This is a genomic window from Burkholderia plantarii, assembly GCF_001411805.1.
GTDB classification, from domain to species: domain Bacteria; phylum Pseudomonadota; class Gammaproteobacteria; order Burkholderiales; family Burkholderiaceae; genus Burkholderia; species Burkholderia plantarii.
Genome location: NZ_CP007213.1, coordinates 1,599,233 through 1,656,903 on the forward strand (window position 1 = coordinate 1,599,233; position 57,671 = coordinate 1,656,903).

Sequence of the window (57,671 nt, forward strand, 5' to 3'; positions counted from 1 at the left end):
GTGCGCGATTTCTTCCGCCGTCCCGAACGCACCGGCTTCCAGCTCTCGCCCGACGGCCGCCATCTGTCGTTCCTCGCGCGCCATGCCGGCCGCCTCAACCTGTTCGTGCAGGCCGTCGACGAGCGCGGCCGCGTCCACGGCGAGCCGCGCGTGCTGACCAACGAATCGGCGCGCGACGTGCCCGGCCACGTCTGGAAGGGCAACGACCGCGTGCTGTACGTGAAGGACTTCGGCGGCGACGAGAACTACCACGTGCTGTCGGTGCCGATCGACGGCGGCCCGGCCGTGGACCTGACGCCCTACGACGGCGTGCGCGCCTCGATCGTCGACGGGCTGATCGACGACGACCGCCACATCCTGCTGTCGCACAACCGCCGCGACGCGACCGTGTTCGACGTGCTGCGGGTGGACGTGACGACCGGCGAGGCCAGCGTGATCGCCGAGAATCCCGGCAACATCCTCGGCTGGATGACCGACCACGCGGGGCGGCTGCGCGTGGCCGTGTCGTCGGACGGCGTGAACCAGACGCTGCTCTATCGCGACGAGGAGAGCGAGCCGTTCCGGGCGCTCGCCACCACCAACTTCCGCGAGACGCTCGCGCCGATCTTCTTCACGTTCGACGACCGCCGGCTCTACGTGCTGTCCAACCGCGGGCGCGACCGCGTCGCGATCTTCGAGTTCGACCCGCAGACGGGGCTGGAGGGGACGCTGCTGTTCGAGCACCCCGAGGTGGACGTGAAGGGCATGAGCTTCTCGCGCGAGCGACGCGTGCTGACCACCGCCTGGTACGAGGACGACCGGATCCGCGCGCATCACTTCGACGCGCAGGTGGCCAACCTCTACGCCGATCTCGACGCGCGCCTGCCGGGCGGCGAATCGAGCATCGCCAGCCTGACGCGCGACGAATCGCGGATGCTGGTGCGCAACGCGCGCGACCTGTCGCCGGGCGCGGTCTGGTTCTACGACGTCGGCTCGCGCGAACTCACGCGGATCGAAGACCTGACGCCGTGGCTCGACCCCGCCGACATGGCGCCGATGCGGCCGATCGAATACACCTCGCGCGACGGGCTGCGCATCCACGGCTACCTGACGCTGCCGGCCGGCGTCGAGCCCGATGCGCCCGGCGCCGCGAAGCTGCCGCTGGTGGTGAACCCGCACGGCGGGCCGTGGGCGCGCGACCACTGGGGCTTCAATCCCGAGGTGCAGCTGCTCGCCAATCGCGGCTACGCGGTGCTGCAGATGAACTTCCGCGGCTCGATCGGCTACGGCCGCGCGTTCTGGGAGGCCAGCTTCGGCCAGTGGGGCCGCGCGATGCAGGACGACATCGACGACGGCGTCGACTGGCTGGTCGGGCAGGGGCTCGTCGATCCGGCGCGCATCGCGATCTACGGCGCGAGCTACGGCGGCTACGCGACGCTGGCCGGCGTCGCGTTCACGCCCGAGCGCTACGCGGCCGCCGTCGACTACGTCGGCGTCTCGAACCTGTTCACGCTGCTCGAATCGATGCCGCCGTACTGGAAGCCGCTGCTCGAGATGATGTACGAGCAGATCGGCAACCCGAACACCGAGGCCGGGCGGCAGGCGCTGCACGACGCCTCGCCGCTGTTCTTCGCCGATCGCATCGTCACGCCGCTGTTCGTCGCGCAGGGCGCCAACGATCCGCGCGTCAAGCAGGCCGAGAGCGACCAGATCGTGGCCGCGCTGCGCGAGCGCGGCGTGGACGTCCAGTACATGCTGAAGGCCGACGAAGGGCACGGCTTCGCCAACGAGGAGAACCAGTACGAGTTCTACGAGGCGATGATCGCGTTCCTCGACGCGCATCTCGGCGCCGTGCGGGAGGGCTGAGGGCGGCCGGCGGCTGTCGGGCCGCCCGCGCCGCCCGGCAGCGCCGCTCAGGTCGTACCGGCCTTGCGCGTTGCGCGCCGGGCCGCCGACGCACGGTTTGCCTCGTTCGCGCCGGTCGCCCGGGGCGCGGCCGGTGCTGCCGGCGTCTGCGCCGCCTCCCTCTCCGCCACCGGCACCGCATTCTCGCCTTTCTCCTTCCTCGCGCCCGCCGCCGCCTGCTCGGGCGCGACGTCCGCGTGCGCGGCGTCCAGGCAATCCTGGAACAGCAGCGCGGCCCGCGACGGCTGCGGCGAGCGCCGGTGCAGGCTGACGAACCGGCAGCGGTACTGGAAGCGGTGCGGCGCGATCGCCTGCATGCGGCCGGCGCGCTCGAAACTCTCGGCGTAGTGATCGGGCAGGAAGCCGAGGAAGCGGCCCGAGAGGATCAGCGTGGCGATCGATTCCTGGTCCGAGGCCGTGGCGCTGCGCGTGAGCTTCGCGCGGTGCGTGAGCTGCAGGTTCGGCGAATGGAAGCCGAGCCCGGCGAACGCATGCTCGCGAATCCGCTCCCAGCCGAGCCGCCGGTGCGAGGCGCCGAACAGCGGGTGGCCGGCGCCGCAGTAGAGCAGCATCCGCTCGTCGAACAGCCCGGTGTAGACGAGGCTGCCCGAGCTGCGGTGTTCGGGGATGATGCCGATCTGGTAGCTGCCGTCGATCACGCCGCGCTCGATCTCCTGGATCGAGCCCACGTGCAGGTTCAGCCCCACGTCGGGAGCGGCCTGCGCGAAGCGGCGGATCGCGTCGGCGACGCGCGCGGCCGGATTGGTGGCGGTCTTGTCGAACATCGCGATCTGCAGTTCGCCGCCCATCCGGTCGTGGATGCCGTCCACGCGGCTGCGGAATGCCTCCAGCGAGGCGAGCAGCCGCAGCGTTTCCTCGTAGACGGTCTGCCCCTCGGGCGTCAGCGTGAAGCCGGCGCGCCCGCGCCGGCACAGCACCAGGCCGAGCCGCGTCTCGAGATCCTTCACGTGGCGGCTGATGGTCGAGATCCCGATATTGAGTTCCAGTTCGGCGGCGGCCATCCCGCCGCATTGCACGACCACCTTGAAGACGCGCAGCAGGCGCAGGTCCATGTCGCTGAGCTGGCCGAGCAGCGCGCGATGCTTGGGGCTTCTTGCTTGCATGAATGCTCAAGTAAACATTGATATTGCGATATTCAAAAGACTATCCGGCGCCCCAACAATGCGCAACACACCGAACCACGAGGAGCGCCCCGCGCCTGCCGACATGACCGAACTGACCGCCCCCCAGCAAGCGGACGCGATCCGCACCGACGCCGCCTGGCTCGACGCCCACTGGATGCCGTTCACCGGCAACCGCCAGTTCAAGCAGGACCCGCGCATCATCGTCGAGGGCAAGGGCGCCTATTACACCGACGCGGCCGGCCGCAAGATCTTCGACGGCCTGTCGGGCCTCTGGTGCTGCGGCCTCGGCCACGGCCGCAGCGAGATCACCGAGGCGGTCAGCCGCCAGATCGCGAAGCTCGACTATGCGCCGGGCTTCCAGTTCGGCCATCCGCAGTCGTTCGAACTCGCGAACCGGATCAAGGCGCTGACGCCGGCCGGCCTCGACCACGTGTTCTTCACGAGCTCGGGCTCGGAGGCCGCCGACACCTCGCTGAAGATGGCCCGCGCCTACTGGCGCGCCAAGGGCCGTGGCACCAAGACGCGCCTGATCGGCCGCGAGAAGGGCTACCACGGCGTGAACTTCGGTGGCATTTCGGTGGGCGGGATCGGCGCGAACCGCAAGCTGTTCGGCCAGGGCGTCGACGCCGATTTCCTGCCGCACACGCAGCTCGCGCAGAACCGCTTCTCGCGCGGCCTGCCCGAACACGGCGTCGAGCTGGCCGACCGGCTGCTCGACCTGATCGCGCTGCACGACGCGTCGAACATCGCCGCGGTGATCGTCGAGCCGTTCTCGGGCTCGGCCGGCGTGGTGGTGCCGCCCAAGGGCTACCTGAAGCGGCTGCGCGAGATCTGCACCGCGCACGACATCCTGCTGATCTTCGACGAGGTGATCACGGGCTTCGGCCGCGCCGGCGCGCTGACGGGCGCCGACGCGTTCGGCGTGATGCCGGACCTGCTCAACTTCGCGAAGCAGGTCACGAACGGCACGCAGCCGCTCGGCGGCGTGGTGGCCACCCGGGAGATCCACGACACGTTCATGGCCGCGGGCGGGCCGGAGTACCTGGTGGAGTTTCCGCACGGCTACACCTATTCGGCGCATCCGGTGGCCTGCGCGGCCGGCAACGCGGCGCTGGAACTGCTGCGCCGCGAGGACGGCGTGGGCCGCGTGCGCGCGCTCGCGCCGCATTTCGAGAACGCCGTCCACGGCCTGAAGGGCGTGCGCCACGTGGCCGACATCCGCAACTTCGGCCTCGCCGCCGGCATCTCGATCGATCCGCTGCCGGGCGAGCCGGCGCGGCGCCCGTTCGAGATCGCGATGCGCTGCTGGGAAAAGGGCTTCTACGTGCGCTACGGCGCCGACACGATCCAGCTCGCGCCGCCGTTCATCGCCGAGCCGCGCGAGATCGACAACCTGGTCGGGGCGCTGGCCGACGCGCTGAACGCGACGGCCTGAGCACGCGGCCGGCGACGGCATCGGCATCCGCTCGCGGCGGATGCCCGCACGCGGCACCGGACGATCGCGCCGGTGCCGCGTTTTTCATGGTGCCGCGTCACCTTCACGTCGCCCCGCACCCTGCACCCCTCAGGCCGGCTCCCAAGCCGGCAGCCTGCGTTCGAGATGCGCGGCCACCGCCAGCAGCTGGTGCTCGTCCCAATGCCGTCCCACCAGCTGCAGCCCGATCGGCAGCCCGCTCTCGGGGCAGCGGCCCGCCGGGATCACCACCGCCGGCGAGCCGCTCAGGCTGAACGGGAACACGTAGCGGTAGGTGGCCGGCTCGCGCAGCGATTCACCATGGCCGAATGCCACGTCCGGGTACACGGGGCAGATCAGCACGTCGATCTCGCGGAACCAGGCGGCCAGCTGGTAGCGCACCGTGTCGCGCATCACGAGCGCGGCGCGCAGCTCGTCGACGCTCATTTCCAGCCCGGCGCTCCACTCGAGCAGGGCCGCGATGGGCGGCGAGAACGCCTGCTTGCCGATCCGCCCGAACAGCTGCCGCCAGCCGCGGCCGCCGTCGCCGCCGAGGATCAGCACCTTCCACAGCACCTCGCAGGCCTCGTCCACCATCGGCGGCGCGCGCTCCACCACCGAGGCGACCGCGCCGTCGAGCAGCGCCGCCGCGTGCTGGAGCCGCTCGCGCACGGCCGCCGAGGGCCGCGCCGGCCCGGCGCTTTCGTGCCAGACGCCGACCCGCAGCGGGGCCAGCGGCTGGCGGCGGTAATCGCCGAACGGGGCCGGCACCGTGTCGGGATCGTGGCCGTCCGGGCCGCTGATCAGCTCGCCGAGCAGCGCGACGTCGTCCACGCCGCGCCCCATCACGGCGAACGACGAGCACAGGTGGAACAGGCCGGAGCGGTCCTGCGGGAACTGGCCCGTCAGCGGCACGCGCCACTGCGTCGGCTTCAGGCCGTACACGCCGTTGAAGTGGGCCGGCACGCGCACGCTGCCGCAGGCGTCGGAGGCGAGGCCGCCCGGGCTCATGCCGGCGGCGATCGCGGCGGCCTCGCCGCCGCTGCTGCCGCCCGCCGAGCGGTCCGGATGATGCGGATTGAGGGTGCGGCCGTGCAGCAGGTTGTCGGTCTCGAACGCCATGCACATCTCGGGCACGTTGCTGAGCCCGAGCGCGACGGCGCCGGCGTCGAACAGCCGCTGCACCACGGTGGCGTTGGCATCGCTGGCCTTGCCGTGCAGCTCGCGCACGCCGCGGCTCGGGTGGAAGCCGCGCACGTGGCAGGCGTCCTTCAGGGTCAGCGGCACGCCGTGCAGCGGGCCGTGCAGCCGGCCGCGCCGCAGCGCGGCGTCGGCCGCGTCGGCCTCGGCCAGCACCTGCCGGGGCGCGGCCGGCTCGATGATGGCGTTCAGGCGCGGATTGCGTTCGGCGATGCGCGCCAGATAATGCTCGGCCAGCGCGCGGCTGCTCAGGCGGCCGCGCCGTTGCAGGCCGACCAGTTCCCGCAGGGGCAGGGTATCGATGGGGATCATGGGCATCGTCACAGCTTGCGCAGCAGCGCGTTGGGCAGGTGGTACATGGAACGCGTGACGCGACGCATCACGGCGATCTTCCAGGCCGGCAGCGCGGCCACCGCCTCCAGCGCCTCGCGCGAGCGCGCCAGCACCTCGTCGATGGTCGCGGCGCTCACGGTCAGCGGCGGGTAATAGCGCAGCACCGGCCGCTCGGCGCGCTCGTTCATCGAGTGGCCGGCATGCACGTTGCGCTTGCCCAGCTCCATCGAGAGCAGCGATTCGTAGACGGCGCCCTTGAGCCTGAGGCCCGTCATCAGGCCGATGCCGGGCACGTCCTCGATGATCCGCGGGAAGCGCCGCGCCAGCGCCATCAGCCCCTGGCGCAGCTGCAGGCCGCGCTCGACCGAGGCCTGCACCAGCTGCTCGTCCTCGATCACGTCGAGCGAGGCCAGCGCCGCCGCGCAGGCGAACGGATGGCCGCCGCAGCTGTCGTGGTCGTCGGGCGGCGCGGGCAGGCGCGCCAGCGTCTCCTGGCGGTACATCACGCAGGCGATCGACGCGTAGCCGCCCGTCAGCCCCTTCGACAGGATCAGGATGTCGGGCTCGATGCCGCCGTATTCCACGGCGAACATCTTGCCGCAGCGGCCGAAGGCGGTCTGGATCTCGTCGGCGACGAGCAGCGTGCCGGTGCGGTCGCACAGCGCGCGGATGTCCTCCAGGTAGCCGAGCGGCGGCATGCGCAGATGGGCGCCGCCGAGGATCGGTTCGAGGTAGACGGCGCAGGCGCCGTCGCCGACCGCCTCGCGCATCGCCGCCATGTCACCGTAGGGCACGATGCTGACGTCGTCGCCGAACCGGCCGAAGCTGGCCTCGTGCTGGCGCTGGCCGAGGATGCTCATGGCCGCCAGCGTCTTGCCGTGATACGCCCCGGCGGTGATCACGATGCGCCGGCGCGGCGCGTTGGCGGCGAGTGCGTAGCGGATCGAATGCTCCACGGCCTCGGCGCCCGACACCATGTAGCGCACCTCGCCCCAGTCGCCGGGCGCGAGCGCCTTCAGGCGCGCCGTCAGCTCCTGCTGGAGCGGATCGACGGTGCCGCGCGGCAGCCAGGCCAGCCGCGCCAGCTGCGCGTCGATGCGCTGCTGCACGCGCGGATGGCGGTGGCCGACGATGAACACGCCGTAGCTGCAGGCGAAATCCAGATAGCTGCGCCCGGTATGGTCATGCACCTCGCAGCCGGACGCCTGCGCCTCGATCTGGCTGCCGGCGATGCGGTAGAGCTTGGCCGCCGACGCGCCCCAGTGTTTCTCGCAGGTGTCCAGCAGCTGCCGGCGGTCAAGCGTTGCGGTGTTCATCGAAGCTTCTCCTGATGGTGTCGAGCGCGTCGTTGAGCGTCGGGGTCCGGGTGACGGCCGACGGGTAGAGGGTCAGCGTCCGGCCGCGCGGCGCGCGCACCAGCACGCCGGCCGCGAGCAGCCGCTGCGGCAGGCTTTCGGCATCGATGCCGTCCGGCAGGCGCAGGTTGACGATGCCGCCCGTCACGCTGGATACGTGCCCGGCCAGCGCGTCGGCGATGCGCTGGCCGAGTGCCCGGAAGCGGGCCGGCGCGTCGTGCCGCGTCGCGTGTTCGAGCGCGGCCAGCGCGGCCACGCATGACAGCGGATTGCCGCCGGTGGTGCTGCCGTGCTTGGCGGGCGAGCTGCGGCCGTAGACGCGGTAGGCGCGTTCGGCCGAGGTCAGGTAGCAGCCGACCGGAATCGCGCGGCCGCCCAGCGCGCCGCCCAGCACCAGGATGTCGGGGTCCGTGCCACCCGCTTCGTGGCCGAACATCACGCCGCTGGCACCGAGGCAGATCTCGCTCGCCTGGCAGACCAGCGGCACCTTCGCGGCGCGCGCCAGCGCCGCGATCTGGCGCAGGCGGTCGGCCGCGAGCGGCACCAGCGCGCCGTCGGGCCGGCGCACCAGCGGCGAGTAGCAGAGCGCGAAGCAGCGGCCCAGCTCGGCGGCCGACGGCAGCGGCCCGTCGCATTCGATGGTCAGCGTGTCGAGGCCGAGGAAGCGGCGCAGCGCGGCGTGGCCGTCCGGATCCTCGAGGCAGCGGCCGTAGCTGAGCGAGCCGAATTCGCTGCCGCGCACGTGGGCGAGGCATCGCAGCTCGGGCCGCAGCCCCTTGCACAGCTTCAGCGCGCCTTCGAACGCCTCGTCGCCGGAACTGCACACGTAGGCGTTGGACAGCGTCGGCGGCAGCAGTGCGGCCAGCTCGCGGCAGAGCCGCAGCAGCGGTTCGGACATCATCACGCGGTTGGACAGGCCCATCAGCGCGGCCTGCTCGCGCACCTTGCCGATGATGTCGGGCAGGCCGAAGCCGAGGCCGCCGCTGGCCAGGTCGACGATGCGGCGGCCGCCGCCGTCGATCAGGATTTCGCCTTCCGCGCTCTGGATCTGCCCGGCGAGAGGGGGCAGGGCGTCGCGTGCCGTCATGGCAGTCTCCTCACAGGTAGCTGAGTGCGTTGAAGATGGTGCGTCGGGAATCGACGATGGCGCGCCGGCCGTGCATCACGCGCCGGTTGTCGATCATCACGAAGTCGTTGTCGTCCCATTCGATCGGGATGGTGACGGCGTCGGTCACGCGGATCACTTCGTCCATCATCGCGGCGGGGATCGGTTCGCCGCTGGCCGCCACCGTGATGCGCGGCTTCTCGTAGTTGTACGAAGGACCGAGAATGCTGTTGGCGAAGGCCGGCTGGCGGCCGATGGCGGAGACCAGCACGGCCGACACCGTGAAGTCGTAGCCGATCGATTCGTCGTCCGGGTGATAGGTGATGCGCGTGTTGGGATCGTCGCCGACGATGCGCGACAGATGCTCGAAGCTCACCCGGGCCGGATCGTCGAGATCGGGCGTGTAGTGCAGCACCAGCCGCTTCCACTTGTCGGCCTGCACGTTGCGCGAGTAGCGGATCTCGTGGTTCAGGAAGAACTCGCGGGTGGGCGCCGAGAGCCGCTCGAGCACGGCCACGCCGTCGCAGGCGGTGGTCTGCGAGCCGCGGCGCGGCGCCTCCTTGCAGTAGAACCAGGTCAGGTCCGGCCAGAACGGCGAGTTGCCGTTCTCGCAGTGCAGGCCCACCGCGTCGGTGCCGGCGTCCACCAGCTGGGCGGCGCCGCCTTCCATCGCGCGCGCCGGATCGAGGCTCAGCCGCGAGCTGTGGCGCTTGACGAAATCGCAGAATGCCTCAACCGACTGCGCGCCCTCGCGGAACAGCACGATGCCGGTCTCGGCCAGTTCGGCCAGCAGGTCCGCGGTGCGCAGCGCGGGCATGTCGCCGGCGGACAGATGCCTGATGGTGGTCTCAGGCGGGATGGTCTCAGACGGCAACGAGACGGCCTTGCTCATGATGGTGGTTCTCCTCGGAACGGGAAGGGGTGCCGCGGCGGGCCGCGTAGGCCTGGGCGATGTCGTGGCGCTGCGGGCGGCCGGTGACGGTGTAGAGGCGGCCGAGCAGCGAGCTGCCGCGCGGCAGCAGCCACAGCCGGGCGGGGCGCTCGATGTCGGAGAGGTGGTCGGCCATCCAGCCCAGCCACGGCGCGGCGTCGCTGGCCGGCGCGGTGTGCAGCAGGGCGACCAGCCCGTCCTCCTCGTCGAGGAACACCACCGCGTCGTGGATGCCGTCGAGCTGGCGCAGCGCCAGCTCCACCTGCTCCGGGCTGACGTTGCGGCCGTTCGGCAGGCAGATCACGTTCTTCTTGCGGCCGTTGATGAACAGGTAGCCGTCGTCGTCGAGCGCGCCGAGATCGCCGGTGTCGAGCCAGCCGTCGTCGGTATGCGCGCAGGCGCTCGGATCCTCGCCGGAGTAATGGCTGAACAGCGACGCGCTGCGGATCTGCACGCCGCCGTCGCCGCCGATGCGCACCTCGACGTGCGGCAGCGGGCGGCCGACGCTGCCGTGGCGGTTGCTCGCGCGCGTGTTGACGCTGACCACCGAGGCGTTCTCGCTGAGGCCGTAGCCCTGGAAGATCTCGACGCCGCGCCCGGCCAGCCGCGCCAGCACCTCGGCGCTCACGGCCGCGCCGCCGCAGGTGATGTGCGGTGCGTCGGCGCCGCCGAGATAGGCGGCGAGTTCGGTGTCGCCCTGTTCCAGGCGCGCCAGCAGGCGGTTGACGATCATCGGCGGCACCGTGCTGGCGCCGGGGCGCACGCGGCTCAGCCAGTCGATCATCGGGTCCGCGCCGCCGCCCGGTTCGCCCAGCAGCGGCACGCTGTCGGGCAGGAAGTGGACCGTGCCGCCGGACAGCAGCGGCAGATAGACGGCGGTGACCTGTTCCAGCAGCAGGCTCAGCGGCACCAGCGACAGATAGCGGTGATGGCAGCCGGGCGGCAGCGCATCGCGCAGCCCCAGCAGCGTCGTGGCGATCGCGCTCTCGTGGAGGCAGACGCCCTTGGGGCGGCTGGTGGTGCCGGAGGTGTGGATGATCTTGCAGATCCAGTCCGCGTCGAGCGCCGCGCGCGGCGCCGCGGGGGCCGCGCCGCGCGACGGCGCCAGCTGGTCCACCCGCAGCTTGCGCGAGGCCGCCGTGAGCAGCCCCCAGCGCTGTTCGAGCGTGGCTTCGCCGGGCTCGTCGAGCAGAAAGAAGTCGCACTTGGCGGCCAGGTGTTCGGCCTGCGCGCGCGTGAAGGCCTGCGGCAGCGGCAGGCTCGTGAGATTGGCGAACAGGCAGGCCAGATCGGCGATCACCCAGTCGCTGCTGTTGCGGATCACGATGCCGACCACCGGCCGCGTCGCGGCGCTCGCCGGCAGCACCTGCGCGAGCAGCCGCGCGGCCAGCGTGTAGGCCGCGTCGGCCAGCTCGCGGCGGTTCAGGCGCCGCCGCACGCCGCCGTCGGCGTCGTGATCGACGCAGGCGAGCCGGTCCGGGTCGCCCAGCAGCTGCCGGTGCAGTTGATGGCCGAGGCTCACGATACGGTCTCCAGCTGATCGGCGTGGCTGCGGCTGATGAAGTCCATCGAGGTGGTCATGTGGCGCAGCAGGGCGCGATGGTCGGCAACGTGGATCAGGCCGGTGACCGGACGGTTCGCGTAGTAGCTGCCCCAGGCGTGCCCGGCGCCGGCCACGCGGGCGGGATCGGCTTCGCAGATCGGCTCGAACTGGATGTCGTAGTTCTTCAGCAGGCCGGCGACCTTGGTGGTGACGGTGCAGAGCAGCGCCCGCGCGCCCATGCACCAGGCCAGCAGCGGCACCAGCTTGATGACGCTGGCCGAGGCACTGATGTCGTTCGAGATCAGGTTGCCGATTTCCGCGATTTCACTGCGGAAATACTCGACGCGCCAGGTATCGTGAATGACGGCTTCAATCGGCTTTTCAAGATATTGCTCGGAAAACAGCGGTGTCGGCCCGGCAAACGTGATGCCGGCGCACGCGAGAATCCGCTGCGCATCGTCGATCGCAACGACGAAATTTTCAGGATTGGGTTCGACCTGGGCTTCATAGGCGATGCGGTACTTTTTCTTCACTGCACCGGCCGCAATCGTCCATAACGCCGTGCCCTGCTTTGCCACTCGGATCTTCATCACATCTCCCGTGAGTTTGCTGAAAATCGACGAGGGCCATGATGAACCGGCGGCCAAATTCCTGTGGCGCATTAATTCGATTTTTGTATTTGAATTTTAAAACTATTTTTCCCATATTTTGCGCAATTCGTGACTAACGAAATGGGTGAAATTACCGGAACGGAAAACATCCGGAATAAATGAAATGGATGAATTGACGGATCCCGCGATTGCGCCGCGGATTGTTTCGTCAAAAGGGGCCGAGGCCGGGCCGGGTCGGCAATTCGTGGTGAGTCGCGCGCAGCGGTTCGGTCTTTTCTGCCGGTTCGAAAATCCGGAATCGTCGATGGGGCGGCCGATAAGGGATGGCGAAATCACGAATCAATGATTCAGCGCTTCGATATTCGCATCGACCGCATGGCTTGCCGGCCACCGGCCGGTTGGATTAACGGCAGGATCGATGGCTTCACATCCTGATCCGGTCGTGAAATGTCAAAGCTTGCTAAAATCGGCTCGCTGTCCGGATATTCTGTTTCGGGCGCATCGGGGCGCATCAAATGGCCGGCCCACGCCGATGCGGCAATCTTCCGCCAATACCTCGATCATCGGCACGCCGCGAAAAATGGACAAGACGGTGAAAAACGCGCAGCCGCCGATTCCGCGTTCGGGCGATTGCGAAAAAGCTGATGACAGGTTTGAAATTTTCAATTGCTTTTCAGCGTCGAGGCCGATCTAATGCGCAATCATTCCTCCATGCAGAGAGCGAAAGCATGACGCAATCCTCCCGCACGCCCCGCCGCGTGCCGCTGATCCTGGCGCTGGTGCTGGTCGGCCTGAACCTGCGGCCGTCGATGGCCGCCATCGGTCCGCTGCTGACCTCGATCCGCAACACCATCCCGCTCAGCTACACCGTGGTGTCGCTGCTGACCATGCTGCCGGTGCTGGCGATGGGCTTCGCGATGTTTCGCGGCGCCCGGCTGGCCGCGCGCTGGGGCGAGCACCGCGTCATCGCGGTCGCGCTGCTCGTGATCGGCCTCGCCAGCCTGGCCCGGCTCCATGCGTCGACGGCGCTCGACCTGATCCTGAGCGCCGTGGTGGCGGGCATGGGCATCGCCATCATCCAGTCGGTGATGCCGGGCATCATCAAGAGCCGCTTCCCGAACGCGGTCGCGCTGCTGATGGGCGTGTACGTCACCGCGATCATGGGCGGTGCGGCGCTGGCCGCCTCCACCTCGCCGTTCATCGGCGCCTGGCTGGGCGACTGGCAGCACGCGCTGGCGGCCTGGTCGGCGCTGGCCGCCGTGGCGCTGGCGGCGTGGTACGCGATCCGCGGCGACATCGTTTCATTCGACGCGGCCGACACCAGCGCGGCGCTCCAGGAGGAATCGCTCGCGGCGCGCCCGCGGGCCTGGCTGCTCGGCATCTTCTTCGGGCTCGGCACGGCGTCCTATACCTGCGTGCTGGCCTGGCTGCCGCCGTTCTACGTCGAGCAGGGCTGGTCCGACACCCATGCCGGGCTGCTGCTCGCCTACCTGACCAGCATGGAAGTGGTATCCGGGCTGGTGATGCCGGCGCTGGCCAGCCGCCATGCCGACCGCCGCCCGGTGCTGCTGCTGGTGCTGGCCTCGGTGATCGCCGGCTTCGTCGGCCTGATCCTCGCGCCCGTCGCCTATCCGGTGGTGTGGGCGGGGCTGCTCGGCATCGGCATCGGCGGGCTGTTCCCGCTCAGCCTGATCGTGGCGATGGACCACATGGACGCGCCGCGCCGCGCCGGCCAGCTCACCGCGTTCGTGCAGGGCGTGGGATACCTGATCGCGGCGCTGTCGCCGCTGATCGCCGGCTTCATCAAGGACGTCTCGTCGAGCTTCACCGAGGCGTGGCTGCTGCTTGCCGTGGTGTCGGCCGGCATGACGTTCATGGTGCAGCGCTTCCGGCCGGCCGACTATCCGCGCCACTTCGCCGTGCGATCCGCTCCGGCCGCGGCCGAGCGCTAGACGGCGGCGCAGGCGCGGATCAACTGCTGGCGCAGCCAGGTATTGGCCTGGTGGTTCGCCAGCGCCGCGCTCCAGACCATCTCCAGCGTGAAGTCGGGCATGCCCTCGGGCACCGGACGCGCGCCGATGTTCGGATACTGCCGCCTGACCCGCTCGTGAACCCGCTGCGGCAGCATCAGCAGCAGGTCGGTGCCGGACAGCAGCTCGATGGCGGAAAAGTAGCTGTTGGCGCGCGCCGAAATGGTGCGATGGCGGCCCTGCGAGCGCAGCCAGTCGTCCACCATGTTGGCGTCGGAAATCCACGGCGTGGGGAACACGTGCCGCCGCGCCAGCATCTCGTCGAGCGGCAGCGGGCGCGTCGCGTCGGGGCCTTCCTGCACCACCAGCAGCCGGTCGCGAAGCAGCTGCTGGGTGGCGAGGCCCGGGTGGGGGCGCCCCGGGCCGAATACGACCGCCAGGTCGATCCGGCCTTCGATCACGTCTGTATAGGGCAGCTCCTTTTCCGGCTTCTTGATGTTGATCGAGACGTGATAGCCGGCCTCGAGAATGTTTTTCATCAGCGTCGGCATGATCAGGATTTCGAAATAATCGGGCGCGTAGATCGTGAACGCGGCGCCGTTCTCGCTCGGATTGAAGACGGTCTCCTCCTGCACGCACTCGGCCATCTGGTTCAGGATGCTCTGGATTCGCGAGGTCAGCGCCTCGGCCTTCGGCGTCGGGCTCATGCCGAAGCGGGAGCTGACGAACAGCTCGTCGTGAAAGCAGCCGCGCAGGCGCTTCAGGCAATAGCTGATGGTCGACTGGCTGACGCTGAGCCGCTCGGCGACCTCGGTGGCGCTGCGGTGCTTGTAGATCAACTGGAAGATCATCAGATCCTGAAAGTCCAGCTTGCGGACGCGATTGTTGAGCAACATGTTGGCCGATCCCTGATGGATATCCGTGTGACGTGGCGAACGACGATCGTTTTCAAGCGGCACCGCCCACGCGTGCCGGGAAGCGATTGGAACGAGCGGCGAGCCGGCCCGGCGGGGCCGCCCTGCGGCTGGATTTGCGGCTGGTTTGCGGCTGGTTTTTAGCGGACCCGCGTCGCGAGCGCCGATCGCGCCGGCACGGAAATCGCCGGGGCCGATGCGATCGGCACGCCGGTCGTCGGCCGTGAAGCGCGGGCCGCGACCGGCTTGCGGCCTGCCTCAGCCGGGCCGTGGCGCGCGCGGGGCGCGGGCCGTCGCGCGGGCGTTGCGAGGCGTGCCGCGCGGATCGGGAGCGAGGGGGCTGTCGGGACCGGAGGGGGCCGGCGCGAGGCCGCATGCACCGGAACGGAGCGGCTCGCGGCGCGTGGCCGCCGGCGCGTTTGCGCGATTGCGAAGCGCCTTGCCGAACCGGGAGGGGGCCGAGGCGAACGCCGTCGGGCCATTGAACGCACGCATGCATGGCTGCATCACTTCGGTCGCCTCCGTATTCATTTCGAGCGCCGTGCTGGCATTCATGGCGCAATCCTTACCCGGTTGCCTCCCGCCCGATCGGTCGAGATATCCGACGGTCCGCGGGGCGGCCTTCGTGAGGCTGCCCCGGCGCATTGACGACGGATGGCACTGTGTCGGAAGCGTGACCGTAATCCAAGGATCACAAGCAGAATACAGAAGTCGGCGTGTGAGCGTGCTATCGAAATGATCGCGGCGGAGCCGGCCTGTCCGGCCCCCGACGCGGGCCGCGCGGCGCATCGCGCGTGGGCGCGCGGCGCACGACGATTCGGTTTCTGAACCGCCTTGCCGGGCCGGTCCGGGCAGTGAGAAAAAGTGTGGGTTTGCTGAGAAATGTCGAGAAAGGCAGGTCGGCAAAGACGCGCCGGCCGCCGCGCGCGCCCAAGCCGCGAACCGGTGGTTGTCGAATCCGGCACGCGGCGCCGGCGTTTCGCGACACGCACGGATCGGCACCACGACGCGGCGGATCCGTGATCCACGAAACCCCGCGGGGAACGCATCGGCAGCGCGTCGCGCGAGGGTATCCGCGCGCGCCGATAAGCATTCGTGCAACGCGTTCATTACCTTTGCCGGATTCGTTATTGGAGGCGCCGTTGCCGGTTCGATAGATTCGACGGATCGTCCGGCGGACGGCGGGCGGCGGCCGTCCGCGATCCGCCGGTTCCGCCTCGCGCGGCACTTTCCGACCGGAGACATCGAGCATGAGCCAGCCCATCCGCTTCAACGCGTTCGAGATGAATTGCGTCGGACATCAGTCGCCTGGGCTCTGGTCGCATCCGCGCGACCGCTCGTGGCAATACAAGGATCTCGAATACTGGACCGATCTCGCGAAGACGCTCGAGAAGGGGATCTTCGACGGCATCTTCATCGCCGACGTGATCGGCTATTACGACGTCTACCACGGCAGCAACCACCATGCCCTGCATCAGGGCGTGCAGATTCCCGTCAATGATCCGCTGCAACTCGCCGCGCCGATCGCGCTCGTCACCGAGCATCTCGGCATCGGCATCACCGCGTCGACCTCGTTCGAGCATCCGTATACGTTCGCGCGCCGGCTTTCCACCGCCGATCACCACACGAAGGGCCGGGTGGGCTGGAACATCGTCACGTCGTATCTGGAGAGCGGTGCGCGCAACGTCGGCCAGACCGGGCTCGCCGATCACACGAACCGCTACGAGATCGCGGCCGAGTACCTGGAGGTGCTGTACAAGCTGTTCGAGGGGAGCTGGGAGGACGGCGCCGTGCTGCGCGACCGCGAGCGCCGGATCTTCGCCGATCCGGCGAAGATCCACGAGATCCGCCATCGCGGCAGGCATTTCGACGTGCCGGGCTATCACCTGTGCGAGCCGTCTCCGCAGCGCACGCCGGTGCTGTATCAGGCCGGCGCCTCCGGGGCGGGCAAGGCGTTCGCCGCGCAGCACGCGGAGTGCGTGTTCGTCGCCGCGCCCACGCGTGCCACGCTGCGCGACTACGTGGCCGACATCCGGCGGCGAGCGGCCGAGGCCGGGCGCGATGCCGACGCATTGCTGATCTACACGCTGGTGACGATCGTGGTCGACGAAACCGACCAGAAGGCGCAGGCCAAGTTCGACGACTACCAGCGCCATGTGTCCTACGACGGCTCGCTGGTGCTGATGTCGGGCTGGACCGGCATCGACTTCGGCCAGTACGCGCCGACCGATCTGGTTCGACACGTCGAGACCAACGCGATCGTGTCGGCCGTCGAGCACCTGGCGGGTGGCGACAAGCGCTGGACCATCGACGAACTGGCGCGCTTCGGCGGCGTGGGCGGACTGGGGCCGGTGTTCGTCGGCTCGCCCGCGACGGTCGCGGACATCCTGGAGGAATGGCGCGAACACACCGGCGTGGACGGCTTCAACCTCGCCTACGCGCTCGCGCACGAGACGTTCGAGGATGTCGTCGAGTACCTGGTGCCCGAATTGCAGCGGCGCGGTGTGTATCCGACCGCCTATCGGCCCGGCACGCTGCGCGAGAAGCTGTTCGGCCAGGGGCCGCGGCTCGGCGAAGGGCATCCCGGCGCCGCGTACCGCGACCTGTCGCGCTTCGCGCAGGATGCCTCGGCGGCGGCGGAGGACGTCACGGCCGCCCGAGGCGTGTCAGGTGGGCGTGTCAGGCAAGTGTCGGCGTGAGGCGAAGCCGGAACGAAACAACCCGGCCCACGGTGACGGACCGTGGGCCGGGCGGAGGCCGGCCGTGCTCAGATACGGCGATCGCGGCGCGCGGGGACGCGCACCGGGCCGCGAGCGTAGCTCGTGGCGGCCTTCAGCTGCAGTTGCGACTGGAGCTCGAACAGGGCCCAGACGTCGCGCATCATGGCGCCGATTTTCGACAGGAACGAGGTGGAGGATTGACGCGAGGCGGCTTGGTTTTGGCGGAAGTTCGACATGATCGTGTGCAGGAAATGGACTAGGGTTGTTGCTTAGGTGTTAACCCTAATCTAGACCTCGGCTTGCCCAATGTCAAAAGATTTCGATGGAAGCCGCGAGGCGACGATCTGACCGTTGCGGAAACGCCGCGCCCGGCGCCGGCGGCGTGCCGTTTTCCGTGGCGACCCGCCTGGGAAGCGGTGCATCCGGCCCCGTTTCGCAACATTCCGCCCCGGACCGACGGCGTCCGCTGCGTCGCCTCGACCCGTTCAGCCCGCTCGGCGATAGCCGTAAGCCGCCCGCAAGCGGTCGTAATCGTAGAAATGGCTGCTCGGCGCGATCCGCGCGCCATCGCAGATGGCCGGGAAATCAGTCTCGCGTTCGTTGTAGAGCATCCGCACGATCCGGTGCGTGCCGTTGCGGAACACGTCCCATTGCAGGTTGGCGGCCATCGGCGAGACGCGGCTGCCGCGCCACGGATTCGTGTCGTAGGCGTAGGTCCGCGCGGCGGGCTCCGGCACGAACACGCCGTCCAGCTTCAGCCGCGACGCGAACGCCATGATTTCCTCGCCGTGCGTGAAGCGCAGCGCCACGGCGGGGCCGGACGCGCTCGCCTCGATTTGCGCGAAGAAATCGTCGAGCAGGATCGTCGCCACGCGATAGGTGACCGGGTTCGCCTCGCGCAGGCCGGGGCCGTTGCGATAAAAGTCGGCCGCGTCGCGCAGGTAGGCGAGATGGCGGGCTTGTGGCGCGGCGAGGTAGGTTTCCATCGCCACGCCGTTGGTTTCGGCCGTCAGCGCGGGCGCGACCAGCAGCAGGTTGTAGAGCAGATGGACGGCGTCGGCGGCCGAGCGGAGGGTCGCCCGGCCGTCGCCCTGCACGGTGTTGCTGAAGCCGGTGTCGGGCGCCGTGAACGTGTGGGTGCCGAGGTTCGCGAACCGATAGCCGTCGCCGCCGAGCTTCGCGGCGAAGCCGGGCGTGACGAGCGTGGCGAGCACCGCCCGCGCGACTTCGCTGGCCTCCGGCGAGGCGTGCAGCGCGGCCAGCTTCGCGCCGATCGCCGGATCGGCCGCGTGGGCCTGATACGCGAGGCTGTCCCGCCAGGTCGCGTAGCGCGGGTCGAGCGGGTCCGTCACGAGGTCGGCGTCGGCCTTCAGCGCGTGGAAGTAGAGCAGGAAGCGGTCGGCGGTGGCGGGCGCGATCGACGCGGCGAGCGCGGGCCGCGCCGCGACCAGCGCGTCGGCGAAATGACGCGCGCTGTCGACGGCACGCCCCTTGCCGGAATGGACCACCCGCACCGCGTGCGTGCCGTCGAACAGCGGCGACATGCGCCGCAGCAGCCGCCCGGCCAGCCCCCGATGTTCGCGGATGCCGGCCTGGGTCAGGTTGCCGTAGCCGGGCTTCGCGACACCGGCCATGTCGTGGCCGAGTAGCGCGTTGGCCCGCATCAGCGCCAGCGTATCGGCCTGCAGTTGCCGGCCGAGGTCGGTCAGCGCGCCGTCCGCCTCGGCCTTCGACAGCATCGCGTGGAGCGCGCCGTCGTACTTGAGGCTCGCGAGCCCGCGCGAGCCGTGTCGCGCGACCAGCTGCGTACTGATCGGCAGGTAGCCGGACGGGATTGCTTCGTAGCTCGAAGCATCCTGTTGCGGCCGGTAAGGCGTTTTCGTCTGATAGAAGCCGTCGTCGGCGCTGTCGGCCGGGCGTTCGTTCGCGGCGGTGAGGATATCGCGGGAGGGCGGGGTGGGGGACGTGCGGGCAATCATGTCGGCGGCTGGCTGGCGGCCGCGAACCAGTCGTGCGCGAGCCGGCGGTGGAAGGAATCGGGCCGCGCGCGAAGCGCGAGCCTTCGCCAAGTCTAGCAGTCCGACGCCGGCCGGCGACGCGATGGCCGACGTGGGGCTTGCACAATCTCAAAATGCGCGCGCGTCCCCGCAGGCGCGGCACGCCGGACTTCAGCTGCCGAAATAGATGTTGCAGAAGCTGGCCGGGCCGACGCAGGCGTCGGGGTGGCGCGCCGGTGCCTGGCGCGACGATTGCGAGGCGTGGGCCTTCGGCGCCGGCTGGTCGGCGCCGCCGGTCGCGGCCTGTGCCTGGGCGAGGCAGGCGGTGGAAACGAGCAGGGCGGCGAGAGCGAGGTGCAGCGATTTCATGTCGGGTTCTCCTGAGTGAGTGCCGTTGTTGTTGCAGCGGTGTCGTCACTATAGGAGCGCCCCTTCGATCGATTAAGCCGTCGCGATGGATAGCATCTTTCCATTCCGCGAAGGGATCGAAGCCGCGCCGGCCCGGTCAGCCGCCACGGCGGCGGCGTTGCGCGCGCACGAACGGCGCGTCGCGATCGAGCAGCGCGCTGCGCACGAAATGCAGGCCGGCCAGCACGCGGCGCATCTGCCGGCGCGGCTCGGGTGCCGCTTCCCAGGCGGGTCGCGCGCGCTGAATCGCGCGGATCGCCAGCTCGACGGAACGTTGCGTGCGCAACAGCCTGGCCGGATCGACGGGATCGGGCGCCTCGAACAGCTCGGGCAGCAGGCGCAGCACGCGGCGCAGCGGCACCAGCCAGCGCGCCTCGCCCGCCGCGCGCGAGCGCGTGAACGGCTGCAGGTCGGCGCGCAGGTCGATCACCGCGTGGCCGATCTCGAGCGTGACGAGCAGCCAGCGCAGCGCGATGCGATGGCGCGCCGAGCGCTTCAGCAGCAGCTGGCGCAGATGCGAGGTCAGTTCGTGCGCGCTGGACTGGAAGCGCGCGTGCAGCCCGTCGAGCGGCGCCTCGCAGGCCACGCGGATGCGCCCGCGCAGGTCGCGCTGGATGCGCTCGCTGAGCCACGGCATCTCGGTCGGGAAGATCACCGCAAATACCAGCGCGGCCGCGAGCATCGCCGCCACCACGGCGAGGCCGTTGTTGAGCAGCAGGTCCGGCGCGTAGACGATCCGGTTGTCGGGGCCGGCCAGCAGGCAGAAGAACACGATGAAGCCGACCCCGTAGCCCGACAGCCTCGGCCGCGTGGTCATGAACACGCCGGCCGCGAGCAGCGGCGCGAGCGCCGCGCAGAGCAGCGTGAAGCCGTCGATGGCGGGGTACACGAAGCAGAGGTACAGATAGCCGGCCAGCGTCGCGAGCGCGGCGCCGGCCCCCATCTGCGCGACGAAGCGCGGCGCGCGCGGCGAGGTGGAACTGAGCGCGCAGGCGATCGCGGCGGCGATCGTGGCGAGGCCGCCGCTCGGCCAGGCGGTGGCGAGCCAGAACGCGCCGACCGCGCCGATCACGACAAGGCTGCGCACGAACGTGAAGGCCACGAACACGCCGTTGGTGCGCACCTCGTAGCGCGGCGCCATCTTGTCGAGCGCGCCGGTGTCGTGGGCCAGCGACGCATGGGTGCGCGCATAGCCGGCGAACTCGGCGACGAAGCGCGTGAGCAGTTCGATCGCGGTGTCGAAGTCGAGCAGGTCGCCGGGCGCCTCGGCCTCGATGGGCCGGCGCGCGGCGAGCGCCGCGGCCGGCAGCGCCGCGAGCAGTGCTTGCAGACCGGCCAGCGCGTCGGCCGGGCCGCCCGCGTGGCGCCGGGTGCTCGGCGTGGCGGCGTCCTGGTCGGTCCCGTCATGCAGCCGGCCGAGCGTGGCCGCCAGCGAGCCGAACAGCGGCGCGAGCGCCGCCAGCACGGCCGCCGCGCGCCGATGCACGAGCCGCTTGTGCAGCTGGCGCAGCGCGTGCAGCCGCGTGCTGGCGCTGACGAATTCGTCGTTGAGCCGCGCCAGTCGCCGGCTGCGCGCGCGAATGCGCGGGTCCTCGAACGACGCGTAGGCGCGTATCGCGTCGAAGCCGACGATGTCGTCGATGAAGTCGGCGAAGCGCCGCTCGAACTCGCCGCGCGCGAGCCGGCCGTCGAGCGCGGCCACCGCGAACGCGCAGAACCGCAGGTGCCGCGCCTGCAACGAACGCATCAGCGTGCGGCTCGAGCTGAGCGGCAGCACCAGCGCGCTGACGGCGGCCGAGCAGACGATGCCGACGCCGACCTCGGCCGCGCGCGTGAGCGCCGAGATGAAGAGCGCGTTCGGCGTCTCGACCGCGGGGATGCCGATCAGCGCGGCCGTATAGCCGGCCAGCACGTAGCCGTACCAGCGGAAATGCCGGTTGCGCACCGCCGCGGCGATGCACGCGCCGATCCACAGCGTGATGCCGGCCATGTACAACGCCGGCTGCTGCGCGAACAGCCCGCCGAGCGCGAGCGCGGCCACCAGCCCGACCGCCGTGCCGATCACGCGGTAGAAGCTCTTGGCGAACACCATCCCGCTCATCGGCTGCATCAGCACGAACACGGTGGTCATGGCGATGCGCGGCTGCGAGAGCTCGAGGCGCATCGCGATGCCCATCGCGAGCAGCGCGGCGCCCACCGTCTTGGCCAGATGCACCCACACCAGCGCGTCGGATCCGGCCCAGTCGCGCAGCGCGCGGCCGGCCGGCGCGAGCCGGCCGGGCCAGCGGCGGATTTCGGCGGCACGGCTGACGGACGCTGACGGAAGTTTCATCACGGGACACGCGGAGACGATGGCGGCACGGGGATTCGTTCGGCACGAGCCGGCAGGCGCCGCGCCGCGATGCACGGCGACCCGATGCGGCGCAGATTGTAGGGGCGCGGCGCGCATTCATTAACGCAAATGCGGGGAAACCAGAGTTGCCGCGCAGGTAACAATCGTGTCCGCGACGCGGAGGACAATGGCGCCTTCCTTTCGTACCGAAGTCGTTCCCCACTCATGGACACGTTGCAGAACATGCGGGTATTTGCCCGCGTGGTGGAAGCCGGCAGCTTCACGGCCGCCGCGCTGTCGCTGAACTCGACCACCGGCGCCACCTCGCGCGCCGTCACCGAACTCGAGGCGCGGCTTCGCACCCGGCTGATGAACCGCTCGACGCGCCGGCTGTCGCTGACGCCCGCGGGCGAGAGCTACCTGCTGCGCTGCCGGCAGATCCTGGCCGACGTCGACGCGGCCGAGGAAGAGGCGAGCCGCGCGCACGAGCGGCCGTCCGGCGTGTTGCGGTTGCACAGCTTCGCGAGCATCGGCCAGCATTACGTGCTGCCGGCGCTGACCAGCTACCGCGAGCAGCACCGGGACGTGTCGGTCGAGCTGACGCTATGGCAGCGCATGCCCGACCTGTTCGACGGCAGCAGCGACATGGCCGTGGTCACCGCCTCGTCGCTGCCCGACTCGGAACTCGTCTCGCATCGCCTCGGCGAAACCTTCAACATCCTCTGCGCGTCGCCGTCCTACCTGCGCGAGCGCGGCGCGCCGTCCAGCCCGTCCGAACTCGTCGATCACGACTGCCTGATGCTGCAGACGCCGGCGTTCCCGACCCACGACTGGCTGCTGGAGAACCGCGCCGGCCAGGTCGAGCAGATCCGCGTGAGCGGCCCGGTCCAGACCAACACGGCCGAGTCGCTGGCCATCGCGATCCGTGACGGGATCGGCATCGGCATGCTGCCGCTGTACGCCGCGATCGGGCTGCTGCGCGACGGCTCGCTGATGCGCGTGCTGCCCGCGCATACGCTGCAGCGCATGAGCATCTACGCGCTGTATCCGTCGCGTCGCTTCGTCGATGCGAAGGTGCGCACCTGGGTGGAGTTCCTGCGCGCCGACCTGCCCGACCGGATCGCGCGCGACGAGGCGATGCTCGCCTCGCTCGACGCGCGGATGCGGGCCGCGCTGGCCTCGACGCGGCGCCCCGGCGCGCCCGACGTGACGGGCGAGGCCGGGACCGCGGCCGGGCGCTGAGCGCCGGCGCTCACTGCGCGCGCTTGCCCGCGTCGGCGCCAGCCGCGGCGTTCGGGCCGTAGGCATTGCGCGCCGCTTCGCTCGCGGCCAGCTTCTTCGCGGCCAGCCGCTGTTCGGCCGCGAGGATGTCGTTCGGATACGACGAATCGTTGCCGTGCGAGGGCTGGTAGCCGACCGATTCGAGATCGACGAGATCCTGCACGACCTGCGCGCGGGTCAGGCCGTGGCTGGCGGCCTGGGCATGGGAGAGGGCCGGCGCGGCGATCAGCAGCGCGGCGGTGGTCGAAACGACGAGTGATCTGGCATTCATGACGTGGCTCCTTGTAGTGATCGGGATCGGTGTGTCTGCAACGATCGAACCGATGAATGAAGTGTAGGGAGCCGGTGCGCCGGAAAACATCGGGCGGCCCGGCAGGCAGCTTTCCGGATCACGCAACAGTCGGCGCGGCACGCGCCATGCCTCGCGCGCGCATTTTGGCGGGTACGGCGTTTGATTAGAATGAAGGCCGGCCGGCGTGCCGGCACTCATCGCCGTCACGGCGCCTCACCCATCGCCACGCCCGGCCCGGCCGCCCCCACGCGGCCGGCGCCGCCACGACAGGAACGACCATGAAGATCGTCAACGCGACGCTGCGCCGGCGCAGCGGGCTGCACACCCTCGAACTCGACGGCGCGATCATCGCGCGCATCGATGCGCAGGCCGCGCGCGTCGCGCCGGCCTCGCCCGACCACATCGACGCCGACGGCCGCCTCGTGATCGCGCCGCTGGTCGAGCCGCACATCCATCTCGACGCGGTGCTGACGGCCGGCGATCCGGAATGGAACCGCAGCGGCACGCTGTTCGAGGGCATCGAGCGCTGGGGCCAGCGCAAGGCCACCATCACGCATGCCGATACCAAGACGCGCGCCCACGCGGCCATCGCGATGCTGCGCGACCACGGCATCCAGCACGTGCGCACGCACGTGGACGTGACCGACCCGACGCTGGCCGCGCTGGCCGCGATGCTGGAGGTGAGGGACGAGGCGCGCGAGCTGATCGACCTGCAGATCGTGGCGTTTCCGCAGGAGGGGATCGAATCGTTCGACGGCGGCCGCGCGCTGATGGCGCGCGCGATCGAGATGGGCGCCGACGTGGTGGGCGGGATTCCGCACTTCGAGAACACGCGCGAGCAGGGCGTGAGTTCGGTGAGGTTCCTGATGGATCTGGCCGAGCGGCACGACTGCCTCGTCGACGTCCATTGCGACGAGACCGACGATCCGCATTCGCGCTTCCTGGAAGTGCTGGCCGAGGAGGCGCGCGCGCGCGGCATCGGCTCGCGCGTGACGGCCAGCCATACCACCGCGATGGGCTCCTACGACAACGCCTATTGCTCGAAGCTGTTCCGGCTGCTCAAGCGCTCGGGCATCCACTTCGTGTCGTGCCCGACCGAGAGCATCCACCTGCAGGGCCGCTTCGACACGTTTCCGAAGCGGCGCGGCGTGACGCGCGTGGGCGAGCTCGATCGCGCCGGCATCAACGTCTGCTTCGGGCAGGATTCGATCCAGGATCCGTGGTATCCGCTCGGCAACGGCAACATCCTGCGCGTGCTCGATGCGGGAATGCACATCTGCCACATGATGGGCTACGACGACCTGCAGCGCTGCCTCGATTTCGTCACCGACCACAGCGCGGCCGCGCTCTCGCTCGGCGAGCGCTACGGGCTCGAGGCGGGGCGGCCCGCGAACCTCGTGGTGCTCGACGCGAGCGGCGACTACGACGCGCTGCGCCGGCAGGTGAAGCCGCTGGTGTCGGTGCGGGCGGGGCGCGTGATCTTGCGCCGCGAGCCGGAGCGGATCAGTTATCCGGCGGCGGGCTGAGGCGGCGCTCGCCACGGCGACGCCGTCCGGTCCGGTCGGGCATGCCCGCTCAAGCGGATCAGGCGCGCCATTGATCGAACCCCCGCTTCACGCCGTCAGGCGCGCAGCACCTGCTCGACGCCGGCCGCCACGCGCAGCACGCGCGCGTCGTCGAGCGCGAGGCCGCCGACGCTGAGCCCGACCGGTGCCGCGCCGGCCGGCGTGCAGGGCAGCGACACGGCGCAGCCGTCGAGAAAATTCACCACCGACGGGTTGCGCAGCACCAGCGCATTGGTGGCCGAGAAGCGCGCCGCGTCGGTTTCGAGCGGCGCGACGGGCGGCGGCACGATCGGCACGGTCGGCATCAGGAACGCGTCGAAGCCGTCGAGCGCGGCGCGCGCCGTCTCGATCGCGGCGGCGCGCGCCGCGAGCAGGTCGAGATAGTCGGCGGCGCCGGCCGGTTCGCCCACGCGCAGCCGTGCCAGCACGCGCGGATCGTAGTCGCCGGCGCGCGTGGCGAGCGTCGCGCGGTGGGTGGCGTAGGCCTCGATCGGCGAGAAGCCGAAACGGTTGATCGCCGGCAGCGCATCGAGCAGCGGCAGCGCGAGCGGCGTGAGCCGCGCGCCGGCCCGCGACAGGCGGCCGAGCGTGTCGTCCCAGGCGCGCGCGACGGTTTCGTCCATGCCGTCCGTCACGTAGCTGGCCAGCACCGCGAAGCGCAGGCCGGCGAGCGGCGCGGCGGCCGGCGCGAAGCCGCCGGCCTCGACCGGTTCGCCCGCCAGCAGCCGGTCGAGCAGCGCGCAGCAGGCCACCGTCGGCGCGATCGCGCCGGTCGAATCGAGCGTGGTGGAAAGCGGAAACATGCCGCGCGTCGTGATCCGGCGCGCGGTGGGCTTGAAGCCGGTGAGCCCGCAGAACGCGGCCGGGATCCGCAGCGAGCCGCCGGTGTCGCTGCCGAGCCCCGCGGCGGCCATCCCTTGCGCGACCGAGGCCGCGGCGCCCGACGACGAGCCGCCGGCCACGCGCGGCTCGTCCGGCCCCCACGGCGAACGCGGCGTGCCGTGCCACGGGTTGACGCCGAGCCCCGAGAACGCGAACTCGCTCATGTTGGTGCGCCCGACCAGCACCGCGCCGGCGCGGCGCATCAGGGCGACCGCGGGCGCGTCGGCCGCGGCGGGCGGCGCGTCGTCGAGGACGCGCGAGCCGGCGCGCGTGGGCTGCCCGGCCACGTCGAACAGGTCCTTGACCGAGACCGGCAGCCCGGCGAGCGGCGAGAGCCGCACGCCGGCGCGGCGCAGCGCGTCCTGCGCGTCGGCCTGGCGGCGCGCGGCGTCGGCATCGACGTGGCAGAACGCGTGCATGCCGTCGCCGCCGGCCGCGGCGATGCGCTCTAGCGCGGTGTCGACGAGCGCGCGGCTCGTGGTGGTGCCGGCATCGAGCTGCGCGGCGAGCGAGAGCAGCGGGGCGGCGGGCGGGAAGGTCATCGGGGCGTCTCCTGCGGATCGGATTCAGAGAATGGGCGGCACGCGCCGCCGCGGGCCCGGGCGCCGGAGCGCCGGCACCCGGGGCGGTGTTGCGGCGGCCGGCCTCGCGGTTCAGGCCACCACCGGCAGCGCCGTCACCTGATAGCGATGGCGCAGACGCCGGTCGAGCACCGGGTCGTGCAGTTCGAGTTCGAACGCGTCGCCGCTCGCCATCGCCGCCAGTTCGCCGTGGACCGCGAGCGTGCCGCTGAACATCGCGCTGCCCGCCGGCAGCGCGCCGGCGTCGCGATCGGCGTAGCGCCGCCACAGTTCGGCGGGCGGCAGCAGGCCGTCCACCGGGCCTTCCTGGTAGCGGCGCCGCGTGCCGTCCGCCGCCACGAAGGTCGAGCGCAGCACCAGGCGGTCCCAGTGCGCGGCCACCTCGGCGTAGCGCCATGCCTCGCGCGCGAGCGGCTTCGCGCAGACCTGCTTCGACACGGCCACGCTGTAGGCCTCGGTCTTGCGGTCGGTGTGGTCGGAGCCGATCGTCACGAGCGTGCCGAGCGCGCTGTCGAGCAGCACGCACTCGATCTCGCCGCTGGTGTCGGTGCCGAGCACCTCCACGGCCTCGGCCTGCGTGAGCTGCCGGGCGGCCACGCGATAGAAGCACGGCGTGCTGGTGGGCGGGGCCACGCCGAGCGCGGCGAGTTCGTCGATGTGGGCCTGGATCGCGGCGGCGTCGCGGCCGGCCCAGCCGGCGATCACGAGCGTGTCGAGCGTGACGTCGAGCGTGCGCGAGGGGCCGCCGAGCGGGGAAACGGTAAAGGAAAGCTGGGTCATGATCGATGGCGGGAAGTGCGGGGCCGGCTCGCGCCGCGCGTGCCGCCGCGCCGTGTCCTGCCGTGCCGGAGCCGCGCCGTGGGACGTGGCGCACAAGCCGGCGAGGGCGGACGGCGAACGGCGCGCGGTGGCGCGGGCCGGCCCGGGGCGCGGCGCGAGCCGCGGGAAAGGCCGGCTCAGTCCTCGAGCGTGCGATGCGCGGTCTCGCGCGCGGCCAGCAGCGCGATCGCGGTGACGGCGAGCGCGAGCGTGACGTAGCACGAGACGGCCAGCGTGGTGTGCCAGTGGCGGAACAGCGCGACGATGATCAGCGGCGCGAAGCCGCCGCCGAGAATGCCGGCCAGCGTGTAGGCCAGCGACGAGCCGGCATAGCGCACGCGGGTCGGGAACTGCTCGGTGACGAAGGCCGCCTGCGGCCCGTACATCACGGCGTGGATCACCAGGCCGATCACCACCGCCAGCACGATCCAGCCCGGCTTCGAGGTGTTCACCAGCGAGAAGAACGCGAAGGCCCAGACGATCGCCGCGAGCACGCCGCCGAGGTAGACCGGGCGCCGCCCGAGCCGGTCCGACAGCGCGCCGAACAGCGGCACGGTGAGCGCGTTGCAGGCGGTGCCGCACAGCACGGCGGTGAGCGCCAGCGAGCGCGACAGGTTCAGCACCGTGGTCACGTAGGTCAGCGTGAACACCACGATCAGCGCGTACAGCACGTCCGAGCCGATCCGCGAGCCGCCCGCCACCAGCAGGCGCCGCCAGTGCCGCGAGAACACCTCGGCCACCGGCACCTTGACGGTGGCGTGCGCCTCGCTGAGCTTCTCGAAGGCCGGCGTCTCGCCGACGCCGCGGCGCACCCACAGCCCGAACCCCACCAGCAGCACGCTGGCCAGGAACGGCAGGCGCCAGCCCCACGAGAGGAACGCATCGGACGACACCGACAGCGTGATCAGCGCGATGAAGCCGGTGCCCAGCAGCGTGCCGAACGACGGCCCGACCTGCGCCCACGAGGCGTTCAGCCCACGCTTTTTCTGGTCGCCGTGCTCGACGGCCAGCAGCACCGCGCCGGCCCATTCGCCGCCGAGCGCGATGCCCTGCACGAAGCGCAGGCTCACCAGCAGGATCGGGCTGACGATGCCGGCCGCCTCGTAGGTCGGCAGCACGCCCATCAGCGCGGTGGTCAGGCCCATCAGCAGCAGCGTCAGCATCAGCACCGCGCGCCGGCCCAGCTTGTCGCCGAGGTTGCCGAACACGAAGCCGCCGAGCGGCCGCGAGACGTAGCCGACCGCGTAGGTCGAGAACGCCAGCAGCGTGCCGGCGAGCGGATCGACGGACGGGAAGAACAGGTGGTTGAACACCAGCGCGGCGAGCGTGTTGTAGACCGTGAAGTCATACCACTCGAGCGAGGTGCCGATCATGCTGGCGGTGGCGAGCCGGCCGCGTCCGGCGCGCGGGGGCCTGGCGTTTTCCGACGGGCGGGTCTCCGGCAGGTGGGATTCCGTCGGGCGGGCGAGTGAATTCATGGGGTTCTCCATCAGATGAGGCGGCGGGGCCGTACCGGTTGCGGCGGCCTCAGGCCGCGAGGCGCCACAGCAGGTCGAAGCCGCGCACGCCGGCCGGATCGAGGTCGGCCAGCGCCGCGAGCCGCGCGGCAGCCGCGTGGACGCTCCCGTTCGTGCTGCCCTCGACGAGTACCAGCGCGTCGCCGGGCGTCGTGCGCGCGGCGGCCTCGCCGTGTGTCGTTGCATCGCCGCCGGTCGCGAGCGGCGCGGACAGCGAGGCATCGGTGGCGAACACGCGGACGGCGTGCAGCCCCGGCGTGCCGCGCGCCGCGGCGCCGGCCGCTTCGCGCCAGGCCGCCGCGGCGATCGCCGCGGGCGGCGCGACGAACAGCGCGAGCCGGCCGCCTTCGCCGGCACCGGTCTCGAACACGAGTTCGCCGACGCGGCGCTGCGTGTCGCGCATGCGCGCGAAGCTGCGCAGCGACCAGTCGGTCTGCACCGTGAACGCCCGGCGGTACGCGTCGCTGCGGAACACCGCGAGCGCCTCGGTCTCGTAGAGCGCGAGATAGCGGCGCGCGCCGCCGTCGTTGGCGAGGAAGCGCCGCGCATGGCGGAAGCCGGCGATCGCGACGCGCTCCTGCATGTGCTCGCGGTCGTACCACGCGTTGAAATCGTCTTCGGTTCGGGCGTCGGTGTCGGTCCAGATGCAAAGCTGGCCCGGGCGCCTGGTCGGCTGGTCGCTCATCGCGGCATTCCTGCGTAAGGTTTCGGACAGGCGCAGTGTGGCGATCGCGGGCGGATCCGGTCCAACAAGAAAAAAAATACGCAGTGAACGGGTTTTCTTATCGGACCGGGCGGGCCGGGTGGGTGGGGCGCGGCGGCTGGCCGTCGAGATCGGTGCCGAGCGAGGCCGTGAACGCGCGCGCCGTCTCGGCCGCGAGTTCGGCGATCTTCGCCGGCAGCGGATTCGGCAGCCGGTGGCAGGCCACCAGCGGCATCGGCGCGAACGTGCTGTCGGCGTCGAGCACCACCAGCGAGCCGTCGCGCAGCTCGCGCTGGATGATCGCGGGCGGCAGCGCGGCCACGCCGAAGCCGTCGGAGACGAGCCGCACGATCGCGGCCACCGAGCTGATGCAGTTGATCCGCACCGGCCGCTCCACGGCGCGCGCGAACTCGCGTTCGATCGCGGTATGCGGCCCCGAATGGCGCGAGAAGCTCAGCACCGGGTGCTCGGCGAGCGTGCCGAGCGTGACCGGCGCGCCGCCCAGGCCGAGCGAGGGGCTCGCCACCCAGCGCATCGGGAATTCGCAGAGCGGGGTGTTGGCGAAATCGCGGTCGGCGAGCGTATCGGTCTGAAGAATCAGGTCGACGGCGTCGGCGCGCAGCCATTGCACGAGATGGATCGTGGTGTCGCTCGTGACTTCCACCTCGAGGCGCGGGAACCGCTCGCGGATCTGCGCCATCAGCGCCGGGAACCAGCTGTGGACGATCGACTCGATCACGCCGATGCGGATCAGGCCGGCGTCGCCGCCGGTGTCCTCCACCTCGCGGCGCATCTCGTCGCCGAGCCGCACGATCCGTTCCGCGTAGATCAGCATCTTGCGTCCGGCCGGCGTGAGCGTGGCCGAGCGCGAATTGCGGTCGAACAGGCGCACGTCGAAGCTTTCCTCGAGCGCGGCGATGCGGCTCGACACGGCGGCCTGGGTGGTGTGCAGCTTCTCGGCGGTGAGGCGGAAGTTCTGCAGGCGCGCGAGCCAGATGAAGGTTTCGAGGAAGCGGATGTTCATTGGGGCGGGGGCAGCGGGCAGGGATCGAGCCCGATGATAACGCGGCCATTTTTCGCCGAAATACCGTGAATGCCGCGCCCGGCGCCGGCGATAGCAAAAACTTTTTGGCGCGAATTTATTTTCTTGTTGGAGCGGAGCGGGCCGGCCGGGCAACACTTCGGCATCCGTTCGCGCCGGCCGGCACGGTGGTGGCCGCGCCTCGCGGCGCCGCTGCCGGGAACCGCATGCCGGTGCGCCAAGAATGGCAGTCCTGACGATTTGAAGCGATTCACGAGGAGCCCGCATGATCCCCCAGCGTCACCCGCGTCTTTCACGTTTCCCAAGTTTTGCGGCCACGCCGCGCACCGCCTTCGCCACCCGCCGGCTGGCGCGCGGCGTGGCGGCGGGGCTGGCCGGCGGCCTCGTCGCCTGCGCCGCGCAGGCGCAGTCGAGCGTCACGCTGTACGGCACCATCGACACCGCGCTGGTCTACGCGAACAACGCGGGCGGCAAGCGCCAGTTCGAGATGAACAGCAGCAACGTGCTCGGCAACCGCTGGGGGCTGCGCGGCTACGAGGATCTGGGCAACGGCCTGCGCGCCGTGTTCGACCTCGAGAACGGCTACTCGTCGACCACCGGCGGCTTCCAGCAGGGCGGCGACGAGTTCGGGCGCCAGGCCTGGGTCGGGCTCGCCTCGCCGCGCGCCGGCACGCTGACGATGGGGCGCCAGTACGACGCGGTGGTGGACTTCATCGGGCCGATGATCGCGGGCACGCAATGGGCCACCTACCTCGGCGGCCATCCGGGCGATCTCGACAACACCAACAACGATTACCGCTCGAACAGCTCGGTCAAGTACACCACGCCGACCTTCTCGGGGCTGCGCCTGAGCGGCCTCTACAGCTTCGGCGGCGTGCCGGGGCAGATGGGCCGCAACGCGATCTGGTCGCTCGGCGCCGGCTACACGGCCGGCCCGCTCGTGCTCGGCGCGGCCTACGTCAACGTCAAGGATCCGAATTTCTCGTACTTCGGCAACAACGCGACTTCGAGCGCGACCGGCAGCAACATGGCGGCGAGCCGCGTCTACTCGGGTTACGCCTCGGCCGGCAGCGAGCAGATCGTGGCGCTGGGCGGCACCTACACGGTCGGCCCGGCGATCGTCGGCGCGGTCTACACCAACACGCGCTTCGGCGATCTGGGCGCGCACGCGAGCCTCGATCCGGCCGGCTATCGCGGCTTCGCGAGCTTCCACAACGCCGAACTGAACCTGCGCTACTACCTGAGCCCGGCCTGGCTGCTCGGCGCGGCCTACGACGTCACGCGCGGCTACGGCGTGAATCACGTGACCTACCAACAGGGCGACCTCGGCGTCACCTACCTCTTCTCGAAGCGCACCCAGGTGTACCTGGTCGGCCTCTACCAGCACGCGTCGGGCACCGATTCGAGCGGGCAGGCGGCGGTGGCCAACATCAACGGGTTCGGCGCCGCGTCGACGCCGAACCAGGTGGCGGTGCTGGCCGGCATCACGCACCGCTTCTGAGTCCGGGCGGCGCGCGCCGACGTGGCCGGCGCCGCATGCGGCCGGCTCCCGACTTACTCGCCGCCGTGCTTCAGGCGCAGCGCGGCCACGGCCGCGATGGCCAGCGCCACCGCGAGCAGCGTGAGGCCGTTCTTCGCGTTGCCGGTGGCCTGCTCGATCGCGCCCACCACGGTCGGCCCGACGAAGCCGCCGAGCAGGCCGCAGGTGTTCACGAGGCCGAGGCCGCCCGCCAGCGCGGTGCCCGACAGCCGCGACGCCGGGAACGTGAAGATGATCGCCTGCACCACGAAGAACATCGCGGCGGCCACGCAGACGCTGAGCATGGCCAGCGCGGGCGGCGCACAGGCGGCGCAGACGAGGCCCGCGGCCATCACGGCGAGCCCGGCGCAGAGCAGCGCGCGCGAGCGCTTCGAGTCGCGCGCGAAGCGCGGCAGCGTGGCGGCGCCGAGCGCGGCCGCGACCCACGGCATCGCGCTGAGCAGCCCGACCGCGAACGGCGAGAACTGCCCCGACGCCGAGATGATGCCGGGCAGGAAGAAGATCATCGTGTAGATCGTCAACTGGTGGCAGAAGTAGACGAAGATCGCCAGCCAGATCTGCGGGTCGCGCACCGCGAGGCCGAACGAATGGCCGCCCTCGGCGGCGCCGGCGGCCTGCTGCTCGGCGGCCAGCGAGCGTTCGAGCGCGCGGCCCGTGTCGGCCGGCAGCCATGCCGCGCGGCTCGGCCGGTCCGGCAGCTTCGCCCAGACCACGAACGCGAGCAGGACGGCCGGAATCCCCTCGATCGCGAACAGCCACTGCCAGCCGTGCAGGCCGAGCGCGCCGTCGAGTTCGATCAGTGCGCCGGCCAGCGGCCCGCCCACGATGTTGGCCACGCACACGCCGAGCAGGAAGTAGCCGGTGGCGCGCGCGCGTTCCTCGCGGCCGAACCAGTAGGTCAGGTACAGCATCACGCCGGGGAACAGGCCCGCCTCGGCCGCGCCGAGCGCGAGCCGCATCACGTAGAACGAGGTCTCGCCGCGCACGAACGCCATCGCCACCGACAGCAGGCCCCAGGTGATCATGATGCGCGTGATCCAGAAGCGCGCGCCCACGCGATGCAGCACCAGGTTGCTGGGAATCTCGAGCACCGCGTAGGTCAGGAAGAACAGGCCGGCGCCGAGGCCGTAGGCGGCCGACGAGATGCCGAGGTCGAGGCTCATCGCGTGTTTCGCGAACGCGATGTTGGTGCGGTCGAGGAAGCTGATCACGTAGGCGACGATCAGGATCGGCATCAGCTTGCGGAACAGCAGCCGGTTCAGCGACGCGCGGGCGTCGCCTTCGACGGCGGACAGGGTGGCGGGTTGGGTCGACATCGTGGGTCTCCATCGTGCGGGCCGGCATGCCGCATCGGTTGTTTCGACAGGCGGGCGGCCCGCGCGCGGCGGCCGTGCCGGCCCGGGCGGGCGGCATGGCCGGTTCGCGCGCCGGCGGCGTGCCGGCGCCGGCCAGTCGTGGGTAAATCGATCCGTTACGGGGGGGCGGTAGGCCGCGCGCTCAGAAGTTGACCGCGTCGCCGCCCTTGAGCGCGAGCATCGCGCGCGCCTCGGCCGGCGTCGCGATCTCGAGCGACAAGCCTTCGAGTACCTGACGCATCTTCAGCACCTGCGCGGCGCTCGATTCGGCCAGCTTGCCCGGCCCGATCCAGAGCGAATCCTCGAGGCCGACGCGCACGTTCGCGCCCTGCGCCGCGCCGATCGTCGCGAGCGGAATCTGGTTGCGCCCGGCGCCGAGGATCGACCAGACGTAGTCGCGGCCGAACAGTCGGTCGGCGGTGCGCCGCATGTGCATGAGGTCCTCGGGATGCGCGCCGATTCCGCCCAGCAGCCCGAACACGCTCTGGATGAAGAACGGCGGCTTGGCGAGGCCGCGCTCGACGAAGTGCGCGAGGTTGTAGAGATGCGAGATGTCGTAGCACTCGAATTCGAAGCGCGTGCCGTTCGCGCCGCAGCTCGTCAGGATCGTCTCGATGTCGGCGAAGGTGTTCTTGAACACCAGGTCGCGGCTGTTGGCGAGATGCTCGCGCTCCCAGGCGTGCTTCTGGTCCGGGAAGCGTTCCAGCATCGGATAGAGGCCGAAATTCATCGAGCCCATGTTCAGCGACGCCACCTCGGGCTGGAAGTGGTGCGCGGGGCGCAGCCGCTCGGCCACCGTCATGTGCGGGCTGCCGCCCGAGGTCAGGTTGATCACGGCGTCGGTGCGGGCCTTGATGCGCGGCAGGAACTCGCTGAACACGGCCGGGTCCTGGGTCGGCCTGCCGTCGGATGGGTTGCGCGCGTGCAGGTGCAGGATCGCGGCGCCGGCCTCGGCGGCGGCCACCGCGGCCTCCTCGATCTCGCGCGGCGTGACGGGCAGGTACGGCGACATCGACGGCGTATGGATCGCGCCGGTCGGCGCGCAGGTGATGATGACTTTGCGGGCGGCAGCCATGGGATGGGCTCCTGGTTCGGTGGGTTGGGACGGACGGCTCGGTGGGGCGGGCGGCGCGCTACAGCACCTCGACGTTGCCGCACACCGAGATCGCCTGCCCCGAGATGCCCCGGCCGCCCGGCGAGCAGAGGAACAGCGCGGTGGCGGCGATCTCGGCCGGATCGGTCATGCGGCGCAGCGAGATCTTCTCGAGGTAGCGCGCCTCCATCTCGTCGTAGCCGATGCCGAGCTGCTTCGCGCGCGCCTCGATCACGCCGCGCATGCGCGGGCCGCGCACGATGCCGGGCTGGATCGCGTTGACGCGGATGCCGGTCGGCCCGAGTTCGATCGCGAGGCTCTTGACGAGCCCGACGATGGCCCACTTGGTGGCCGCGTAGGGCGAGCGGAACGCATAGCCGAGCCGGCCCGCCACCGACGACAGCGCGATGATCGCGCCGCCGTGCGGGGCCTCGCGCAGCAGCGGCACGGCGCGCCGCGCGAAGCGGAACTGCGCGTCGAGGTTGATCGAGATGGTCTGCTGCCACTGCGCCGGATCGATCTCGTCGATGCCGCCGGTGGGACCGGCGATGCCGGCGTTGTTGACGAGCACGTCGAGCCCGCCGAGCGTGCGGCCGAGGTCGTCGAACACGCGCTCGACCGCGGCCGGGTCCGAGACGTCGGCCAGCGTCGCGCCGATCGCGGCAGCCGAGGGGCGGTCGGCCAGCGCGGCGATCGCGGCCCCGGACGCGTCGCAGACGTGGACGCGCGCGCCGCATTCGGCGAACGCGTCGGCGATCGTGAGGCCGATGCCGGACGCGCCGCCCGTCACGAGCACGCGCAGGCCGCCGGGTGGTTTGAGCAGATCGAGGATGGCCATGCCGGTGTGTCTCCTGTTTCGTTGTACTGAGGGTTGTCGCGATGCGCCGCGGCGCGTTCGTGTTGCCGTCCTGCCGGTGTTGCCGTGTCTGGTGCCGTTGCTGCCGCTGCCGTGTCGCGGTGGGCGCTCACGTGCGCGGCGCGCCGCTCAGGACGCGCGTGCCGGCTTGAGCCGGGCCGGCGCGCCCGCCAGCGTCGCCGCCAGATCGTGCGCCGCGCCGCCGATGTCGAGCGCGATGCCGGCGCGCGCGCCGGCGCCGTCGCGACGGGCGAGCGCGTCGACGATCGCGCGGTGCGCGTCCATCGAGCGTCGCATGTGCGGGATGTCGGGGGCCACCATGTTCAGGAACGGGCCGATCCGCATCCACAGGTTCTCGATGATCGCGAGCGTGTTCTCGCTCGCGCCGTGCTGGTAGATCGCGCGGTGGAACGCGAAGTTGCGCTGCAGGTAGGCGCGCGCGTCGCCGGCTTCCGCATGGACGTGCATCGCATCGCAGAGCGCGCGCGCCTCGGCGATCTGCGCATCGCTCATGCGCGCGGTGGCGCGCCCGGCCACGCAGCCTTCGAGCGCGATCCGCACGTCGCGCAGCTCGTCGAGCATCTCCACCGTCATCGGCGGCACCACCATCGCGCGGTTCGGGCCGTCCACCAGCGCGCGCTCGGCGCGCAGCCGCGTGAGCGCCGCGCGCACCGGCATGGTCGACGAGCCGACGGCCTCGGCCACGCTGCGCAGGCTCAGCGCCTGACCGGGCGCGAAACGGCCGCTCATCAGCGCCTCGCGCAGTTGCCGATAGACCTGGTCGGCCATCGTCTGGGCCTCGATGACCGGCAGGCCGGGTGCCACGATGCGGGGTGCCAAGGCGGGGTCTCCTGAAGACTGGTGTGATCACACTTGCGATGTCTGGCAGTGTTGTCGATCGATGCGTGGACGTCAAGGCGCATGGCGTCAGGGAAAACGCGGGGTCGCCGCTCCTGGCCCGCCGGGCGCGGTGAGGGCGGCGTCGCCGCGCGATTCGTTTCATGCGTGAATTAAATGAATCGAGAAGAAAAATCCATTTGTTTCATGAGTCGGTGCTGTCTACGATGTCATCACTGCGGCGCCTCGACGCACTCGCGACGCATCCGTGTCGATGCGTGCCCGCCGCCCCGATTCACGATTCACCGAACTGCCGCGCTCACCATGTCCTCGCCCGCCACGCCGACTCCTTCCGCCGCCCCGGCCGCTTCGCCGGGCGTGGTTGCATTGTCCGCACCGTCCGCGTCATCCGCCGCTTCGCGCGAGACGGGCGCCGCCGCGCTGCGCCCGCTCGCGCGTTTCGCGATCGTGACGCTGCTCACGGGCGTGGGCGCCGGTATCGGCGGCATGCTGCTGGCGCTGCTGCTGCACGCGATCCAGCATCTCGCCTATGGCTACAGCCTCGCCCACGTGATCAGCGGCCAGACCTTTCTCGACGGCGTCTCGCATGCCGCGCCGGCGCGCCGCGTGGCGGCGATGGCCGGCTGCGGGCTGGTGGCCGGGTTCGGCTGGTGGGCCGTGTATCGCTACGGCAAGCCGCTCGTCAGCATCAAGCGCGCCGTGCAGGCCGCCGATCCGCGCATGCCGGTGGCGAGCACGCTCGCGCATGCGCTGCTGCAGATCGTGACGGTCGCGCTCGGCTCGCCGCTCGGCCGCGAGGTGGCGCCGCGCGAGATCGGCGCGCTGTGGGCCGGCTGGATCGCGCATCGCGCCGGGCTGCCGGCCGCCGACCAGCGGCTGATGGTGGCCTGCGGCGCCGGCGCGGGGCTCGCGGCCGTCTACAACGTGCCGCTCGGCGGCGCCGTGTTCGTGCTCGAGGTGCTGCTCGGCACGTTCGGCTGGCGCGCCGCGGTGCCGGCGCTCGTCACCTCGTCGATCGCGGCGGTGGTGGCCTGGATCGGGCTCGGCAACGAGCATCAGTACACGGTCGCGCCGCTTGCGATCGACGCGTCGCTGGTGGTGTGGGCCACCGTCTGCGGGCCGTTGTTCGGGCTCGCGGCCTGCGGCTTCGCGCGCCTCACCACGGCCGCGCGCGCGAACGCGCCGAGGGGCTGGCGGCTGCCGCTGCTGTCAGTGCTGAACTTCACGATCATCGGCGGCCTGTCGATCGCGCTGCCGGCGCTGCTCGGCAACGGCAAGGGGCCGGCCTCGCTCGGCTTCGACAGCGCGCTCACGGTGGGCATGGCCGCCACGCTGCTGGTGCTGAAGGTGGCGATCGAGTGGGGCAGCCTGCGGGCCGGCGCCGAAGGCGGTCTGCTGACGCCGGGCCTCGCCAACGGCGCGCTGCTGGCGATCGTGCTCGGCGGCGCGTGGCAGCTGCTCTGGCCGGGCACGGCGCCCGGCGCGTTCGCGATCGTCGGCGCGGCGGCGTTCCTCGCCGCGTCGATGCAGATGCCGCTGACGGCGATCGTGCTGATCGCCGAGTTCACGCGCGTCGGCCACGACTTCCTGATTCCGATGCTGATCGCGGTGGGCGGGTCGATCGCCGCGTACCGGCTGGTGTCGCGGCGCGCGAACCGCTGAGCGCCCGAGCACCGGGCGCGGCGGGAGCCGTCAGGCCACGCCGCGGGTCTGGAACGGCGGCTCGCTGCCCCCGGTCGTGCCGCCGGGCGCCGTGCCGCGGTGGATCGCGGCGACGCGGCGCGTCAGGCGCGGGTGGGAGCGGTTGATCTCGGTGAGGAAGCCGAAGATCGGCGGCACCTGCCGCTCCCGGGCCACGAATGCCTCGCAGTTCATCAAGCCGTTCAGGCGGCGGCAGCCGCGGCCCAGCATCTGCAGCGCGCCGCGCGAAGCGGCCGCGTCCTTCGCCAGACAGGCACCGATGCTGTCGCACGTATATTCGCGCGAGCGGGAATAGGCCTTGCCCGGGAACGGGACGAGATGGGCCGGCGGCCGGAGCGCGTCGAGCCACGGATTCAGATGGCCCGCCGCGTGATGGCCGAGTTCGTGGCCGATCACGAAGCGCACCTGCGCGTGGTCGTTGGCCTCCACCAGCGCGGCGGTCAGGAACACGTAGCGGCCGCCGAACAGCCGTCGTGCGCATGCGTTGAACACGCCGTTCGCGTTGTGGATGAAGGTTCGCGGCGGCTCGCCCAGACCGATTTCGCGCGATGCCTCGACCACCATCGCATGCAGCGCCGGAAACTGGCTCGGGCCGACCAGCACCATGTTGCCGAACGCCGTTGCCCGATAGGCGCCGCCCATCAGCCAGCGCGCGATCGCGAAAAAGATCGCGTAGCCTGCGTAGAGCCGGATCACGTGCCCGAACTTCGGGTCGTACCAGTGCGAGCGGAGCCATTGGATGATCGAGGCCGGGACCGATATGTGCGCCGGCGCGGCGGCGCGCCTTGGCGTGGGCGAGTCGGGCGGCGCGTGATCCGTGGCGGGAAGGCCGGGCGCGCGGCCTCGGCGGGCGGCGGCGGGTGCCTGGTTCGACGGGGCGCTTCGCGGCGACGCACGAGGATCCATCGATCCACGATGGGGACGTCCATGCGCCCCGGTCATTTTGAATCCGTCATTACGGCGTGACCGGGGTCGGCGGACAAGCGCTTCGCGAGGGGCGGTGCGCAAGCGGCCTGAAAGCGGCGTGGCACGCCCATGACATGACCGTCCGGCTGCGCCGGACGCAGCGGGCGCGAGCTGCGGCGCGGCCCGCGAACCGGGCCGGCGTCGCAAGCTTTACCTTTCGGCTGGATGGTTTATTGTTGAGGCGTGCGGGCCGGGGTAGCGCGGCCCGCACCGCGGCGCGCCGTGCCGGCATAATCATCGCTGCCGCGGGCCGGCCGGATCGATGCATGGGCAACGATCGTCGTTGCGCGCGAATCCTCGATGGAGGCCGAATGGAAATCTTCGACGCATTGCATCTGGCGCGCCTGCAGTTCGCGTTCACGGTGTCGTTCCACATCGTGTTTCCCGCGATCAGCATCGGCATGGCCAGTTTTCTCGCGGTGCTCGAAGGGATGTGGCTGAAGACCGGCGATTCGTCGTACAAGGACATGTTCCTGTTCTGGTCGAAGATCTTCGCGGTCGGCTTCGGCATGGGCGTGATCTCGGGCGTGGTGATGGCCTACGAGATCGGCACCAACTGGAGCGGCTTCTCGCGCATCGCGGGCAGCGTCACCGGCCCGCTGCTGACCTACGAAGTGCTGACGGCTTTCTTTCTCGAGGCCGGCTTCCTCGGCGTGATGCTGTTCGGCTGGCAGCGCGTGAGCGCGCGCGCGCATTACTTCGCCACGCTGATGGTGGCGCTCGGCACGCTGATTTCCACGTTCTGGATCCTCGCCTCGAACAGCTTCATGCAGACGCCGCAGGGCTTCGGCATCGAGGGCGGCCGGATCGTGCCGGTGGACTGGTGGAAGATCGTCTTCAACCCGTCGTTCCCGTACCGGCTGCTGCACATGACCACCGCCGCGTTCATCGTCGCGGGCTTCCTCGTCGCGGCCTGCGGGGCGTGGCACCTGTTGAAGGGGCGGCGCGACGCGGCCGTCAAGCGCAGCTTCTCGATGGCGCTGTGGCTGCTGCTGCCGCTGGTGCCGATCCAGATTGCGATCGGCGACGCGCACGGCCTGAACACGCGCGAATACCAGCCGGCCAAGATCGCGGCGATCGAGGGCGTGTGGGAAACGGAGCAGGGCGGCACCGCGCTGAACCTGGTCGGGCTGCCCGACATGCAGGCCGAGGTCACGCGCTACGCGATCCGGGTGCCGCATCTGGGCAGCCTGATCCTCACGCACAGCTGGGACGGCGAGATCCGCGGCCTGAAAACCTTCCCGCCCGAGGACCGGCCGTATTCGCCGATCCTGTTCTGGACCTTCCGCGTGATGGCGGGGCTCGGCTTCCTGATGCTGTTCGCGGTACTGCTCGGCTGCTGGCTGCGGCGCGGCGGCCGGCTCTACGAGTCGCGCGTGTTCCAGCGCTTCATGCTGTGGATGGGGCCGTCGGGCATCGTGGCGCTGCTGGCCGGCTGGATCACCACCGAGGTGGGGCGCCAGCCGTGGACCGTCTACGGCGTGCTGCGCACCGAGCATTCGGTGTCGCCGCTCACCGGCCAGCAGGTCGGCGTCACGCTGCTGCTGTTCGTGATCGTCTACTTTCTCGTATTCGGCACCGGCGTCTACTACATGCTGAAGCTGATGCGCAAGGGCCCCTCGGCCGGCCACGACGAAGCCCGGGCCGCCCATCCCGCGCTGCATGCCCGGGCGCTGTCGCGCCCGCTCGATTCGATCGACGGAGAGTGACACGATGGTTCTCGATCTTCCCGTGCTGTGGGCGTGCATCGTCGGGCTCGGCGTGTTCCTCTACGTGATGCTCGACGGCTTCGATCTCGGCATCGGCCTGCTGTTTCCGTTCTTCGACGCCGAGCGCGAGCGCCAGGTGATGCTCAACACGGTCGCGCCCGTGTGGGACGGCAACGAAACCTTCCTGGTGCTGGGCGGCGCGGTGCTGTACGGCGCGTTCCCGGTGGCCTACGCCACGCTGCTGCCGGCCAACTATCTGCCGCTGATCCTGATGGTGATCGGGCTGATCTTCCGCGGCGCCGCGTTCGAGTTGCGCGCGAAGGCGGTGCGCACGCAGAACCTGTGGGACCTGGCGTTCATCGGCGGCTCGATGCTCGCCACCTTCTGCCAGGGCGTCGTGCTCGGCTCGCTGCTGCAGGGCACGAAGATCGTCGACGGCAGCTTCGCCGGCGACCCGTTCGGCTGGCTCTCGCCGTTCAGCGTGTTCTGCGGCTTCTGCCTGCTGATCACCTACGCCACGCTCGGCTGCGGCTGGATCATCTGGAAGACCGACGGCGCGCTGCAGGCGAAGGCCTATTTCCTGATGAAGCCGCTCTGTCTGATGCTGCTCGGCGCGATCTTCCTGGTCAGCGCCTGGACCGTGATCGGGCTGCCGGCCGTGGCCGATCGCTGGTTCGGCGGCAGCCGCCTGATCGTGTTCTCGCCGGTGCCGATCCTGGTGCTCGCCTGCGCGGCGGGCATCGTGCGCGCGGTGAACCGGCGCCGCGACACGCATCCGTTCGTGCTCACGCTGGCGATCCTGTTCCTCGGCTACACCGGCCTCGTGATCAGCATCTGGCCGAATCTCGTGCCGCCCTCGCTGAGCATCTGGGATGCTTCCTCGCCGGCCAAAAGCCAGTGGTTCATCCTGGTCGGCACGGTGATCGTGCTGCCGGTCATCCTCGTCTACAACTTCATGCAGTACCGCGTATTCCACGGCAAGGTGCGCGAGGGCGACGCCGGCTATCACTGAGCGGCGGCGGGCCGGGAGAGCGCCGCACGGGCCCGACGCCGGCCGGGCGGCAGGCCGCGCGAACGGCCGGGACATCACGCGAGATTGCCGTGAAGCGCCGCAAAACCGCGTGCCGGCGCCGGATTCGCAGGCGCGCGAACGTGCAGGTTCGCGCAAAAGACGATATATTTGCGACCCTATTGAAACGAGCCGAATGTTTCAGAAGTCTTTCATGCAGTGAGGCGCGGCATGCCGTGGCGGCGCTGCATTCGATGTGCATGCCATGCATTCACGTGACGGGAAGGACATGACAATCAGGCAAATCGGGTGGGCGTTCCGGATGTCTCTTCGGGCAGACGTGTCTCGTGCCGCGTGGCGCGCACGGGGCGCTGCTGCCGCCGACAGCATGCACGCGCCGCCGTGCTTCACCTTGCCGAATCCGGCATGGGCGAAGTCACGCGGCGCGGCGCACCGCGTGCCACGTAGTGGGTTCCCAGTTTCCGCCGTTGCGTTCGCGCCCGCCCGAGCGGGTGCGTGCCGTCGCCGGCGTTTCGCGTAGCAGGCGCCGCGGCCGTCCTCATGACGGCCGCGGCCGGCGCGTGCCATGCATCGGCCGTTGCATGACACGCGGTTTCGTGGTCGGTATAAAAAAAACGATGGAGGATGACCTGCGCGCCTCGGCTGCGCAGTTTCGTGGATTAACCATCTCAAAAAAAGGTTGGGATCATGACAAGACAATCCTCGTCGCTCGGTGTCATCGGCGGGCTGACGCTGCTGTTCGCCGTGCTGGCCGGGCTCTACCTGCTGGTCGGCGGCGTCTGGCTCGCCGCGATCGGTGGCTCGGCCTACTACGTGGTGGCCGGCATCGTGCTGCTGGTGTTCGCCTGGCTGATCCGCGGCCGCCGCGCCGTCGCGCTCTCGCTCTATGCGCTGCTGCTGGTGGGCACCGCGATCTGGGCGGTCGGCGAATCCGGCTTCGACTTCTGGGCGCTCGCGCCGCGCTCGGGCGTGCTGGTGGTGTTCGGCGTCTGGCTCCTGGTGCTCGTCACGCGCAAGCTCGACGGCGCGCGCGCCGCGAACGGCTGGGCCCTGACCGCCTCGCTGCTGATCTGGGCCGGCGTGCTGGTGTACGCGAACTTCAATGATCCGCAGGAACTGAACGGCACGCTCGCGGCCGCCGCGCCCGCGCGGACCTCGCCGGTTCCCGGCATCGCCGACGCGGACTGGCCCGCCTACGGCCGCACCCAGGACGGCACGCGCTATTCGCCGCTCAAGCAGATCACGCCCGACAACGTGAAGAACCTGCAGGTGGCCTGGTCTTTCCGCACCGGCGACATGAAGGGCCCCAATGACCCGGGCGAGATCACGGCCGAGGTCACGCCGATCAAGATCGGCAACCTGCTCTACCTCTGCTCCCCGCACCAGATCCTGTTCGCGCTCGACGCGACCACCGGCAAGCTCGCGTGGAAGTTCGACCCGCGCCTGAAGAACGACCCGTCGTTCCAGCACGTGACCTGCCGCGGCGTGTCGTATCACGACCTGTCGGCCGACGCGCAGGCCGGCGCCGCGCCCGCCGCCGACACCGCCATGACGGCCGCCGCCGCACCGGCCTCGGGCACGACGGTTGCCGCCGCCGACGCTACCGCCGCGAGCGCCGCAACGGATGCGGCGGCCAGCGCGCCGGCCGCTCCGGCCCCGGCCGCGGCCACCGCGCAAGCCTCGCCGGCCGCCTGCACGCGCCGCATCTACCTGCCCGTCAACGACGGCCACCTCTATGCGCTCGACGCGCTGACGGGCGAACGCTGCGCCGGGTTCGGCAACAACGGCGACCTCGACCTGCAGCACGCCCAGCCGGTGACCACGCCGGGCATGTACGAGCCGACCTCGCCGCCCGTCATCACGAACAGCGTGATCGTGGTCGCCGGCTCGGTCGAGGACAACTTCTCGACGCGCGAGCCGTCCGGCGTGATCCGCGGCTTCGACGTGCGCACCGGCCAGCTGGTGTGGGCGTTCGATCCGGGCGCGAAGGACCCGAACCACATTCCCGGCCCGGGCGAGCACTACACCTGGAATTCGCCGAACTCGTGGGCGCCGTCGGCCTATGACGCGAAGCTCGACATCGTCTACCTGCCGATGGGCGTGACCACCCCCGACATCTGGGGCGGCAACCGCACGCCGGAGCAGGAGCGCTACGCGAGCGGCGTGCTCGCGCTGCATGCGTCCACCGGCAAGCTGGCCTGGTTCTACCAGACCTCGCACCACGACCTGTGGGACATGGACCAGCCGGCGCAGCCCACGCTGGCCGACATCACCGACAAGAACGGCAAGACGGTGCCGGTGGTATACGCGCCGGCCAAGACCGGCAACATCTTCGTGCTCGACCGCCGTACCGGCACGCCGGTGGTGCCGGCCCCCGAACTGCCGGTGCCGCAGGGCGCCGCCAAGGGCGACCGGCTCTCGCCGACGCAGCCGTTCTCGGATCTCACGTTCCGTCCGAAGCAGAAGCTCACGGACGCCGACATGTGGGGCGCGACGATGTTCGACCAGCTGGTGTGCCGCGTGATGTTCCATAAGCTGCGCTACGAAGGCACCTTCACGCCGCCGTCGGAGCAGGGCACGCTGGTGTTCCCGGGCAACCTCGGGATGTTCGAGTGGGGCGGCATCGCCGTCGACACCGACCGCCAGATCGCGATCGCCAACCCGATCGCGCTGCCGTTCGTCTCGCGGCTGATCCCGCGCGGTCCGGGCAACCCGATGGAGCCGCAGGCCGGCGCCAAGGGCAGCGGCACCGAGTCGGGCATCCAGCCGCAATACGGCGTGCCCTACGGCGTGACGCTGAACCCGTTCCTCTCGCCGTTCGGCCTGCCGTGCAAGCAGCCGGCCTGGGGCTACGTGTCGGCGATCGACCTGAAGACCAACCAGATCGTCTGGAAGCGCCGCATCGGCACGGTGCGCGACAGCTCGCCGGTGCCGCTGCCGTTCCGGATGGGCATGCCGATGCTGGGCGGCCCGGCCACCACGGCGGGCGGCGTGTTCTTCATCGGCGCGACCGCGGACAACTACATCCGCGCCTACGACACCGACAACGGCAAGCTGCTGTGGCAGCAGCGCCTGCCGGCCGGCGGCCAGGCCACGCCGATGACCTACGAGGCCAACGGCCGCCAGTACGTGGTGATCTCGGCGGGCGGCCATGGCTCGTTCGGCACCAAGCTCGGCGACTACATCATCGCCTACGCGCTGCCGGACACGAAGTAAGCGGGCCGCGAGGCCGCGGGCCATGGCGGCCGATGCCATTGAGGCTGTCGATGCCGGTGCGAACGGCTTGCCGTCGCACCGGCTTTTTGCTGTGATGTTTGCCTTTCCGTTCGTTTCGGCCCGCGCCCGCGGGCCGGCGGAGCCGTTCATCGATGTCTTCCCATTTCGTTGCGAGCGCAACTTTCCCTGGCGCTGCCGGGCCGGGGCCGGGGCCGGGGCCGCGTGCCGTCCGGCGGGCCGCCGCGTTCTTCGCGTGTCTCGGCTTCGGCCTGCAGGCGGGCGCCTGTGCCGCGCAGGGCTCGGTCACGCTGTACGGCCTGCTCGACACCAGTATCGAGGTGACCAACCCCGGCTCGGGCTGGGTGCCGCGGCTCGACTCGGGCGCCTATCGCGGCTCGCGCATCGGCTTGCGCGGCAGCGAGCCGATCGGCGGCGGGCTGCGCGTGCTGTTCGCGCTCGAGAGCGGCTTCGGCTCCAACGACGGCACGCTTTCCACGGCCGGCACGCTGTTCAACCGGCAGGCCTGGGTCGGGCTCGGCGCGCCGTGGGGCGAGCTGCGCGTGGGCCGGCAATATTCGCCGATCTACATTCCGTTCAAAGGCCAGATCGACGCGTTCGGCGCGGGCACGATCGCCTCGGGCCTCAACAACCTGTCGAAGATCACGCCCTACGAGAGCGACGCGATCACCTACCTGTCGCCCGATTTCCACGGCTTCACGACCACGCTGATGGTGTCGCTGCGCGATCCGTCGGGCGGTGGCGCGAACGGGCTGGGCGGCAGCATCGCGACCTTCGCCTATCGGCAGGGGCCGTTCCGGATCGCGTTCGCGCACCAGCAGACCAACGACGCGGGAGCGCTGCGCGCGAACCTCGGCGGCGTGTCCTACCGCTTCGGGCGGCTCACGGCATTCGTGTCGATGTTCAACGGCGACGGCGGCACGCCGCGCTATCACGACGACGGCATGGCCGTGTCGATGCGCTACGCGATGACGGCGCGGCTGCGCGCCTCGCTCGGCTACACCTACCTGCGCGACCGCTCGGGCGGCGGCGACGACGCGGACCAGTTCAGCGCCGCGGCCGAGTACGATCTCTCGCCGCGCGTGCTGCTCTACGCGAGCGCCGGCTGGCTGCGCAATCGCGGCGCGGCCACGTTTACGCTGCGCGGCGTGAACGTGACGGGGCTCACGCCGGCGTATCCGGGCGCGACCGTGAAGGGCGTGCAGCTGGGGATGATCGAGCGGTTCTGAGTGCCGGTTCAGGCCGCGCGCAGCGGTGCGGCGGCCTTCACGTCCGAGCCGATGTGATCGAGCAGCGCGTGCAGTTCATGCGCCACCGCGTGCGGCGCGAGCCCGCGGCCCTGGACTCCTGTTCCAAGTGTTCGATGCGATCGAGCGTGTCGTCGATGCTGGTGGAATCCATCGCTGGCAGGAAGGCCCAGACTGCCGCGGGGGCGCGGCGAAATCTTCCCTGCTCCGGGACCGAATGGTTCGCTGTGTGCCGTCAGGGGCTCCTCGGAAATAATAATCGGCGCTGCGCTGAATCCTTCGAGCTAAACGGCCGTCAGGCCTTCTTCCTCTCGGCGCCGAAGACGAACATGAGGATTACGCAAGGGTCGTCCGAGCGGTTGACCACGCCAGCCTTGCTCTCGGCACTTGCGATTCTTCCCATCTTCATTTAACCCGGACTCCTCAAAGTTGCGACCAGCCGCCATCGACCGGAATCTCGAGGCCGGTCGTGAAGGTCGCATCGAACGCGAGGAAGAGGACGGCCTTCGCGATTTCCTCCGGGGTCCCGAAGCGCTTCATCGGGATCATCCCGATCGTCTTCTCTCTGACTTGGGCGGCCGCATTCTTATCGGGAAACACTTTGTCGAGGATCGGCGTGTCGATGGGGCCAGGCGACACTGCGTTCACGCGGATTTCCCGCGGAAGCAGCTCGGTGGCGAGCACTCGGGCGAACGACCGCAGCGCAGCCTTGGCGCCCCCGTATGTGGCTTGGCCCGGCAGTCCCTTGACGTTGGCGACGGATGTCGTTAGGACAACTGAGCCTCCACGATTGATCAACGGGGCGAGCTTCTGGACCGCGAAAAACGGTCCCTTGGCGTTGAGGTTGAACATTTCGTCGTAGATGGCCTCCGTCACGCTATCGAGAGGCGTTGGAATACTGAAACCCGCGTTGACGAAAAGCAGGTCGAAGGTGCCGAATTCGCCCTTCACCCGAGTAGCGAGAGCGTCGATGTCAGTCAACGAACGCGCGTCGCTCGAAACCACGATGGCACTGCCGCCAAGTTCTTGCTCCGCCGATTCCAAGCCAGCCCGCGAGCGATCCGTCACGAGAACGCGCGCCCCTTCGTCAAGCAACATCTTCGCCGTTGCGAGCCCCATGCCGCTGGTGCCTCCGACGATCGCTGCCCGTTTTCCGCCATGCTTTTTCCTTCGCGACGCTGATTGGCAAGCAGGGTCCTTGACTGAGGCTTGACGGCCGCAAGCGCACGGTGCGCGCGACCCGAATCAGGTGATTGCACAACCATGATCGTTAACGCTGAAGGTGAATCGAAGCGGCGGAAATGATCGATACGGCACGCCGGCTACAGGCCGAACGGCCAGATCCGCTGCACGGTGCGATGCCAGATTTCCTGGCGATCCTCAAGAGGCATGAAGTCGAGATGATCGCGATAGAGCGCGATCGTCTGCGCATACGACAGGTGGGGCAGGCACACCGGATGATTGGTGTCCCACATCAGGCGCTTCGGTCCGAACGCGTCGGCGTACGCAAACGCCTGCTTCGACAGCGACCACAGGTGCGAGATCTTCACGAATACGTTCGGAAAGCGCGCCAGCGCGAGCAGGTCGCGAACCTGGTCGGTGCGTTCGGGCGGGGTGTCGGCCATGTGATCGATGACCACGGCGAGATCGGGATGGCGATGGATCAGCGCGGCGATCTGCGGCAGGCGGCCAGGCACGGTCAGCACGTTCATCGGCACCTTCAGCGCCTCGCAGCGCGCCCACAACGGCGTCATCAACGGGCCGCCGATCCAGTCGCTCTCGGCGCTCGCGAACGGGCTGATGCGCACGCCGCGAAAGCCCTGTCCGGTCAGCGCATCGACATGATCGGGCGCGCCGGATCGGCCGGATCGACACGCGCCACGCCGTGGAACCGGCCAGGATAACGCTTGAGCACGTCGGCCAGATAGCGGTTGTCCCAGCGATAGTGCATCACCTGGATCAGCACGGTGCGCGCGATGCTGTGCGCGTCCATCATCCGGATCAAGAGCTCGGCGCTCGCATTGACCTCGGCGGCACCAGCGCGCCGGCCGCGAACGGGTAGGCCGGATCCGGGGCCCAGAAACGCCGCCGGCGCGCCGGCGGCCACAGCGTGTCCGCGTGCCGTCGGCACAAGTTCGACGACGCGTCGATCGGTCGTGTCGCGCCGGCGTTGCAGGAAACCATCGCGCACCAGCCGATCGACCATGCAGGTGATGGCCTTGGGATCGACGCCGCACTGGCGCGAGATCTCGGCGGAGCAGACCAGTTCGGGCTGCGCGACCAGGACAGGACGCGCGCCTGCCGGGCCGTCACCTGCAGGGCGTCCCGCGTGCATCGCGTGGTGGTCTGGCGCAAGGCCAGGTCAGCGCGCAATAGCAGGCGGCCGAAGGAGTGAGTTTCGGCGCTGGCGCGTGAGCCGATTGCGGTTCGAGCGGTGTGCGCTATCGTGGATATGGATATCGTGAACGCGCTCGCGACTCAATCGCCTGGCTCGACAGGGCGCAGCAATAGGAAGGCGAGATCGACGACATGCTCGGCGCTCTGGCGCGGCGCGATGCTCGCCTGTTCCGCCAGGCTGCGGATGAAGAAGCCCATCAGGCTGGCGTGCGTGAAGGCCGCCAGTTGCGCGATATCCGCGCTGGCCGCGAGTTGTCCCTGCGCGCGCGCATCGGCCAGCGCGTCGGCGATACGCTGCTCGGCGGCCCGCCGCCCCGCATGCATCTTCTCCCAGAACTCTCGCGTCTCCTCGGATACTTCGCAGCGCGAATACACGATACTGTAGATGCGCCGCGCGACACCCTTCGACAACACCCGCGCGAGATGGCGGACCAGCGCTCTCCGCAACCGTTCGAGCGGATCAGGCTCCGGCGCGTGCCAAGCGATCAGGAACGGATCGACGGGCAGCCCCGCATGCTCGAGCATGGCCTCGAACAAGGCCGACTTGTTCCTGAAGTGCCCGTAGACGGCGCCGCGCGTGACGCCCGCCACGCCGGCGATATCGGCCAGCGAGGTGTGCGACAGGCCTTGCCGCAGGAACGCCTGGACTGCGGAGTCGAGGATCCTGGCGCGCGTGTGCATCGCCTGCTCCTGCGTACGCTTCATCGATTCCTCACGATTTCGGACGACATCAATGCGAATAGCTCGTCTGGGGAAACACTGATTAATATGCAATCGCGCGAGGTGGTCGGCGACGTTGGGGAGAATGGCCAAATACCGAAGCGAAGCGTCGCCCATTCGAAGAAGTTCCGTCCAGAGATCCGCCTTGTTTCTCGATTTCTCACACGCATGACGGACTTCTCCCATGAATCGATCGAAGCCGGTTTCATTTGTCGTTTCATCGTCGTGGGCTCGTTCCGTGAACTATCTTCCACGACGTTTTCGGCTGTGTCAGCGATGGCCGTCGAGCCGGATAAATCAGTGTCTCCGCAGCGCAATTAGTGAGGCCATTCCCCGAGATTGAAGCAGTCGAGATACATCAGGCAGTTCAAGCACATAGAGAATCGATTAGACGCCGCTGGCATGTAAATAGGTGATGCCACCGCAGACCTGGTGTCATCGCACAGCGCTTTGCTTCGGAAACCGTATCGCGATGATGAGCCCACCGCCCGCCGCGTTGGAAATATGCAGCGAACCGCCATGATGGCGAATGAGCCGACGCACGATGGCAAGGCCCAGACCGCTGTGTGCAGTGCCACCGCGTGCGGGGTCAAGTCGGACAAACGGGCGCAGTACGCGCTCGAGGTCAAGCTCGGACACGCCGGGCCCGTGGTCACGCACCACCAGTCCGTAATGCTCGTCACGCGCTACCGTGGTGATTTCCACCGGCGGCTCGCCGTAGGTCAGCGCATTTTCAACGAGGTTCGAGAGAATGCGATCGATATCGACGACGGGCAACATGAAGTCTGGCCCAGCGCGTAGATCGAGCCTCACGAGAGTATCGGATTCCGCTCCACCGCCAGGGTGGAGTGCCTCGGTGTAATTGAGGCGGCAGTATGAGTCTACACTCGTCTGCGAGGAGTCTTCAGGGCTTTCGCGGGCGAAGTCTAGAAACTGCGTAATGACGCGCGACATGGATTCCGTGTCGCGCAGAAAGCCCGCGCGATCACCGACATCGGCTAGCAGATCCGCACGCACCTGCATGCGTGTGAGCGGAGTGCGCAGGTCGTGTGCGATGCTCGCGAGCATCACGGCGCGTTCTCGTTCGGCCTCGGCCAATTCGCGCGTCATATCGTTGAAGTCGTCTATTAGCTCACGCACCTCGCGCGGTCCGCGCCTACGCACAACGCCCGCATGATGGCCCATGCGATGCTCGCGCGCCGCGGCAGCCAAGTCGTGCACCATCCCATTGAATCGCCAGGCGAGCACGATGGCGACCAAGATGGCAAACGCCAGTACCAAGACCAGCGCGCCCGTGAAGCGGTTCAGTGGCACCTCGGCTTGCGGCAGCACTATGCCGCGCATGCTTCCTGCGGGTAGAACGCGTAGCGTGCCGTCGCTATCTATTGCTACGTGGGTGCCCGCCGGAAGCAGGTGCCGAAGCTGTTGTTCGATGGACCCAATCGTATCTTTGCGGAAGCGCTGTGCCTCGGCGGCCGGTAGTTGCTTCAGATCCACGAACGAGATACCGAGGATGCTCGCTGCGGACCGTTCGCTTTCCACGACCCGCTCATTCATGTGAGCGGCCGCCTCCACGACACGCGAAATATGGAATGCGGCGATGCTCGCACGGGTTCGATCGATCAGCAGCAGCGACGTGATGTGAACCAGCACGAGAAGACCCACCGTAGTGATGACGAGCCGTCCGAACATCGAATCAAATGGATTCTTCATCGGCTGGGCTGTCCGGAACAAACATGTAGCCAACACCGCGCATGGTTTGCAGCCGTCTTGGATTGGATGGGTCGTCCTCGATCAGACGACGTAGGCGCCATACCGGCACGTCGATCCCGCGCTCCGTTATTTCGACATCTGGACCGTGAAGCAACTCTAGAAGCCGAGTACGCGAAAGCGTTTCCATGGGGTGCGAGGCCAGCACCTCAAGCAGCGCGTACTCACCCCCGGTGAGCTTCACCGGTAAGCCTTCGCATAGCAGCACGCGGGCCGAGAAATCCAGTTCGAAACGTCCGAATCGGCATGGGGCGCGTCTCTGTTGAACCACGGCAGTTTGCGGCGGTCCGTGGCGGCGCAGCACCGCGTGGATGCGCGCGAGCAATTCATGGGGCATGAATGGCTTGCCGAGATAGTCGTCTGCCCCAAGCTCCAGTCCCAGCACGCGGTCTACCCCTTCGGCGTGTGCGGTCAGCATGATGACCGGAATCGTGTCGCCTCGCGCGCGCAGTCGTTTGAGTGCGACGAGACCATCCACGTTCGGCATCATGATGTCCAGAACAATGATGGACGGCCGCTCGCGCTCCAGTCGCAATGTTAGGTTCGTAGCGTCATGCAGAACGGAAAATGCGACGCCGCGCTGCTGGAAAAACTTGCGCAGTAGGTCGCGTAGTTCAGCGTCGTCATCGACGAGCAGGACCTGCAAGGAGGAGTCGGGAAGGGCAGATGTGCACACGTCGGGTGTTCATGATTGTGTGAGAGCAGGTTAATGGTAGCGTGGAGTGGGCGCGACTGGCTTTCGAAAAATTAATGAGTTTTGCACCCACCTGAGATAAACAGCGCGCGCCTGCTGTTTTGCTTGCCGAAAGCACACCTTGCCTATTTCATTTTCTCGGCTCGTTACCGGATAGCTAGTTTTGGTAAGCACAAAAAAATGCGCCATCGGTAGCGTTACGCCTTGCCCATCACCGGTTCCACTGAGTTGCTGCGGACGAGCCCGGTGCCGTCCCGTTCTCGAATCGCTCGATGCCGCGATACCCAAACAGGTCAAAGATGAAGATGCCAATCCTCCCAAACCACATGCGCCGTCGCACGACGTGCACGCCGTGCCGGCTGTTTGCTGTACTCGCGATACTCGGCACTGCCGGCTGCAACAGGCAAATAGGAGCGTCGCCCGGTGGCTTAGCCGCTCAAGCCGCTCAGGTAGGCGTGGTCGTGCTTACGCCACATCGCATCGTCAAAACCGTCGAGCTTTCCGGCCGCCTTTCTTCGCATGAGGTATCCGACGTTCGACCGCAGGTGGGTGGCATCGTCCTTAAGCGCCTGTTCGTGGAGGGCAGCGACGTGAAGGCGGGCCAAGTGCTCTACCAGATCGATCCAGCCACCTACCAGGCTGCTTATGATCAGGCGCGCGGCACGCTCGAAAAAGCCCGCGCCACGCTCGCCTCGGCGAAGACGAAAGCGGACCGTTATACGGAACTCGTGAAAATCAACGCTGTGAGTAAGCAGGATTACGACGATGCCGTCGCCGTCGTCCGAGAAGACGCTGCCGACGTCACGGCCGACAAGGCGTCGCTCGAATCTGCACGCGTGAACCTCGACTACACACGTGTGCGGGCACCCATTTCCGGGCGCATCGGCGCATCTAGCGTAACCGAGGGGGCGCTCGTCACCTCCGATCAGACCACTGCGCTCGCCACCATCCAGGCGTTCGACCAGATGTACCTCGACGTCACGCGCTCCAGCACTGAGTGGCTGAAGCTGCGTAAGGCCTTCGCTTCCGGTCGCTTGAAGAAGACAGGAAGCGACAGCGCAGCCGTTACGCTCGTGATGGAAGACGGCACTGAATATACTCACCTCGGCACCCTGCAGTTTTCAGGCGTGACCGTGGATGCAACTACGAGTTCGGTTACACTGCGCAGCACATTTCCGAACCCCGAACGCGAATTGCTGCCCGGCATGTTCGTGCGCGCCCGTCTGCAAGAAGGCGAGAACGATAACGAGATACTTGTGCCACAGATGGCCGTGACGCGTGCATCGGACGGCAACGCGAGTGTCTATGTGGTGGATGCGGCAGGCAAGGCCCAGCAGGTGCAGGTGGTGGCTGACAACGCATTTCACGACCAATGGATCGTAACATCGGGTCTGCACACTGGCGACCGCGTGATCGTGAGCGGCCTGCAGAGCGTGAAAGCGGGCGCGCCGGTCAATGTGGTGGCCGAAACGCCGCAGACGCAGGCGAACACGGCACCCGCGACAGACACGGCCTCGACCGTGTTGGCGCGACGCTAGGCGGAGAATGGCATGGCAGAGTTCTTCATCAAGCGCCCCATTCTCGCGTGGGTCATGGCCATCGTCATCATGCTGGTGGGTGCGGCGGCGGTCACGAGTCTTCCCGTTGCGCAATACCCCACCATCGCGCCCCCCTCAGTGCAGGTGACGGCCACCTATCCCGGCGCCTCTGCCGACACCGTCGCAGCAACCGTGACTCAGGTGATCGAACAGAAGCTGAGCGGCATCGACAATGTGTTGTATATGTCGTCCACTAGCAGTTCCGCCGGGCAGACCACCATCACGCTGACATTTAATCCCGGTACTAATCCCGACATCGCACAGGTGCAGGTGCAGAATAAAGTGACACAGGCCACGCCTACCTTGCCCGAAACTGTGCAGGAACAAGGCGTGCAGGTGGCGAAGGCGTCGACGAACTTTCTCATGATCGTCGCGCTGTCGTCGCCGGGCGGCACCTGGAATTCCGTGGATCTTGGCAACATCATCGCGACCCGGATTGAAGACCCGCTCGCGCAGTTGAACGGCGTTGGCGACGTGACGCTGTTTGGCGCGCAGCACGCCATGCGCGTCTGGCTTAACCCGGTGAAGCTACACAGCTTCGGACTCACGACCTCGGACGTGACCACAGCTATCACTAACCAGAACGTCGAGCTTTCCGCCGGGCAGGTTGGTGGCTCGCCAGCAACCGATTCGCAGGCCATCAACGCGACCATTCGCTCGTCAAGTCTCCTTACTACCGCCGACCAGTTCGCTAACATCCTGCTGCGCGTGAACAGCGATGGTTCGCGCGTGCTACTCAGGGACGTGGCGCGCGTGGAGGTAGGCGGCGACAGCTACGACACCTCGTCGCGTCTGAACGGCAAGCCGGCATCCGCGCTCGCCATCAAGCTCGCCACCGGCGCTAACGCGTTGGACGCAGCCAAAGCCGTTCGCGCGAAGCTCGCCGAAATCCAGCCGCAATTGCCGAAGGACGTAGCGATCAGTTACCCGTACGACACCACGCCGTTCGTGCGTATCTCGATAGAAGAGGTGGTGAAGACGCTGTTCGAAGCCGTGATGCTGGTCTTTCTCGTGATGTACCTGTTCCTGCAGAACGTGCGCGCCACGCTGATTCCCACCATCGTGGTGCCCGTTGCGCTGCTCGGCACGTTCGGCGTGATGTCGATGATCGGTTTTTCGATCAACGTGCTCTCCATGTTCGCGATGGTGCTCGCCATTGGCCTGCTCGTCGACGACGCCATCGTGGTGGTGGAAAACGTCGAGCGCATTATGAGCGAGGAGAAGCTCAACCCGAAGGAGGCCACCCACAAGGCGATGGGGCAGATTACCGGCGCGCTGATCGGCGTGACCACTGTGCTCACTGCCGTCTTTATTCCGATGGCGTTCTTCTCAGGCTCCACGGGTGCAATCTACCGGCAGTTCTCCATCACCGTCGTCTCGGCAATGCTGCTGTCGGTCATGCTCGCGCTCACGCTCACGCCAGCGCTGTGTGCCACCCTGCTCAAGCCCACTGACGTGGAGCACCATGAAAAGCGCGGATTCTTTGGGTGGTTCAACCGGTGGTTCGCAAAGAGCAATGCTGGCTACCGCTCCTCGCTCGCGCGCGTGGTCGCGCGGCCCGCGCGCTATATGCTCTTCTACGGCGTGATTGCTGGTGTCGCGGCACTACTTTACGTCACATTGCCTTCTTCGTTCCTGCCTGACGAAGATCAGGGTTACTTCATCGTGTCGATTAGCGCGCCTGCGGGAACGCCGAGCTCGCATACGCTGAAGACGGTGGAAGCGTTGGAGCAGTATGTGTTGAAAGACGAGCCGGGCGTCAAGCAAGTGATCGCTATCAATGGCTTCAGCTTCAACGGGGAAGGACAAAACAACGCCATTGCGTTCGTCGGTCTCAAGGACTGGAGCCAACGGGGTGCCCGTGACAGCGCGCAGGCCATCATCGCGCGCGCCAACCAACATTTCGCCGGCAATCGAGAAGCGCGTATCTTCGTGCTGAATCCGCCCGCCATTCAGGAATTAGGTACACAAAGCGGTCTTGACTTTGAGATAGAAGACCGCGGCGGTGCGGGCCACGACGCGCTGCTCGCGGTACGAAACCAGTTTCTCGGCATGGCATTGAAGGAGCCGACGCTCTCGATGGTGCGCCCATCCGGTCTTGAAGATACGCCGCAATTGCAGGTGGATATTGATCGAGAAAAAGCCAACGCGTTGGGGCTGTCCATCTCCGACATCAACGATACGCTGCAGACCGCGTTCGGTTCGTCTTACGTAAACAACTACATCGACACGGGGCGCGTGCAGAAGGTCTATGTGCAGTCGGACGCACCGTATCGCATGATGCCTGACGACCTTGGGGACTGGTATGTGAAGGCAAGCAGCAGTTCGTCGGGCTCGCCCAGCTCATCGAGTTCGTCGTCTTCATCGATTTCGAGCACCACCACGAGCACGACGGGCTACGACTCCACGATGGTGCCATTTTCGGCGTTCTCAAAAAGCCATTGGACGTTCGGGCCACCGCAGATCGAACGCTACAACCGGCAGCTCGCCATGGGCATTTCGGCCGCCACGCAACCTGGCGTGAGCACCGGCGAGGCCATGAATGCTGTCGAGCAACTCGCACACAAAATGCCGCCCGGCTTCGCTCTGGAATGGACAGGTCAGTCCTACCAGGAGAAGCAAGCCGGCTCCCAGGCCACGACGCTCTATGCGATATCTCTCGTCGTCGTGTTCCTGTGCCTTGCAGGTCTCTACGAAAGCTGGTCGATTCCGATCGCGGTGTTGCTCGTCGTGCCACTCGGTGTATTGGGAGCGCTGCTTGCCGCTCATGGGCGTGGACTTTCAAACGATATCTACTTCAAGGTTGGACTGCTGACTACCATCGGGCTTTCCACGAAGAACGCTATTCTTATCGTCGAATTCGCGAAGGATCTGCAGGCGCAGGGGCAAAGCCTCGTGTACGCCGTGCTCGAAGCAGCTCACATGAGGCTTCGGCCCATTCTCATGACGTCGCTCGCGTTCGTGTTCGGCGTGCTTCCGCTCGTCATCAGCACGGGTGCAGGTGCTGGCGCGCGCCACGCCATCGGCACGGGCGTGGCGGGAGGAATGATCGCAGCCACAGTGCTCGCCATCTTCTTCGTGCCGGTCTTCTTTGTCGTGGTGCGTAGGCTGTTCAAGGAACATGGCCACACCACGGAGTTCGCTGACACCAACGAGGGCAACGCATGAAACGCACACTGATCGCCCTTCTTTGCGCCGGCGTGCTAGCAGGCTGCACACTGGACCCGACATATCATCGGCCGCCCGCGCCCGTCGACAGAACCTGGTCCACCGCGCCCGCGCCGGCGCAGCAGAAGGTCTCACCGAATACGGCTCCGGCGCCACTGGCTGCCGAGATCGGCTGGCGCGACTTCTTTAGAGACGCACGCCTGCAAAAGCTGATTGAGATCGCGCTCGCAAACAACCGCGACATGCGTATCGCCGCGCTCAACGTAGCACAGTATGAAGCGCAGTACCGCATCGCACGTGCCAACCTCGCGCCTACCATCAGCGCATCCGGCTCGGTCACGCGCGAGCGCGCGGAAGGGGCCACGAGCGCATACAGCTCAAGCAGCGCGAGCGTGGGGCTTACGTCGTGGGAAATCGACTTCTTCGGCCGACTGCGCAGCCTGAAGCATCAGGCGCTGGAGCAATACCTCGCCACGGACGCGGCATGCACGAGCACGCAGATCAGCCTGATCGCGACGGTTGCCACGGATTATCTCCAATTGCTTTCCGACGAGGCGTCGTTGCAGATCACGCTGGACACCGTGGATGCCGACCACCACAGCTACGATCTCACGGTAAGCATGATGAAGATGGGTAGCGCGTCGCTTCAGGACGTGCGCCAGTCCGAGAACTCACTTGCCAGCGCGCGATCGAGCCTGGCTTCGTACACGCGTGCAGTGGCGCAGGACCGTAACAACCTAGCGGCCGAAATTGGCGGGCCGTTGCCCGACGATATGCCGCAAGGCTACTCGCTGATGGAAAGCGACAACATATTCGCGGACATCGGCGCGGGCGTGCCGTCGGATCTGCTCACGCGCCGGCCCGACATTGTCGAAGCGGAGCACACGCTGAAGGCCGCCAACGCGAACATCGGCGCGGCGCGCGCCGCGTTCTTTCCGAAGATCGAGCTGACGGCTTCCGCAGGTACCACGAGCAGCAGTCTCTCGAATCTGTTCAAGGCGGGTACGGGAGCCTGGATGTTCGAGCCGTCCATTTCGGTGCCCATCTTCGACTTTGGCTACAACCGCGCCACGCTCGATGTAGCGAAGATCGAGAAGGACATCGACATCGCCAACTACGAAAAGACCATCCAGACGGCGTTCAAGGAAGTGT

At 68.8% G+C, this 57,671-nt stretch carries 47 protein-coding genes and 1 pseudogene (2 of these 48 running past the window's edge); 19 read left to right on the top strand and 29 right to left on the bottom strand.

The annotated features are described in order from the left end of the window. Positions 1 to 1,845 carry the 3' portion of a S9 family peptidase gene (locus bpln_RS24115; protein ID WP_042627758.1) on the top strand. Its footprint begins 57 nt before the window's first position, so only the last 1,845 of its 1,902 coding nucleotides appear in the window; its start codon lies off the left edge, out of view; it ends in the stop codon at positions 1,843 to 1,845. 47 nt (positions 1,846 to 1,892) lie between these two features. On the opposite strand, the gene bpln_RS24120 is transcribed toward bpln_RS24115, so the two are convergent. After that, entirely contained in the window at positions 1,893 to 3,008 is a 1,116-nt protein-coding gene (locus bpln_RS24120; RefSeq protein ID WP_055140219.1) for a LysR family transcriptional regulator, read from the bottom strand. Positions 3,009 to 3,111: 103 nt separating this feature from the next. On the opposite strand from bpln_RS24120, the gene aptA reads away from it, so the two are divergent. Next, positions 3,112 to 4,464: an omega-aminotransferase AptA gene (gene aptA / locus bpln_RS24125; protein ID WP_055141200.1), complete on the top strand. Its 1,353-nt coding sequence runs from the start codon at positions 3,112 to 3,114 to the stop codon at positions 4,462 to 4,464. Between the two features lie 129 nt (positions 4,465 to 4,593). On the opposite strand, the gene bpln_RS24130 is transcribed toward aptA, so the two are convergent. Genes bpln_RS24130 through bpln_RS34430 form a run of 6 tightly spaced genes read right to left on the bottom strand, consistent with a single transcriptional unit; the run spans position 4,594 to position 11,539 of the window. Then, positions 4,594 to 5,994, bottom strand: coding sequence for an amidase (locus tag bpln_RS24130; protein ID WP_055141201.1), 1,401 nt, complete (start codon positions 5,992 to 5,994; stop codon positions 4,594 to 4,596). 8 nt (positions 5,995 to 6,002) lie between these two features. Further along, positions 6,003 to 7,331, bottom strand: coding sequence for an aspartate aminotransferase family protein (locus bpln_RS24135; RefSeq protein WP_055140220.1), 1,329 nt, complete (start codon positions 7,329 to 7,331; stop codon positions 6,003 to 6,005). Then, on the bottom strand, positions 7,312 to 8,457 hold the full coding sequence (locus tag bpln_RS24140; protein WP_055140221.1) for an aminotransferase class III-fold pyridoxal phosphate-dependent enzyme: 1,146 nt from the start codon (positions 8,455 to 8,457) through the stop codon (positions 7,312 to 7,314). Before bpln_RS24140 ends, bpln_RS24135 begins: the two co-directional genes overlap by 20 nt. A gap of 10 nt (positions 8,458 to 8,467) precedes the next feature. Further along, positions 8,468 to 9,367: a TauD/TfdA family dioxygenase gene (locus bpln_RS24145; RefSeq protein ID WP_055140222.1), complete on the bottom strand. Its 900-nt coding sequence runs from the start codon at positions 9,365 to 9,367 to the stop codon at positions 8,468 to 8,470. Beyond that, complete coding sequence (locus bpln_RS24150; protein WP_208459443.1) at positions 9,339 to 10,928, bottom strand: AMP-binding protein; 1,590 nt, start codon at positions 10,926 to 10,928, stop codon at positions 9,339 to 9,341. Before bpln_RS24150 ends, bpln_RS24145 begins: the two co-directional genes overlap by 29 nt. Then, entirely contained in the window at positions 10,925 to 11,539 is a 615-nt protein-coding gene (locus bpln_RS34430) for a thermostable hemolysin (protein ID WP_158336087.1), read from the bottom strand. The genes bpln_RS24150 and bpln_RS34430 overlap by 4 nt, the downstream gene beginning before the upstream one ends. A gap of 184 nt (positions 11,540 to 11,723) precedes the next feature. Here bpln_RS34430 and bpln_RS36060 point away from each other — a divergent pair, with 184 nt between their 5' ends. From bpln_RS36060 to bpln_RS24155, 3 genes are all read left to right on the top strand, one after another. After that, on the top strand, positions 11,724 to 11,906 hold the full coding sequence (locus bpln_RS36060) for a hypothetical protein (protein WP_148654151.1): 183 nt from the start codon (positions 11,724 to 11,726) through the stop codon (positions 11,904 to 11,906). Positions 11,907 to 11,978: 72 nt separating this feature from the next. Beyond that, positions 11,979 to 12,254, top strand: coding sequence for a hypothetical protein (locus bpln_RS36065; protein ID WP_209444940.1), 276 nt, complete (start codon positions 11,979 to 11,981; stop codon positions 12,252 to 12,254). A gap of 34 nt (positions 12,255 to 12,288) precedes the next feature. Beyond that, on the top strand, positions 12,289 to 13,512 hold the full coding sequence (locus bpln_RS24155) for a cyanate transporter (RefSeq protein WP_055140223.1): 1,224 nt from the start codon (positions 12,289 to 12,291) through the stop codon (positions 13,510 to 13,512). Here the strand turns inward: bpln_RS24155 and bpln_RS24160 are convergent. Next, the gene (locus bpln_RS24160) at positions 13,509 to 14,426 is read right to left on the bottom strand and encodes a LysR family transcriptional regulator (RefSeq protein ID WP_055140224.1); all 918 of its coding nucleotides are present in this window, start codon (positions 14,424 to 14,426) and stop codon (positions 13,509 to 13,511) included. The two genes, bpln_RS24155 and bpln_RS24160, sit on opposite strands and share 4 nt — an antisense overlap. A gap of 408 nt (positions 14,427 to 14,834) precedes the next feature. On the opposite strand from bpln_RS24160, the pseudogene bpln_RS37940 reads away from it, so the two are divergent. After that, positions 14,835 to 15,092 (top strand): annotated as a pseudogene (locus bpln_RS37940) (hypothetical protein); the annotation flags it as partial. A gap of 602 nt (positions 15,093 to 15,694) precedes the next feature. Next, positions 15,695 to 17,143 (top strand): LLM class flavin-dependent oxidoreductase, encoded by a 1,449-nt coding sequence (locus bpln_RS24165; RefSeq protein WP_055140225.1) that lies wholly within the window; start codon positions 15,695 to 15,697, stop codon positions 17,141 to 17,143. A 68-nt stretch (positions 17,144 to 17,211) separates the two neighbouring features. Here the strand turns inward: bpln_RS24165 and bpln_RS24170 are convergent, their stop codons facing one another. From bpln_RS24170 to bpln_RS24185, 4 genes are all read right to left on the bottom strand, one after another. Then, the gene (locus bpln_RS24170) at positions 17,212 to 17,400 is read right to left on the bottom strand and encodes a hypothetical protein (RefSeq protein ID WP_042627764.1); all 189 of its coding nucleotides are present in this window, start codon (positions 17,398 to 17,400) and stop codon (positions 17,212 to 17,214) included. Positions 17,401 to 17,649: 249 nt separating this feature from the next. Continuing rightward, positions 17,650 to 19,143 (bottom strand): histidine-type phosphatase, encoded by a 1,494-nt coding sequence (locus bpln_RS24175; protein ID WP_055140226.1) that lies wholly within the window; start codon positions 19,141 to 19,143, stop codon positions 17,650 to 17,652. A gap of 189 nt (positions 19,144 to 19,332) precedes the next feature. Then, on the bottom strand, positions 19,333 to 19,530 hold the full coding sequence (locus tag bpln_RS24180; RefSeq protein ID WP_055140227.1) for a hypothetical protein: 198 nt from the start codon (positions 19,528 to 19,530) through the stop codon (positions 19,333 to 19,335). 136 nt (positions 19,531 to 19,666) lie between these two features. Next, the gene (locus tag bpln_RS24185; RefSeq protein ID WP_055140228.1) at positions 19,667 to 21,901 is read right to left on the bottom strand and encodes an FUSC family protein; all 2,235 of its coding nucleotides are present in this window, start codon (positions 21,899 to 21,901) and stop codon (positions 19,667 to 19,669) included. Between the two features lie 225 nt (positions 21,902 to 22,126). Here bpln_RS24185 and bpln_RS24190 point away from each other — a divergent pair, with 225 nt between their 5' ends. Continuing rightward, a complete protein-coding gene (locus bpln_RS24190) occupies positions 22,127 to 23,143 on the top strand; it encodes a LysR family transcriptional regulator (protein WP_042627767.1) in 1,017 nt (338 codons plus the stop codon). A gap of 10 nt (positions 23,144 to 23,153) precedes the next feature. On the opposite strand, the gene bpln_RS24195 is transcribed toward bpln_RS24190, so the two are convergent. Further along, positions 23,154 to 23,453, bottom strand: coding sequence for a DUF4148 domain-containing protein (locus bpln_RS24195; RefSeq protein ID WP_042627768.1), 300 nt, complete (start codon positions 23,451 to 23,453; stop codon positions 23,154 to 23,156). Positions 23,454 to 23,752: 299 nt separating this feature from the next. Here bpln_RS24195 and codA point away from each other — a divergent pair, with 299 nt between their 5' ends. Then, positions 23,753 to 25,000 carry a cytosine deaminase gene (gene codA / locus bpln_RS24200; protein WP_042627769.1) on the top strand — a complete coding sequence of 416 codons (1,248 nt, stop codon included), beginning with the start codon at positions 23,753 to 23,755 and terminating at the stop codon, positions 24,998 to 25,000. Positions 25,001 to 25,095: 95 nt separating this feature from the next. Here the strand turns inward: codA and bpln_RS24205 are convergent, their stop codons facing one another. From bpln_RS24205 to bpln_RS24225, 5 genes are all read right to left on the bottom strand, one after another. Continuing rightward, positions 25,096 to 26,463, bottom strand: coding sequence for an amidase (locus bpln_RS24205; protein ID WP_055140229.1), 1,368 nt, complete (start codon positions 26,461 to 26,463; stop codon positions 25,096 to 25,098). A gap of 111 nt (positions 26,464 to 26,574) precedes the next feature. After that, the gene (locus tag bpln_RS24210) at positions 26,575 to 27,282 is read right to left on the bottom strand and encodes a DUF2848 domain-containing protein (RefSeq protein ID WP_055140230.1); all 708 of its coding nucleotides are present in this window, start codon (positions 27,280 to 27,282) and stop codon (positions 26,575 to 26,577) included. Positions 27,283 to 27,458: 176 nt separating this feature from the next. Then, positions 27,459 to 28,799 (bottom strand): MFS transporter, encoded by a 1,341-nt coding sequence (locus tag bpln_RS24215; protein WP_404991040.1) that lies wholly within the window; start codon positions 28,797 to 28,799, stop codon positions 27,459 to 27,461. A 49-nt stretch (positions 28,800 to 28,848) separates the two neighbouring features. After that, the gene (locus tag bpln_RS24220) at positions 28,849 to 29,523 is read right to left on the bottom strand and encodes a DUF4286 family protein (protein WP_055141203.1); all 675 of its coding nucleotides are present in this window, start codon (positions 29,521 to 29,523) and stop codon (positions 28,849 to 28,851) included. Between the two features lie 97 nt (positions 29,524 to 29,620). Next, on the bottom strand, positions 29,621 to 30,565 hold the full coding sequence (locus tag bpln_RS24225; protein ID WP_244131865.1) for a LysR family transcriptional regulator: 945 nt from the start codon (positions 30,563 to 30,565) through the stop codon (positions 29,621 to 29,623). Positions 30,566 to 30,929: 364 nt separating this feature from the next. Here bpln_RS24225 and bpln_RS24230 point away from each other — a divergent pair, with 364 nt between their 5' ends. Continuing rightward, positions 30,930 to 32,084, top strand: coding sequence for a porin (locus bpln_RS24230; protein ID WP_055141204.1), 1,155 nt, complete (start codon positions 30,930 to 30,932; stop codon positions 32,082 to 32,084). Between the two features lie 53 nt (positions 32,085 to 32,137). Here the strand turns inward: bpln_RS24230 and bpln_RS24235 are convergent, their stop codons facing one another. The 4 genes from bpln_RS24235 to bpln_RS24250 all read right to left on the bottom strand — a co-directional run bounded on the left by bpln_RS24235 (position 32,138) and on the right by bpln_RS24250 (position 36,267). Then, positions 32,138 to 33,439, bottom strand: coding sequence for an MFS transporter (locus tag bpln_RS24235; protein ID WP_042627774.1), 1,302 nt, complete (start codon positions 33,437 to 33,439; stop codon positions 32,138 to 32,140). A gap of 181 nt (positions 33,440 to 33,620) precedes the next feature. Beyond that, a complete protein-coding gene (gene kce, locus bpln_RS24240) occupies positions 33,621 to 34,553 on the bottom strand; it encodes a 3,5-dioxohexanoate:acetyl-CoA acetone transferase (RefSeq protein ID WP_042627775.1) in 933 nt (310 codons plus the stop codon). 58 nt (positions 34,554 to 34,611) lie between these two features. After that, positions 34,612 to 35,409 carry an SDR family oxidoreductase gene (locus bpln_RS24245; protein ID WP_042627776.1) on the bottom strand — a complete coding sequence of 266 codons (798 nt, stop codon included), beginning with the start codon at positions 35,407 to 35,409 and terminating at the stop codon, positions 34,612 to 34,614. A gap of 147 nt (positions 35,410 to 35,556) precedes the next feature. Continuing rightward, complete coding sequence (locus bpln_RS24250; protein WP_042627777.1) at positions 35,557 to 36,267, bottom strand: GntR family transcriptional regulator; 711 nt, start codon at positions 36,265 to 36,267, stop codon at positions 35,557 to 35,559. Between the two features lie 384 nt (positions 36,268 to 36,651). Here bpln_RS24250 and bpln_RS24255 point away from each other — a divergent pair, with 384 nt between their 5' ends. Next, positions 36,652 to 37,947, top strand: coding sequence for a chloride channel protein (locus bpln_RS24255; RefSeq protein ID WP_055140231.1), 1,296 nt, complete (start codon positions 36,652 to 36,654; stop codon positions 37,945 to 37,947). A gap of 30 nt (positions 37,948 to 37,977) precedes the next feature. Here bpln_RS24255 and bpln_RS24260 read toward each other — a convergent pair whose 3' ends face one another. Continuing rightward, positions 37,978 to 38,682: a M48 family metallopeptidase gene (locus bpln_RS24260; protein ID WP_244131862.1), complete on the bottom strand. Its 705-nt coding sequence runs from the start codon at positions 38,680 to 38,682 to the stop codon at positions 37,978 to 37,980. A gap of 581 nt (positions 38,683 to 39,263) precedes the next feature. Here bpln_RS24260 and bpln_RS24265 point away from each other — a divergent pair. From bpln_RS24265 to bpln_RS36075, 5 genes are all read left to right on the top strand, one after another. Next, on the top strand, positions 39,264 to 40,661 hold the full coding sequence (locus bpln_RS24265; protein WP_042627779.1) for a cytochrome ubiquinol oxidase subunit I: 1,398 nt from the start codon (positions 39,264 to 39,266) through the stop codon (positions 40,659 to 40,661). Positions 40,662 to 40,665: 4 nt separating this feature from the next. Further along, complete coding sequence (cydB, locus tag bpln_RS24270; RefSeq protein WP_042627780.1) at positions 40,666 to 41,673, top strand: cytochrome d ubiquinol oxidase subunit II; 1,008 nt, start codon at positions 40,666 to 40,668, stop codon at positions 41,671 to 41,673. A gap of 705 nt (positions 41,674 to 42,378) precedes the next feature. Next, positions 42,379 to 44,907 carry a glucose/quinate/shikimate family membrane-bound PQQ-dependent dehydrogenase gene (locus tag bpln_RS24275; RefSeq protein ID WP_055140232.1) on the top strand — a complete coding sequence of 843 codons (2,529 nt, stop codon included), beginning with the start codon at positions 42,379 to 42,381 and terminating at the stop codon, positions 44,905 to 44,907. 152 nt (positions 44,908 to 45,059) lie between these two features. After that, a complete protein-coding gene (locus bpln_RS24280; protein ID WP_244131861.1) occupies positions 45,060 to 46,154 on the top strand; it encodes a porin in 1,095 nt (364 codons plus the stop codon). 53 nt (positions 46,155 to 46,207) lie between these two features. Then, positions 46,208 to 46,585, top strand: coding sequence for a hypothetical protein (locus bpln_RS36075; RefSeq protein ID WP_148654153.1), 378 nt, complete (start codon positions 46,208 to 46,210; stop codon positions 46,583 to 46,585). 10 nt (positions 46,586 to 46,595) lie between these two features. Here bpln_RS36075 and bpln_RS24285 read toward each other — a convergent pair whose 3' ends face one another. The 6 genes from bpln_RS24285 to bpln_RS24310 all read right to left on the bottom strand — a co-directional run bounded on the left by bpln_RS24285 (position 46,596) and on the right by bpln_RS24310 (position 51,735). After that, entirely contained in the window at positions 46,596 to 47,312 is a 717-nt protein-coding gene (locus tag bpln_RS24285; RefSeq protein ID WP_055140233.1) for an SDR family oxidoreductase, read from the bottom strand. 182 nt (positions 47,313 to 47,494) lie between these two features. Then, the gene (locus tag bpln_RS36825; RefSeq protein ID WP_055140234.1) at positions 47,495 to 47,980 is read right to left on the bottom strand and encodes an amidohydrolase family protein; all 486 of its coding nucleotides are present in this window, start codon (positions 47,978 to 47,980) and stop codon (positions 47,495 to 47,497) included. A 20-nt stretch (positions 47,981 to 48,000) separates the two neighbouring features. Beyond that, a complete protein-coding gene (locus tag bpln_RS37465) occupies positions 48,001 to 48,507 on the bottom strand; it encodes a MarR family transcriptional regulator (RefSeq protein ID WP_055140235.1) in 507 nt (168 codons plus the stop codon). Between the two features lie 143 nt (positions 48,508 to 48,650). Continuing rightward, on the bottom strand, positions 48,651 to 49,406 hold the full coding sequence (locus bpln_RS24300) for a TetR family transcriptional regulator (protein ID WP_209444941.1): 756 nt from the start codon (positions 49,404 to 49,406) through the stop codon (positions 48,651 to 48,653). A 318-nt stretch (positions 49,407 to 49,724) separates the two neighbouring features. After that, positions 49,725 to 51,002 carry an ATP-binding protein gene (locus bpln_RS24305; RefSeq protein WP_055140237.1) on the bottom strand — a complete coding sequence of 426 codons (1,278 nt, stop codon included), beginning with the start codon at positions 51,000 to 51,002 and terminating at the stop codon, positions 49,725 to 49,727. Beyond that, on the bottom strand, positions 50,986 to 51,735 hold the full coding sequence (locus bpln_RS24310; protein ID WP_042627784.1) for a response regulator: 750 nt from the start codon (positions 51,733 to 51,735) through the stop codon (positions 50,986 to 50,988). The genes bpln_RS24305 and bpln_RS24310 overlap by 17 nt, the downstream gene beginning before the upstream one ends. A gap of 317 nt (positions 51,736 to 52,052) precedes the next feature. Between bpln_RS24310 and bpln_RS24315 the strand changes: the two genes are divergently transcribed. The 3 genes in view from bpln_RS24315 to bpln_RS24325 are tightly spaced (at most 12 nt apart) and all read left to right on the top strand, a layout consistent with a single transcriptional unit that may run on beyond the window. After that, positions 52,053 to 53,291 carry an efflux RND transporter periplasmic adaptor subunit gene (locus tag bpln_RS24315; RefSeq protein ID WP_042627785.1) on the top strand — a complete coding sequence of 413 codons (1,239 nt, stop codon included), beginning with the start codon at positions 52,053 to 52,055 and terminating at the stop codon, positions 53,289 to 53,291. A gap of 12 nt (positions 53,292 to 53,303) precedes the next feature. Continuing rightward, positions 53,304 to 56,519 carry an efflux RND transporter permease subunit gene (locus bpln_RS24320; RefSeq protein WP_055140238.1) on the top strand — a complete coding sequence of 1,072 codons (3,216 nt, stop codon included), beginning with the start codon at positions 53,304 to 53,306 and terminating at the stop codon, positions 56,517 to 56,519. Then, positions 56,516 to 57,671 carry the 5' portion of an efflux transporter outer membrane subunit gene (locus bpln_RS24325; RefSeq protein ID WP_055140239.1) on the top strand. The gene runs 272 nt beyond the window's last position, so only the first 1,156 of its 1,428 coding nucleotides appear in the window; its start codon is at positions 56,516 to 56,518; the stop codon falls past the right edge of the window. Before bpln_RS24320 ends, bpln_RS24325 begins: the two co-directional genes overlap by 4 nt.

Coding starts and splice junctions, on each gene's coding strand:
- bpln_RS24120 (WP_055140219.1), bottom strand. CDS start 3,008: ATGCAAGCAAGAAGCCCCAAGCATCGCGCGCTGCTCGGCCAGCTCAGC.
- aptA (WP_055141200.1), top strand. CDS start 3,112: ATGACCGAACTGACCGCCCCCCAGCAAGCGGACGCGATCCGCACCGAC.
- bpln_RS24130 (WP_055141201.1), bottom strand. CDS start 5,994: ATGATCCCCATCGATACCCTGCCCCTGCGGGAACTGGTCGGCCTGCAA.
- bpln_RS24135 (WP_055140220.1), bottom strand. CDS start 7,331: ATGAACACCGCAACGCTTGACCGCCGGCAGCTGCTGGACACCTGCGAG.
- bpln_RS24140 (WP_055140221.1), bottom strand. CDS start 8,457: ATGACGGCACGCGACGCCCTGCCCCCTCTCGCCGGGCAGATCCAGAGC.
- bpln_RS24145 (WP_055140222.1), bottom strand. CDS start 9,367: ATGAGCAAGGCCGTCTCGTTGCCGTCTGAGACCATCCCGCCTGAGACC.
- bpln_RS34430 (WP_158336087.1), bottom strand. CDS start 11,539: ATGAAGATCCGAGTGGCAAAGCAGGGCACGGCGTTATGGACGATTGCG.
- bpln_RS36060 (WP_148654151.1), top strand. CDS start 11,724: ATGGATGAATTGACGGATCCCGCGATTGCGCCGCGGATTGTTTCGTCA.
- bpln_RS36065 (WP_209444940.1), top strand. CDS start 11,979: ATGGCTTCACATCCTGATCCGGTCGTGAAATGTCAAAGCTTGCTAAAA.
- bpln_RS24155 (WP_055140223.1), top strand. CDS start 12,289: ATGACGCAATCCTCCCGCACGCCCCGCCGCGTGCCGCTGATCCTGGCG.
- bpln_RS24160 (WP_055140224.1), bottom strand. CDS start 14,426: ATGTTGCTCAACAATCGCGTCCGCAAGCTGGACTTTCAGGATCTGATG.
- bpln_RS24165 (WP_055140225.1), top strand. CDS start 15,695: ATGAGCCAGCCCATCCGCTTCAACGCGTTCGAGATGAATTGCGTCGGA.
- bpln_RS24170 (WP_042627764.1), bottom strand. CDS start 17,400: ATGTCGAACTTCCGCCAAAACCAAGCCGCCTCGCGTCAATCCTCCACC.
- bpln_RS24175 (WP_055140226.1), bottom strand. CDS start 19,143: ATGATTGCCCGCACGTCCCCCACCCCGCCCTCCCGCGATATCCTCACC.
- bpln_RS24180 (WP_055140227.1), bottom strand. CDS start 19,530: ATGAAATCGCTGCACCTCGCTCTCGCCGCCCTGCTCGTTTCCACCGCC.
- bpln_RS24185 (WP_055140228.1), bottom strand. CDS start 21,901: ATGAAACTTCCGTCAGCGTCCGTCAGCCGTGCCGCCGAAATCCGCCGC.
- bpln_RS24190 (WP_042627767.1), top strand. CDS start 22,127: ATGGACACGTTGCAGAACATGCGGGTATTTGCCCGCGTGGTGGAAGCC.
- bpln_RS24195 (WP_042627768.1), bottom strand. CDS start 23,453: ATGAATGCCAGATCACTCGTCGTTTCGACCACCGCCGCGCTGCTGATC.
- codA (WP_042627769.1), top strand. CDS start 23,753: ATGAAGATCGTCAACGCGACGCTGCGCCGGCGCAGCGGGCTGCACACC.
- bpln_RS24205 (WP_055140229.1), bottom strand. CDS start 26,463: ATGACCTTCCCGCCCGCCGCCCCGCTGCTCTCGCTCGCCGCGCAGCTC.
- bpln_RS24210 (WP_055140230.1), bottom strand. CDS start 27,282: ATGACCCAGCTTTCCTTTACCGTTTCCCCGCTCGGCGGCCCCTCGCGC.
- bpln_RS24215 (WP_404991040.1), bottom strand. CDS start 28,799: ATGAATTCACTCGCCCGCCCGACGGAATCCCACCTGCCGGAGACCCGC.
- bpln_RS24220 (WP_055141203.1), bottom strand. CDS start 29,523: ATGAGCGACCAGCCGACCAGGCGCCCGGGCCAGCTTTGCATCTGGACC.
- bpln_RS24225 (WP_244131865.1), bottom strand. CDS start 30,565: ATGAACATCCGCTTCCTCGAAACCTTCATCTGGCTCGCGCGCCTGCAG.
- bpln_RS24235 (WP_042627774.1), bottom strand. CDS start 33,439: ATGTCGACCCAACCCGCCACCCTGTCCGCCGTCGAAGGCGACGCCCGC.
- kce (WP_042627775.1), bottom strand. CDS start 34,553: ATGGCTGCCGCCCGCAAAGTCATCATCACCTGCGCGCCGACCGGCGCG.
- bpln_RS24245 (WP_042627776.1), bottom strand. CDS start 35,409: ATGGCCATCCTCGATCTGCTCAAACCACCCGGCGGCCTGCGCGTGCTC.
- bpln_RS24265 (WP_042627779.1), top strand. CDS start 39,264: ATGGAAATCTTCGACGCATTGCATCTGGCGCGCCTGCAGTTCGCGTTC.
- cydB (WP_042627780.1), top strand. CDS start 40,666: ATGGTTCTCGATCTTCCCGTGCTGTGGGCGTGCATCGTCGGGCTCGGC.
- bpln_RS24275 (WP_055140232.1), top strand. CDS start 42,379: ATGACAAGACAATCCTCGTCGCTCGGTGTCATCGGCGGGCTGACGCTG.
- bpln_RS24280 (WP_244131861.1), top strand. CDS start 45,060: ATGTCTTCCCATTTCGTTGCGAGCGCAACTTTCCCTGGCGCTGCCGGG.
- bpln_RS37465 (WP_055140235.1), bottom strand. CDS start 48,507: ATGCACGCGGGACGCCCTGCAGGTGACGGCCCGGCAGGCGCGCGTCCT.
- bpln_RS24300 (WP_209444941.1), bottom strand. CDS start 49,406: ATGGGCGACGCTTCGCTTCGGTATTTGGCCATTCTCCCCAACGTCGCC.
- bpln_RS24305 (WP_055140237.1), bottom strand. CDS start 51,002: ATGAAGAATCCATTTGATTCGATGTTCGGACGGCTCGTCATCACTACG.
- bpln_RS24315 (WP_042627785.1), top strand. CDS start 52,053: ATGAAGATGCCAATCCTCCCAAACCACATGCGCCGTCGCACGACGTGC.
- bpln_RS24320 (WP_055140238.1), top strand. CDS start 53,304: ATGGCAGAGTTCTTCATCAAGCGCCCCATTCTCGCGTGGGTCATGGCC.